The sequence below is a fragment of the Candidatus Saccharimonadia bacterium genome, from assembly GCA_035544015.1.
GTDB lineage: Bacteria > Patescibacteriota > Saccharimonadia > UBA4664 > UBA4664 > UBA5169.
Genome location: DATKIP010000010.1, coordinates 1 through 57671, shown reverse-complemented (window position 1 = coordinate 57671; position 57671 = coordinate 1). Strand labels below are relative to the sequence as shown.

Genomic DNA, 57671 nt, shown 5'->3' with positions numbered 1-57671 from the left:
TGCGGAAATTGAGCCGGCGGCCGGGGCGTCGTTGGGTCAGACAGTGGATCGCATCCGGAAGACACTGCGCAATTTGCTGCCGTAGAAAAAGTTTTTTACTCAGTTTGTTTTTTAAAGATCCGTGAGGGTCTGTTTTTGATTTTGAGATGAGCTTGGTAGGGGCATTTTTAGTTGTTTTTGAATAGATTATTTGTTCGTCTAGAAAGCCAAATTACGGCGAATAAATAATTTGCATTCATTTTGTGAGACGGTTATAGTCAGCCTTGTACTCGTAGTTTTTGGCAGAGGCCAGCGAGTCCTTGGTGGTAAGGAGTTACACAGTATGGCTGAGATTATGCCCGACGTTGATACGTCAGCTCGAATCAAAGTAATAGGTGTGGGTGGGGGCGGCAATTCGGCCGTAAACCGCATGATTGAATCCAAACTCCAGGGCGTGGAGTTTGTGGTGATTAATACCGATGCGCAGGCGTTGTTGCACGCCAAGGCGCCGAGCAAGATACATATTGGCCGCGAAACAACGCGCGGTTTGGGCGCGGGGGCAGATCCCGAGGTGGGTCGTCGGGCGGCTGAGGAAAGCGAGAAGGAAATCTACGAAGCCGTGAAGGGCGCCGATATGATTTTCATCACACTCGGCGAAGGCGGCGGTACTGGTACTGGTGCGGCGCCGCTCATTGCGTCGGCGGCGCGTGAGGCGGGGGCGCTGGTGGTGGCGATTGTGACCAAGCCGTTTACGTTTGAGGGCGAGCGGCGGCGGCGCAGTGCGGACGCGGGGATCGTGGAGCTCAAGGAGAACGTGGATACGCTCATCACGATTCCCAACGACCGGTTGCTGCAGATGATCGATCGCAAAACGAGCTTGGTGGATGCGTTTGGGATTGTGGACGAAGTGTTGCAGCAGGGTGTCTTGGGCATTTCAAGTCTGATTACGATTCATGGACTCATTAACCTCGACTTTGCCGATGTGAAGGCGATCATGAGTAATGCGGGGTCGGCGCTCATGGGCATTGGCCGGGCCAGCGGTGATAATCGCGCGGTGGAAGCGGCGCGGCAGGCGATTGATAGCCCGTTGCTCGAGACGAGCATTGAGGGGGCGCGCGGGGTGCTGTTTAACATCACCGGCGGCCGCAACATGACGATGCACGAGATCGACGAGGCGGCCAAGACCGTGACCGATGCGGTGGATCCGGATGCCAACATTATCTTTGGGGCAGTGCTCGACGACCAGCTCGATGACGATTTGCAGATCACCGTGGTGGCGACGGGCTTTGATGTGGCCAAGCGGACAGTGCATGATTTGCCGGGACGCCGCGACATTTTCGTGAAGACGGCGCGGCCCGAGCCGGAGCGCGAGCCTGAGCCGGTGGAGCCGGAGCCTGAACCAGAGCCGGTGTTGCCCTACGCCCCGGAAGTGGTGCCGGCGCCGAGGCAGCCGTTTATCAATGAGCGGCCGCAGGTGGCGCCCGAGCCCGAGGTGGTGCCGATCGAGGTGCCGCGGGTGGAGACGGCGCCGCCGCGGCGGTTTCCGTCGCTGGCGTCGATTGAGCCGGCCGACGACGAACCCGCGCCGCATCACCGCTATGGCCAGGTGGCCGAGCCGCCGCGGCATCACGCGGAGGCGGCCCACGCACCGGCCTCGGAGCCGGCCTACGAAGACAAAATCGAGGAGCCGACACCGGCGTCGGCAGTTCAGCACCGCACGGTGGAGCCAGACTCGGGCATGCCGCTGGTGGAAGACGACTTGGATGTCCCGGCCTTTATTCGCCGCAAGGTGGAGTAGCTCGCGACTGGCAGTGCTATAATTGCGGTTATGATTGTTTACCTGCTGTACAACAAGCGCACGTCGGCTGAGCGGCTGATGGCGGAGTTTAATGACCGGTTGCAACGTGAGCAATTGGAGACGGAATTACTCGATGCGGATACGCCTCGAGGGATTCAGCTGGCGGAAAGTTATGATATTGTGGGCCGGCCGGCGGTGCTGATCTTGAAGACTGATGGGGCGCTCGTGCAGGTGTGGCAGGGTGAAGATAGCTTGCCTGCGCCTTCGGATGTAGCTTATTTGGCCCGGCAATGATTGCACTCGTGCTGGTGACATTTGTGGATTTGTTTGTGCCGCTGTTTTCGGGGGTGTTGCTGCTGCGGGTAATTTTGAGCTACGTGATGCGGCCGGGCGGCTGGTTTATGGACGCGCTGATGGGGATTACTGAGCCGGCGTTGGCGCCCGTGCGCAAGCTTTTGCCACCGGCGGCCGGCATTGATTTTGCGCCGCTCGTGGTATTGCTGTTGCTGCAGGGGCTGCAAACCTTCGTGGATAATTTGTTTCGCTAAAGGGGTTGGTTAGACAAGAAATTTGCGAAGCTGCGCGGCCACTTTTTCGGGGGCGTCGGTGTTAGGGGCGTTGTGTTCGAGGTTTGGCATCATGATGAGATTGGCTTGGGGCAGCGTTTTTTGGAGTGTTTCGAGGCCGAGTTTGAAGTGCGGTGCGCTCTTGGTGCCACCGAGGAGCAGCGTGGGGATGGTGACGGCGGCAAATGTGGAGTACGCCGAGTCGAGTTCGTAGACGAGGTCGATGTCGACGGGCATGGTGGGCAGGAGCTGCTGAATGTGTTGGCCCCAGGGCTGTCCGTCGGCAGTTTTGCGCAGGCGCATCATGACGGCCATGAGCGCGATGAGCGCGGGTTTTGGGAGGGCGCCTGCGTCGCTTGAGAGCTGGAGTCCCTTCATGATGGTGGTCATAGCGGTGGCGTAATGCTTGGCTGCGAGGGCTTGCTCCATGTCGGGCAGCCAGCCGCGGGGGATGGAGCCGTTTACGGAAACCGGCGGCTCGTAGACGGCGAGTTTTTTGAGCGAGGCGCCGAGGGCTGCCTCTAGGCTGATGAGGCCGCCGATGCTGTGTCCAAAGAGGTACGGCGCGCCGGTGGTTTTGACGACCGCCTGGATGTCTTGTTGCTCGGTGGTCATGGAGTGATCGGGTTTGATGGGTCCGCTCTGCCCGTGTCCGCGCCGGTCGACGATGTGGACGGTGTAGCTATTGGCGAGGTTTTGGGCGAGAGACAGGTAATCTGGGGCGGACCCCATGGACCCGGGTACCAGCACGAGCCCGGGGCCGGTTCCGAGCGTGAGGTAGCTTATGGTGGTGCCATCGGCGGCCTGGAGGCTGTGTTGGGTTGGGTTGAGGGTGGGTGTCGTCATGTTCACTAGTATAGCGTAAGTTTTTGGCGTTGGGCTGGGGTTTGCGAGGTTATGGTTGGGTGCGCATACGGATACAATGAACAGGCGATGAGGAGTATTATTAGCGCATGAGCGAACTTAAAACCCAAGTAAACGACGCCAGTGTGACCGATTTTATGAACGCGGCGCCGGAGCCCAGACGCGAAGACGGTCTGGTGCTGCTGGAGCTGTTCAAGAAAATTACCGGCGAGAAGCCCAAAATGTGGGGCACGAGCATCGTTGGGTTTGGACAGTACCACTACAAGAGCGAGCGCAGCCGCCAAGAAGGGGACTGGATGCTCACCGGGTTTTCGCCGCGCAAGGCTGCCCTCACGCTGTACCTGATGCTGGGTCATGGGGATTATGACGAGCTGCTGGGCAAATTGGGCAAACACAAGAAAGGCGGGGGCTGCCTGTACATCAACAAGCTAGCCGATGTGGACATGGGCGTTTTGGAGGAGCTGATCGGGCAGTCGTACAAGCATATGAAGGACACAAACGGCGGATTTGAGAACTCCTAGTCGAGCGGCTGCCAGAGCTCAATTTTGTTGCCTTCGGGGTCGTATACCCAGGCAAAGCGGCCGTAGTCTTCGTTCACGCGTTTGTCGTCAATTTTGACGCCGCTGGCTCCCAGCTGTTCGAGCATGGCGTCCAGGTCTGACACGCGGAAATTCAGCAGGAATTGCTGGTGGGCGGGGAAGTAATCGGTGTCGGCGTCGGCCGGTGAAAAAACGGTGGGGCCGGCTTCCTGATGCCAGGGCTCGGGGTTGGCCGCGCTCATGGCGGTGATGCCTAAGTTGTCGTCGTACCATTTGGTGAGGGCGGCCGGGTCCTTGGCGCGGAACATTACAGCGCCGATACCGGTGATGGATTGTTTGGTCATGATCGGCCTCCTTCTTTGCCGTCGAGTTTTAAGGTATTTGACGGGTCGCTGTGAGCGCCGCCTGAGTCCACGTGTTTGTCGCTGATCTGGGCGCCGTGCTTTATGACGTGCACGAGGGCCATGGCATGGCCGTGACCGAGGTCGAAGTCTTCCTTGAGCCAGGCGACGATGGCGCCGGCTTTGGTGGCGGGGTCGTCGAAACCTTTGGCCTTGGCGAGGGTAATGAAGTCCTGCGGGCTTTTGCCCGTTTTGGTCTCGATATTGTCTAGGTATGCTTGGAAAGACATGACGGCTCCTTGTTTAACCCTTAACTTTCTGGTAATCCAGATCGAGATCCTTTTCCCAGTTTGACCCATCTTTGGATAATTCGCCTTTACCCGTCATGGTGCGTCCGTTCGCGGAAATGGTGAGGCTATAGCGCTGGGAGAAGCTGGAAGCATCGCGCCACCATTTCATGACGTTGTGCTGGATGCTGACGCTATAGTTTCGCGAGACGCCTCGCGTGTCGTAGTACTGCATGGTATAGGTATCCAGCTCGTCGTCACTGCCAATGACGGCCAGGCCGGCGGGGATGCCGACGGGTTCTTGAATGCTTGAATTCATGCGGATAAAGCCGTCGTGCCACTCAAAGGACGTGCGGCCATGAAGAATGGTGCCGGGGATCATCCCATGGGTACCGGTGGTGTCCCAGGTCCCGATGATGGGACTGAAACGCTGAAGGGCGGGGTTGGGTGGAAAGTTTGAGGGCTTTGGCTGTTGCATAGGTTTAGTTTACAGCACGCTACGGGGGCTGGGGAGTATGGGGGCCGTGGCGGTATAATCTCAGAATAGGAGAGAAACACAGATGTCTGATATCCCATCAGTAAAGCTCAATAATGGTCTTGCTATGCCTCAATTTGGCTTGGGTGTGTGGCGGATACCGGAAGACGAGGCGGCGGATAATGTGCAGGCGGCGATTGCGGCCGGGTACCGGCTGATTGATACGGCGGCGATTTACCGCAACGAAGCCGGGGTGGGGGAGGCCGTGCGCCAGAGTGGCGTGCCGCGCGCGGAGCTCTTTGTGACGAGCAAACTGTGGAATAGCGACCAGGGCTACGACTCTACCATCAAAGCCTTCGAGGCGAGCTTGGAGCGGCTGGGCCTGGACTACCTGGATTTGTACCTCATCCACTGGCCGCAGCCAATGTACGACACGTACGTGGAGAGCTGGAAGGCGATGGAGCGGCTCTATAAGGAGGGCCGGGTGAAGGCGATCGGGGTGAGCAACTTTCAGCCGGCGCATGTGGAGCGGCTGGCGGCGGAGTGCGAAGTGGTGCCGGCGGTGAATCAGGTGGAATTGCATCCGCTGCTGACGCAAGCCGAGGTGCGGGCGTACGATGCGGCGCACGGGATTGTGACGGAGTCGTGGAGTCCGTTGCGGGGCGTGATCGGCGAGGGCATGCCGGACGTGCTGCGCGATATGGCGGCTAAGTATGGCAAGACGCCGGCGCAGGTGGTGCTGCGGTGGCACATCCAGCTGGGGTTGGTGGTGATCCCGCGGTCGTCCAAGCCGGAGCGCATCCGCGAGAACCGGGACATCTTTGATTTTGAGCTCGACGCGGCGGATGTGCAGGCGATTTCGGCCCTGAACCGGGACGAGCGGCTGGGTGCGCATCCGGATACGATGGACAAGCGGTAGGCTGGACAGCTTTTTGGTTCATTTGGCAATGTAACGGTTGGTTCGTCAGAGACGTATAATGGCCTTTATGAATATACTGACCAAAGCGTTTCAAGAAATTACATTTGATGACGTAGTGGAGTGTTGTCGTGCAGAAACACTCGAATCGGCCGTGTTGGATTATAAGAAGTCCATGCCAGGCGATTTATCGAAGCATTTTGCTACTTTTTCCAATACACACGGTGGGCTAATTATTATTGGTGTCGAGGAAGATAGCGTCACCGGAAAGCCTAAAACATATGAAGGTATCGTATTTGATGGCAAACTCATAGACCAAGTGCATCAGTTTGCTTCAAATGTGTCACCTTTTCCTCGGTATGAAGTACGAGCAACGGACGAAAAGGCTGGGAAGATATTTTTGCTGGTAAAGATTTTTGAGGGTGATCAGCCACCCTATATGTCGAATAGTGATTCTACGATACGGTTAAGAACAGGCAATATTAGTACACCTCTCCGAAATGCCGATTCGCGTGAGTTAGAGAAGCTGCATGAGAAAAAGGCAAGAGCTCAAGTTCTGCGCCAAGATGCTCTTGCTAGCTCTGATCTCATTTACAGAGCAGCGCTAGACAGGGCTATCGGCGAATGGAAAGAAAAGAGACAATTGGACCCGAGTAGCGTTTCAAAGCATGAGCCGGCAGAAATAGAATCGCCTTTTAGAGTTACGATCATGCCAATTTCTCCATCTGAAGCAATTGTTAACTATCGATTTATCAAGGATAAACTTGATGAATATCGCGTCCGAACAAGATTTTATAGAGATTTTCCGGAGCTCAATGTCGAAACGATGCCTGGAGGCATAATGTTTGCTGCTTGGTCGTGGATTGATAGTGATTTCAGATACGGCGAGGTGACAGAAAAAGGTGTGATTGACTCGGTTGTCGATGTTCTAAGCGCTGATCCGACCAAAGGTATTCGTCAGATCGCCATGGGGCATATGGTATCGAATTTGGTAAGGCAACTCGAGGTTGCGAAGAAATTCTACAATCTTATCGGCTTCAATGGTTTGTTGACTTGCAGAATATCATTGGATAAAGCCAAGGGAGTGGCTGTTTATGGGCCCTTACCTGATGGTTGGCAACGGAGCTCGTTTGGGAGTGGGTCCGAGCTTACCAAACTTGGGTCTTACGAGTGGGAGGTGGCTAATTTAGACACCGTAAAGCTTAATGATATTGAGTCGTTAAGCACCGAAGTTCTTGAAACAGTTGAAAGATTTTATTGGGATTTTGGAATGCACACTCCAAACAAAGACATGCTAAAAGAATATTTGAAACAGCAAGGGTGGAAAACCCCCTGAGTTATATGCTGTGTTTTAAGCCGTCGGTGATGGATCGGGTGGCTGGTTCATAGGTCTGATCGCCAAAGTTCGTCCAGATCGATTGTTTCACTTTGCGGTTGTTCGTCCCTGTCTAGCAGGCCTACCTTTACTGACAATGGAAACTGCGTCATCTGTCCTGCAATAAAACAGCAGCCTATTGATAAATTTGATATTGAATCAAATGAAAGCTTATCAAGGTAGCTAACGGCTTTATTGATTGCCCACAAGTCATTGTCATTCATTAGCCTATGGATGAAGTAGTTGTGGAGTTGCGAGATGATGGTAGGGGAGATGTCCGATGGGCGTTGGCTGGCGATGGTAAGAAAAACGCCGAACTTTCTCCCTTCTTTAATAATTTCTTCGAACGTTTCAAGACGGTAATCCTTCCAAGATTCTGCCTCTCGACTCGAATTTTCTGAGAGAATATTGTGCGCCTCGTCGATGATAATGTTGAGCGAGTTATTCTTGTCGGTTTCTCTTTTTTCCTTTTGGTTGTCGTAATTCGTCTTGCAGATTAATAAAGGGATTATCTTTTTAACTTCTAAATTGACGTTTTTTAAGTCAATAATGTGTACATTTGACCCAGTGGAATCTGGAAGCTCATTCCTAATATCAAACACCTTATTCAGCATGTCGAAGCGTTTTTTCAGACGTCCAACTAAAGGGCTAATATGCTCTTGATTTGCGTACCCATTAAGAATTTCGAAGTAATATTGGTCTAATACTTTGAACTGTATCTGCTGCAAGATGTTTAATGGTGTTCTGACTGATACGTTAAAGTACCCGGCTTCCCCAATAAAAGCGCTTTCATTTGTGTCTGCATAAACCTTAATGCCACCGCTAATGAAGTAGAAAGCGCAATTGTCGTTACCGTGGTATTTTAGATCGTCAATATTCTTGCTATCTCCAACTATCTTAAAACCTAGCTGTTCAAAGTCCTTAACGAACTTTTTGAGAAATGGAACATTAAAGCTTTTATCCTTCATGACTAGGATGTCTTTTAGTTTTTGGGTAATGCTTCTGATCTCTTTTTCGTGGTTTGCGTTATCAGTATCAAACCAGTCTCTATCAATTGCTCTGTATAAGAAGGGCTGCTGTGTCTTTTCTGTGGCATCCAATAGAATTGACAGAACCTCCAATTTCTCAAGCTCTGACTTTAAGATGGGATATTTGCTTCCTGTATTGTCGCGTGTTTTTAATTTATATAGGATTTTTTGGTCTGTTAGGATGTGATCGTTTGTCGCTTTCGAATATTCGCCGTTGAAGTCGATGAATATGAACTTTGACTTTGATTTGAAGTTGCCGCTTAGATTATTTAGTTTGAATAACTCAGAGTACATTTTGGCGAGGGTGTTGGACTTGCCGGAACCAGTATTGCCGAAGATACCAATATGTCCCGCAAATAGTTTTTTAACCGCGATAGATATATTTTGTGTTTCCTCATCAATTAACGAGCCAAGTGGTATTGAGAGTTCTTTTTCGTTAGATAGTTTATGGAGTTTTTCAAACTCGCTTCTTGAAAGTAATTTGCACTCGCTGCCTATCAGCGGCATCTCTTTTATGCCATGCTGGAAGTTGTGATCGTCGTCATAAAAACCGAAAACTGAAACATTCAGGAAGCGGTTTATTTTTTGTTTTTCATTGGCATAGCTTTTGTTGGCCTGGAATTTGTCTTCCTCAAGGTATTCGCCTTCAACTTTGCATATGATCTCAGTGAAGCCTTTCAGGATTTTAATGTAGTTCGAGAGTCCGACGGAGACATTTTTAATCGTCCGTCCTTTAAAGAATAGATGGGGGAGATTCTTGTCCTTATTAACCTTAACAACAATGTCTTTTCCCTTGACACTGTATACGCTACCGATTGTAAAAACCGAATCACTGGTTAGGCGTTCTTGTAGACTGAAATTATTCGCCATCCTCGTGAACCTCAGGTTTGTCGTTGAAAATTTTTGAAATATAGGCAGTAATCTCCTCGAGCGAGAATTCGGTTTCCGGAGAGATTATATACAGGTTGGGGTTCTTTTTTTCGTTAAGCTTGTCTGATGCCTCGTTATATGGGGAATGCGCGAAATAGATGACCACAAGAGTGGGGTTTGACTTCATGACCCCGTATAGGAGGTCTTTTATGTGTTTATCCGACAGCGAGAATCCGGCAATTAGTAATACGCTGTTTTCTTTTTCAAGCTCTAATGTGAACTTACGCAGCATTGATGCGTAGCTTCTGTTAAGCACCGTTTCGAAATGCTTTTCAGCATTCGGATTAATAACTGCGATTTGCTTGTAGCCTTCATCAAAATCGGTGCCTGTTTTGGTGTCCAGGCCGTTCTCGATGTGTTGTCCGTTTGAATAGGTGATCACTTCGTCTTTTGCTTGCCATGATAGCGAGCCGTGTAACTTAATGATGTTGAACAGGGGAATATCTGAAGTGTTATCAAACTGTAGGCTTTTGTATTTTTGAATTTTATTGAAGTTAGATACGCTAAAAACAGGGTTGATTTGACCTGCGAAGCCATCGTTGTATGGAATATTAAGCCTCTCGCAGGATGCTTCAATGAACATGTCAAAGTTGGTCGTAAATATATTTATTTGTTTATTGACGATATGTAGTGACCTTTTGGCGACTGTGTCGACCCAAAAGCCGAGGAACGAGTCGTAGTTTTGTCGTGTCTTTAGTAATTTTCTTTTCTCGGTTGGACTGGTTTCTAAAGTTTCATCAAGGACTGCTTTGGATTTAAGGATCAGTTTGTAGTAGTCTTTTTGCGCAGCTTCCTTTGTGGCCTCATTATTCATCCTTTCTTCGATGTCCTGGAGAGTTGCAAGGTAATCGCGCGAGCACCCAGATCCTAGTAGGAGGTTAATATGGCCGCTTTGGATTATTTCTTTTAGTTCCTTATTGCTGATTGTCTTCATGATGTTTCTTTACAGGGTTAGCTCTTAATTATTTGATCAGCTCGTTCATTTATTGTCTCTAATATGGTATTATAGCCTCACAATTAGATAAAAGCACTGTGCTGAAAAAGCGCATGAGCGGCTATCAACCGCGAAGCTGCGGGAAGAAATCGTCTGATAAGCGAGAGTAGAACCCGACGTAAATGTCTCGGACGTTAATCGAGAACGAATGAAGTGTCCCATCTGGAAAGCAGGGTGGAACCGCCCGAAAGGGTCCCTGCAAACGGATGGATTTTTGTATTTAAGGAGCACCCATGAAGAAAGCACCACAAGCCGATTTTCCCGCTTTTGAAGCCGAAATGCTGAAAGCGTGGAGTGATGAGAAGACATTTGAAGCGAGCTTGAAGAATCGCGAGGGTAAGCCTCGGTATTCGTTTTATGATGGGCCGCCGTTTGCGAATGGGTTGCCGCATTTTGGGCATTCGTTGGTGACTGCTATTAAGGACTCGCTGGGCCGGTATCACACGATGCAGGGTGAGTATGTGGAGCGCCGGAACGGGTGGGATACGCATGGGTTGCCGGTGGAGTTTGCGATTGAGAAAGAGCTGGGGGTGAGCGGGAAGAAGCAGATTTTGGAGCTGGGGCTGGCGAAGTTTAATGAGGCCTGCCGGGCGAGCGTGTTCAAGTACAAGGGCGATTGGGAGGAATTTTTCCGGCGCATTGGGCGGTGGACTGATACTGAGAATGCTTATGCTACTATCGACCGCGACTACACCGAGAGTGTGTGGTGGATGCTGGGCCGGGTGAACGAGAAGGGGCTGCTGTATCGGGGGTATAAGAGCATGCCGTATTGTCCGCGGTGCGAGACGCCGCTGAGCAATTTTGAGGTGAATGAGGGGTATAAGGACGATGTGCCGGACCCGAGCCTGTATGTGAAGTTTAAGCTGGTGGATGAGGACGCGAGCCTGCTGGCGTGGACGACGACGCCATGGAGCCTGAGCGGCAACGGGGCGGTGGCGGTGCATCCGGATGAGGCGTATGTGTATGTGCAGACGACGGAGGGGGATGAGGTGCTGGTGCTGGCCGAGAAGCGCTTGAGCGCGCTCAAAGGTGATGACTTCACGGTGCTCAAGAAGGTGAGCGCCCGTGAGCTGGCGGGTAAGCGGTATGAGCCGCTGTTTACGGTGGAGGGGCTGGACAAGCTTGAGGGGTATGAGAATTTGTACCAGGTGCGGCTCTCGGATACGGTGAGCGTGGAGGATGGCACGGGTGTGCTGCATGTGTCGGCGGCGTACGGCGAGGAAGACCTTAAGATCGGCCAGGATAATGGCTTCCCCGTGCTTACTACGGTGGACACGAGCGGGCGCGTGAAGCCGGGGATGGGGCTGGATGAGGTGGAGGGGGTGTTCTTTAAGGAGGCGGACCCGGCGATCGTGGAGCATTTGACGCGGGCGGGACGGGTGTATGCGGCGGAGACGTTTACGCATACGTATCCGTTTTGCTACCGGTGTGACTCGCCGCTGCTGTATTACGCTATTACGACCTGGTTTGTGAAGGTGTCGGCGGTGCGGGACGATATGATGCGCACGGCGGAGCAGATTCATTGGCAGCCGGCGCATATTAAAGACGGCCGGTTTGGGAAGTGGCTGGAGGGGGCCAGGGACTGGGCGATTTCGCGCAACCGGTACTGGGGCGCGCCGCTGCCGATCTGGGTGAATGAGAAGGATGCGGATGACTATTTGGTAGTGGGGAGTCTGGATGAGCTGGTGAAGCTGGCGGGCCTTGAGGGCAAGCCCGAGGATTTGCACCGGCCGGGCATCGACGAGGTGGTGATTCGCAAGGACGGCAAGGTTTATAAGCGGGTCGAGGAGGTGTTTGACTGCTGGTTTGAGAGCGGTTCGATGCCGGTGGCGCAGCAGCATTATCCGTTTGAGAATGAGACAGTGTTTGATGAGAGCTTCCCGGCTGATTATGTGGGTGAGGGATTGGATCAGACGCGGCTGTGGTTTTATGTGTTGCATGTTTTGAGCACGATTGCATTTGACCGGCCGGCGTACAAGAACGTGCTCGTGAACGGCATGGTGATGGCGGCGGATGGGCAGAAATTGAGCAAGCGGCTGCGGAATTATCCGCCGGTGGAGGACGTGTTTGCGACCGAAGGAGCTGATACGCTGCGGTTTTACTTGCTGGGCAACGACCAGGCGGTGGGCGCGGACTATATGCGGTTTAACCGCGAGGCGATGCGGGATATTCAGCGCAATGTGTTTGGCACGCTGTGGAATAGCTACTCGTTTTTGAGCATGTACGCGGAGATTGATGGATGGAAGCCGGGCAAGAAGCTGGTGCGGCCGGCGAGCGACAATGTGCTCGATCGGTGGATGCTGGCGCGGCTGGACGAAACGACGACGGCGATGACGACGGCGGCTGATGCCTATGAGCTGGCTCAGGCGCTGCGGCCGCTGCGTCTGCTTATTGACGATTTATCCAACTGGTATGTGCGGCGTTCCAGAAGGCGGTTTTGGAAGAGCGAGGATGATGGCGATAAGCACGGCGCCTATGTAACTTTGCACTATACCCTTGCCCGGATCGCCCAGCTTTTGGCTCCGTGGAGCCCGTTTGTGGCGGATAAGCTATGGCGTGGTTTGACTGAGGGTATGGATGAGGTGGTGAGCGTGCATCTGAGTGATTGGCCCGAGGCGGGCGAGGTGGACGCGCGGTTGATTCGCGAAATGGCTCTGACGCGCGAGGCGATTACCATGGGATTGGCGAAGCGGGCCGAGGCGAAGATTAAAGTGCGGCAGCCGCTGGCGAAGGCGACGGTGCGAGACACGTTGGACCCGACGTACGAGGCGTCTGGGCAGCTGAAGGCGCTCGTGGCTGAGGAGCTCAATGTGAAGCAGGTGGTAGTGGCGGCTAGCGGCGATCCGGATCATGTGGCCGGTACGGCGATGGTAGAGCTCGATATTGAAATCACGCTCGAGCTGAAGGCCGAAGGGTTGATGCGCGAGGTGGTGCGGCAGGTACAGAGCGCGCGCAAGGCGGCGGGGCTGGAAGTGGATGACCGGATTGTGTTGACGCTGGCGACCGAGGCTCCGGAACTGGCGGCGGCGTTGCGGACGCATGGTGAAACCATCAAGACTGAGACGCTGGCGACGAAACTGCTGACGACCGGCGCGACTGGTGAGGTGCCGGTAAAAGTGGATGGGGCTGAGCTGTACATCGGGATCGTGAAGGCGTAAATGGTGAGCGGCTCCTTGTCCGCTCGGTGGAGGGATAAGGAGCCGCGGTGGCGGGCTAGGCGCTGACGGTCTGGCGGAGGTCGCCGAAGCGGGTCATCAGCTTCAGCTGTTGGGCTGCCTGCCGGTACGACTGCCGGTCGGGGCCGAACTCCAGCTCGGGCCGCCATGGGCCGAACGAGCAGGGTGCGAAGCAGAAGCGCAGGAGGCCTCGGCGGGTGAGGCCGACGAGCACGTAGGCTCCCTGGCAACCCATGGTGCCGGTGGCGAAGGGTGTGAGGGTGGTGTCTTCGAAGGGGGCTCCCCAGGGGGTGAGTGTGACCCGGGGCTGCCGCTCAGAGCCTTCGGCGATCCGGCTCAGTATGCATTCGGTGTCGGAAATGTGCACGAGCATCCTCCTAGCAGTCGTTGAGGCGTGCTGGTTTTGTATTATACAAGAATTTCAATTAAGTTCAAGAGTGATGGGGCTATGTGCGGGTGGCTTGGTGCGAACGGGATGGCGCGGGCCGGGGAGGGACGGTAAGATAGGGGAATGTTGAGCCGGCGCTTCTGGAGGCATTTTGACTGGGTGTTATTTGGGGTCATGATTTTGCTCGTGGCGCTGGGTTTGCTCGTGATTTATTCGACCTCGTTTAAGGCTACCAAGCTGGTGAGTCTGACTGATGTGTGGCACCAGCTGGCGTTTGCGATTGTGGGACTGGGGGTGTTTTTCTTTATGGCCCGGGTGGATTATCGCACCTGGGTGAAGCTGACGCCGTGGTTGTATGGGGTGACCTTGCTGTTACTCGTGATTGTGCTTGTGTCGTCGCGGGCGGTGCTGGGGGCGCAGCGTTGGATTGATCTGGGGTTTTTTCAATTTCAGCCGAGTGAATTTGCGAAATTGGTGGTGATCATCGTGTTGGCTAAGTTTTTTTCAGATCATTACGATCAGATGCATCGGGTGCGGTATTTGGCCATGTCGTTGGGGTATGTGGCGGTGCCGATGTTGTTCGTGATCCGGCAGCCGGATTTGGGTACAGCCTTGGTGCTGGCGGCGATTTGGCTGGCGATGGCGCTCGTGAGTCGGGTGCGCAAGGTGTATTTGCTGGCGCTGACGGGTGTGGCGGTGGCGTTGTTGCCGGTGATTTTGAGCCATCTCAAAGCGTATCAGCGCGACCGGTTAACGGTGTTTTTGAATCCGCATGCGGATCCGCTGGGGGCGGGGCATAATGTGATCCAATCGACGATCACGATTGGCTCGGGGCAGGTGTTTGGGCGGGGGCTGGCGGCGGGATCGCAGAGTCAGCTGAATTTTTTGCCGTCGCTGGCGCAGCATACGGATTTTATTTTTGCGGTGCTGAATGAAAAGCTGGGGTTTGTGGGGGGGATGTTGCTGCTTTTGCTGTTTGGGGTGTTGCTATACCGGGGGGTGCGGATTGCGTACATCGCGCAGGATCGGTTTGGGATGTTTTTGGCGGTGGGAGTGACGGCGATGATTTTGTTCCATCTGTTTGTGAATGCGGGAATGAATATGGGGATCGCGCCGGTGACGGGCATTCCGCTGCCGTTTGTGAGCTATGGCGGCACGGCGCTGATTGTGGCTATGGCAAGCCTTGGTTTGCTCGAGAGTGTGTCGACGCGGCGTAAGAAGTTGCAGTTTGAGGGATGAGATTTGGGGATGAGGGCGGGGGTGGGGCCCGGCGCTGAACGCCGGGCCCCGTCGCGTTGATGGGTGGAAGGGACGGGTGGTGGATCAGGCCGAGGTCGGTGCGGCGAGGTGGCGGTAGCCGCCGTCGCCGGCGATGCCCAGGCTGAGCAGTCCGCCCAGGATGGTGATCGGCGTCGGGAGCTGGCCGAGACCTCGGTCCGAGAACTGGGCGGCCAGGGCCGGCAGTACCCGGCCCACCATGTGCTCCTGCTGCTCGCCCGAGGAGCGCCAGCCCTCGGCGACCAGCAGCCGGCCGTCGTGGAGCAGGAAGGCGGTGTGGGCGGCGAGTCCCTCGGGTAGCCGCTGGCCTTCGGGAAAGACCGCTTGGCAGACCGCCGTGTAGATGGCCTGCATGACCTCGCGCTTCAGGCCGCGGTATGGCCAGATCACGACCAGCCCGAGCGGCGTGCACGAACCGTCCATGAGCTCGGCGAACTCGTTGGGGTTGCCGTTGAAGTGGCCGAGGAGTTGGCCGAACGGCAGCGGGAACGGCCGGGATAGGTCGTGCACTGTGAGCCCGGTATCGATGGCGAGCTTGCCCTCTTCGAAGACCTGCGGGTCGTCCCAGGCGCTGAAGACCGTGATGCGATCGGCCAGGAGGCCGAGGTTCGGAACGCTGTTGCTGAAGGCGAGAGCCAGGTCCGTCACCTGTCCCGGGAGTGTGCCGCCGAGCAGCAGATCGCCGGACGGCAGGCGGTTCAGCATTGTCGCCCGAAGGTCCCGGTAGGTGTCCCCGGGGTTCGTGTACGGGGCGGGGTCGATGGCAAACGTGGGACAGAATGGGGCAGTTGGGGGCTCAGAAGCGGTCACGAGTTTGATCCCTCCTCGCGCCGGTAGGGCGCGAAGCTCATTGAATGGGTGGGGCCGGAACCAAGGTTGGTCCGGTCGACGTCCTCAGAGCGGCAACATTACCTCCTAGTTGTCAACGCGACCTTCCCTGTTTAGCCTATATGAGGCCAATATGCAAGGGTTTTGGTTGCTAAAAGGGAGCTTTTCTGGTAGTCTACCTTAGTTATGCGACATTAAATACAGGCACGCCTGCTAGACCCAGGCACGAAAGGGGCTTTGTAGCCATGCAAGCAGTCATTACTTCCGGGGGGAAGCAATATATCGTAGAAAAAGACCAGACGCTCGAGCTCGAGTTGCTCGGTGATGCCAAGAAGCTGGAGCTCGACGCGCTACTCGTGATCGACGGCGACAAAGTGAAGGTCGGCGCGCCGTTTGTGGATGGCGTGAAAGTGCAGGCTGAGGTCGTGGAAGAGGTGAAGGGCGAGAAGATTAAGGTGCTGAAGTTTAAGGCCAAGAAGCGCATTAAGCGGCTGACGGGTCATCGGCAGCATTACTCGCTGGTGAAGATTACCAAGATCGGTTAAAGAATGGCCCTCCGGGGCCGTTTTTTGTTGGCGAGACCGGGAGTGGAGCAGCGCTGCGCAGCCATCCGACGCGCGTCGTGTTATTGCACCACCCAGTAGTCGAACGAGTAGCTGGTGGGGTTGTTGTTGGGGGTGGCGAAATCGGCGGCGCCGATGGTGAAGCCGGTGGCGGTTTTGAGGATGAATGGCTGAAATTGGGCCGAGCCGGGGCCGATGGGGGTGATGACGATGTGGGGCACGCGGGGGTAGGCGCTGCGGAAGGTGACGGTGACGAGCTGGGCCGACGGGGTGCTGCCGGTGTGGGGCGCGACGGTGACCGTGACGGTGCCGGCGGCGTCGTTGCCGTCGACCGAGGCCGAGGTGGAGACGCCGGTGATGGGGGCGGCGGACGGGTTTTGGCCGCTGATCGAGAGGTGGCCGGCGAGGTTGAGGGTGCCGGCGACGGAGATGTCGTGGACATTGAGACTAGTGGCCGAGAGTGAGCCGCCAAAGGTGCCGTTGCCGGTGGCATTGAGATTGCCGGTGATGGTGGCGCCGGCGCCGAGGATGGCGGGGCTCTGGGCGGTGAGCGGGCCGGTGACGGTGAGTGCGCCGCGGATGTTGGTGATGCCCAGCGTGCTGGTTTTGTCGACGGTGAGGTCGGCGAGGGCGGCGGTGGCGGTGACCTGCAATCCGCCGGTGACTTTGAGATCGGAGCCGACGGCGACACGGTTTTTGAAAAGGGTGGAGGAAGTGATAGTGAGGATTTCGCCTCCGGCGCCGGCGGAGTTGCCGTCGAAGAAGGCGCCGAGTTTTTCGAGCTCGGATTTATCGAGGGTGGCGACTTTGGTGGGGGTCGGGGTGGTGGAGGAGTGGGCGCGGGTGAAGTAGGCATAGATGCCCACGACAATCGCGGCGGCTACGAGAGCGCCGACGAAGGTAAAGAGCGTGGTCATGATGTCGGCGCGGCGGTAGATGGAGGTGATGGAGGCTTTGCCCCGGGGGACTTTTTTGTGGCTGTCGCCGGGGGTAAGCACGGTGGGGATGGTGCCGTCGGAGAGTGGGTCTTTTTGGACGGAGGCGGCGACGGCTTTGGCCTCGGCGGAGGAATCGGCGGCGGGATCGGCAGTGGGCGGTGCGTCTGGGGTGGGGGCTGCGGCTGGGGGCGTGGTTTGACCATCCGGCGGGGAGGCCGGGGCGGGGGTGTTGGTTTTGGGTTCGTCTGCCACGGTTTTTGCGTTACTCGTATCTTGATTAGGTTATAGCATACTGCTTGTGGTTTGAAGGCACAATTGCCCGTTGCCAAGCGATTGACTGGCGAGCGGTGGGAGCATAAGCTTGATAGTAACGTTGTGACGACTGGAGTGTGGTATGCGAGGTGGTGGCAAAATGTGGCGGGCGGCTCGTGAGTTGGGGCCGGTGTTGATGGTGGCGGTGGGGGTGTCGTTGGTGAGTACGTTTGCGGGGGCGTGGCTCGATCACATCCATCAGGTGGATGCGGAAAGTCGGGCTAATAAACTTGTCGTGGCGGCGCCGGGGCCGGATGGTTCGCAAACCTTGACGGTGGGAGAGTGGGGCGTGACGCTGGTGCTGCCGTTGGCTCGGCAGTTGCCGCTGGTGAGTTATGCCGGGCAGGGCGGGTCGGGGATTGGACTGTCGGCCGAGGATGTGCGGAAGCTTGGCGAGGCTTGCGGGGCCGATCACAACGCGCTGGGGGCATTGCTGCGGCTGCCCGGTGGCTCGTTTGTGGCTTCGAGCAGGCATAATGGGGTGGATTATTTTATTGCCACGCTTGCGGGATACGATTACGTATATCATGTAGCGCCGACGGCTTGTCTGGACACGCCGGGAGCGGTGGGGGTGGTGAACCGTGAAACGTCGATTATTCGGGAAGCTATGACGACGCTGGCGCCGACGAGCCGCTAGCCAATCTGGTTATGGTAAAATCGAGATAATGCTTGTGATCCCGAGGTATAGTCATTATTCGCACACCGGGTGGCTTGCGCACCACCGGGATACGTCGTATGCGCTGTTGCTGTTTTTGACGATCGGCGTGGGGTTGCTGCTGGCTGGATTTACATGGTCGGTACGGGCGGATAGTTGTGATCCGTCGCCGTCGACGACGTGTAGTGCGTCGTATGGGGTGACGGCGGTGGTGCCGGGGCCGCGGCCGGCGAAGCCGGCGGTGATTACCTCACCGTCGAGTGGCCAGACATTTGGGACCAACCCGGTGACGGTGGAGGGTACGTGCCCGGACAAAGCGCTCATTAAGGTGTTTACGAACGGTATTTTGGTGGGCAGTGTGATTTGCGACGCGAGTGGGCACTTTAAGGTGCCGGTGGATCTGGTGGTGGGTAGAAATGATTTGACGGCACTGCCGTACAACACGCTCGATCAGGAGGGTCCGACCTCGCCGACGGTGACCGTGACGCTCAATCAGCCGCCGGGCGGGTATGGGTTTTCGACGGAGTTGATTTTGCAGTCGGTGAACTTCTACCGCGGCAGCGAGCCGGGGGCGGAAATTACCTGGCCGGTGGAGATCGTGGGCGGCCAGGCGCCGTATGCGGTGAGCGTGGATTGGGGTGACGGGACGTCGGATTTGATAACGCGGCTGGCGCCGGGGCCGTTTACGGTGAAGCATACGTATCGGAAAGTGGGGACGGGGTATTTGGGCTCGTTTCCGCTGATTATTCGGGCGACGGATGCGGTGGGGCATACGGCGTACTTGCAACTGACGACGATTGTGAACGCGGCGACAGCGGGGGCGGGAAATAAGGCGGCGACGGTGCCGGTGGCGACGAATTTGCTGATTATTTGGCCGCTGTGGATTGTGCTGCTGCTGATGATCGTCTCGTTTTGGCTCGGTGAGCGGCGCGAGAAGCGGATCATGGAGAAGCGATTGGCGGCGCTGGCATGAGAACAAAACCATCTGGCAGCCCATCGCGGCGTCGAAACCTCCAGTCCTCACTCACCGTAGATCTGACTACGCCTCGTTCCGGGCTTCGCTTTCTCCTAGCGCTGCATCTGCCAGATGGTTTTGTTAGGAGGCCCGAGCGTGAATGACGAGGAGCTGCGGCGGACGGTGCGGCATGCGGCGCAGCTCCACGGGGTGTCGCCGCAGGAGGTGGTGGCCGAAGTGGCTGGAGACGGCCGTGAGCCCGGCGAGGCGGAGCGCCCGCGGCGGCGAGGCCGGGCGCATATGGCGGCGTGGCTGTCGTCGCTCGTGGTGGTCGGGGCGCTGGCGGGCGGCGTGGTCGTGGGCGTGATGCGGCTGGTGGACGGGCCGGTGGAGGCGCAGGCCAAGGTGTTGGGGCAGGTGCAAACTGAAGCGGCGCCGACGGCTACACCCGCAGACACGAATGTGCTGGCGGGACTCATTATTTCGTTTACGTATCCGGGTATGTTTGACCAGGTGTCGCAGTCCAAAAGTGACGCGCAAGTGCTCGAGCAGTATACGATAGGTTCCAAAACGAATTACAGGCATCGGGTGGCGGTGGAGGTGCGGCCGTTGCCGAGCGGCCAGCTAGCGGACGATGCGAGCTGGCGGGTGCGCGAAATCCATGCGGCGGATTACCGGGCGAGTGCCGAGGTGGTGGGTGGCGAGACCGTGAAGTTCATGACCAAAACCGATGGCCACGAGCAGACGTTATTTTGGCCTCATGGAGGCAAAAACCTGACAATTTCGATCACTAGCACTGATCCGCACGACGATATTTCGGCGATTATGGCGCTTATTAAAGGTAGCTTGCGGTGGAAGCAGTGATGGGCAAGTGGCTGGGGGTGTGGTTGGCCGGCTGGATGATAGCGGGGCTGCCAGCGAGCGGAAATTATGAATTGAATTCGTACGGCTTCGGCAATGGCGGGACGGCGAATTCGAGCTCCGCCAATTACCGGATTAACGGCGCGGCGGGCGAGGTGGCGGGGTCGGCCTCGTCGGCCAACTACAAGGCGGGAGCGGGCGAGGCGCACGAGAAGCAGGCCAATGTGCCGACGGTGACGATTAGTAATGATGACAACTGGTACAACAAGCTCAAAGTGCTGATTGGCCCGGCGAACAATCCGAGTGACGCGGTGTTTGCGGTGGCGATTTCGACTGATAATTTTGTGGCGGATACACGCTATATAAAGAGCGATTTGACCATCGGCTCGTCGCTGAGCTTTGGTGATTACCAAACGTACGCGGCCTGGGGTTCGGGTGCGGGGGTGATGGTGCGAGGGCTGGCGCGGAGTACGGTGTACACGGTGAAGGCCAAGGCGTATCGAGGTAAATTCACCGAGAGCGGGTATGGACCGACGACGAGTGCGGCGACGGTGGATCCGCAGCTGGCGTTTGACATTGACGTGGCTACGACGGATACGAGCACGAGCCCGCCGTATCAGATCGACTTTGGGAGCTTGCTCGTGAGCACGGTGACGGATTCGGCCAAGCGGGTGTGGGTGAGCTTGGATACGAACGGCGAATCGGGGGGCAAGGTGTATCTGAGTGGGCAGAATGCTGGGCTCAAAAGTACGCAGGCGGCTTACACGATTGGGGCGGCGACGGCGGATCTGAGCGCGGTGGCGGAGGGCTTCGGGGCGCAGGGGGTGTCGGCGACGCAGAGTTCGGGCGGTCCGCTGGCGCTGACCGCGCCGTATAACGGGTCGGCGGCGAATGTGGGCACCGCCGATGCGTTGATCCGCGAGATTTTTTCGGCGCCGGCGCCGCTGGTGGGTGGTCGCGGGTCGTTTATTTTGAAGGCCAAAACCAAACCGCTGACACCGGCGTCGGGAGATTACGCAGAGGTGCTGACGGCGGTGGCGTCGGCGAGTTTTTAGCCAGGGACTGGGCTTATGCTTGTCAACTGTTGTAAAAAAGAGTTGACAGGCATAAGCGGTTTCCGATAAGCTGGGAGCAGATTCTTAAAAAGTCCTTAAAAGTCTCTCGAACCACCCAATCACTGTGGTGGCGAAAATAAAGTTAAACAAATGAACAAACCAAAAATCAGACTTATCGTCGCCGCCGTCGCCGCTCTCGTAGCAGAGTTATGGGTGCCGGCTTTTTCGGGAGTTGCCCAGGCGGCTCCGCCGCAGTTTACGCAGGCGTTTGTGCGGCCGGATCGTCATAAGGCGCTGACGGCTACGGGCGTGATGGTGTGTGCTACCCCGTCGGCGGCTTCGACGAGTGCGACAGAGACGTTGGTGGACGTGACCTTCCCGACTGACGGTGGGGCGACGGACTTCGTGGTCAACTCGACGGCTTCGAACTGGACGGTGGATACGAGCGACTTGCCGGCGGGAGCTACGGCGTGGCCTAGCATCGGGACGGCGACGACCGTGAGCGGCCACACGGTGCGATTTCCTTCGGGCGACTTGACCGCGGCCACGCAGTACTGCTTTCACACGGCGGCGCGGCTGACGAACGGTTCGGCGACGACTTCGGTGAGCATCACTGGTGCCACGCTGGTGACATACGACAACGCGGGTACGCCGCTGCCCGTCAACCAGACCAACTGGGCCTACACGGTGACAACCGACGACAGTATCGTGGTGAGCGCGGTAGTGCCGCCGAACTTCACGATCGCGCTAAGTGCCTTCACGGATGCGTTTACGACCAACCTTGATCCTACCAATATTGTGTCGACGGCGGGTGTGACCGCGACCGTCACGACCAACGCGGTGGGCGGCTGGATTGCTTGGGTGAAGGATCAGTACGCGGGCTTGCACTCGGCGGCGGCCAACTACACGATTGATTCTGGCCTGAAGAACCCCTACCCGACTCAGCTGCACGTGACGGGTGACGCCGCCTTCGACCTGGTAGCGAGTGGCGGTGGTGTGGGACGCGAGGGATACGTGATGGACGTGGATCTGACGACCGATGCGACGGGTGGCTGTGGGTTTACTACTCCCTACGGGATCGATGCCGCCTTCAACAGTGCGAGCGGTAACGGCGGCGGTGTGCTGAGCAATACGAGCTATCGCCCGATCGCCAGCTGTGGCGGCGCCGCGCCGGCCACCTCGGACGGCGATGTACTGACCCTCTACGAGCGCGCGGTAATCCGCGGCGGTACGCCGGCCGGATCAGACTACACGGATGTGATCACGGTGGTGGGCGCGGGTAACTTTTAAGAGGAAGGTAATGAAGCGCGGGTCTTTCGGCCTCACAGACCGATAGGCAGTTGCATGCTTCTTATGCTTCGGATACACTACTGAGCAAGTAGTGTTGATGGAGTTTGAATGCACCGCTGGAGTCGGCGCCCGTCTTTGAGAGTAGTTTCGGCTGTAGCGTTGATGCTCAGTGTGGTGGGACAGCTCCTCCCGGCAACGGCCGAGGGGGCATTTCAGCAGGCCTTTGTGCGGCTCGATCGCATGAAGGTCAACACGGCGACGGGGGGGATGGTTTGCGCCACGCCCGCCACGGTGGGAACAGAGGCTAAGGTTATCGTGACGTTTCCTTCGACATATACGCTCAACACTACGGCGGCCAACTGGACGGTGACTACAACCAATATTCCGGCTACGGCAACGGCTTGGCCGGGCATTACGACGGCTTCGAATGCGGATAACGGTACCAAAGCAGCGACATTTCCTTCGAGCGACCTCACAGTAGGCACGCAGTATTGTTTTAATTTTTCCGGCACGAGTACGCTCACGACGGCGTCCGCGGCGGCCAATAGCCAGCAGGCGAATATTCAGACGCAGACTTCGGGTAGCGTGGTGGTGGACTTTACGTATGTGGCTTTGGCGAATAACACCGATGACTCGATCGTGGTGACGGCTGTAGTGCCGCCGTCGTTTATTTTGACGCTCAGCGGGTACGCGGATACGTTTACGGGCAACCTTGACCCGACGGTGGGGTCCGGCGGCATTGTATCGACGAACGGGGTGACGGCGACCGTGACCACGAACGCCAAGGGCGGCTGGATCGCGTGGGCGAAGGATCAGTTTGGGGGGCTGCATTCGGCTTCGACGACCTATACGATCCCGACGGCCGGCACGGTGAATGGTGCGCCGTCGACGATCAACGGCGGGGCCGAAGGCTACGTGCTCGATACGGATTTGACGACCGATGCGAGCGGCGGCTGCACGCTGGCGGTTGATGCGGAATATAATGGCGCTACAACGGCTCAAGGTGGTACGCTTAGCACCACCTATCAGCCGATTGCTGCGTGCACCGGCGGGACGGCCAACGGGGATGTGATTTCGCTGATCGAGCGAGCGACGATTTCGGCGGCAACGCCGGCGGGTAATGATTATACTGACACGATTACGGTGGTGGGCGCCGGTAATTTTTAACCTGGGTCTTGAGATGAAGCGAGTGATTGTGCGGATAATGGGGGTGGCGCTAGCATTGGCTTGGGGGCTGGCGCCGGCGGTGGCGAGTGCGGCGGATGCGCCGGCGCCCGGCACGGGAGCGCTCGTGCTGCAGGTCTCGCCGCTGCCGATCAATCTGGAGGCGGATCCGGGCAAGAGCGTGTCGGCCGATTTGCGGGTAAAACAAAATAGTGGCAGTGATGCGCGGCTCAAGGTGTCGCTCATGAAGTTTCGCGCGTATGGCGAGGAGGGCAAACCGGAGCTGATGGACCGGCAACCGGGGGATGATTATTTTGATTGGGTAAAGTTTGATAAGACGCAGTTTGATGCTCCGGCGAACGTGTGGCAGACGGTGAAAATGACGATCAACGTGCCGAAAACGGCGGCGTTTGGGTATTACTATGCGGTGGCGTTTTCGCGCGTGGGGGACGATGTGAAGCGAGGCGAACGCACCAACTCGGTGGCGGGGGCGGCGGCTACGTTGGTGCTGCTCGACGCGCGCTCGCCGAATGCGAAACGTACGCTGGGCCTGGCTTCGTTTACCTCGATGCACCGGATTTATGAGTTTTTGCCGGCGGATTTTAAGGTAGCGTTTAAGAATACGGGCAACGTGCACGTAGTGCCGCATGGTGATGTTTTCATTATGCGCGGGAACAAGCAGCTAGGGGTGGTGCCGATCAATAGTGCGTTTGGGAATATTTTGCCGGGATCGAACCGGGTTTATCCATCGGAGTGGACCGAGGGTTTTCCGGTGTACGAGGATGTGGTGGAAGACGGTAAGGTGAAGCTGGACAAGAACGGCAATCATGTCCAAAAACTCAAGTGGGACTGGACGCAGCTGACGAAGCTGCGGATTGGGCGGTATACGGGGCATTTGTTTGCGGTGTATGACGATGGTAAGCGCGATGTGCCGATTGAGGCCGACGTGTCGTTTTGGGTGATTCCATGGCGGTTCTTGGCGGTGCTGGCGGTGGTGTTGGCGATCGTGGGCTTTGGAGTGTACTCGGTGGTGCGGGGGACTTTGCGCGGGGCGCGGCGGCTCGGCCGGCGCCGAAGGTAGGTATCGAGATGCGGCGGGGGAGAGCGTGGTGCGCTGGGATTATTTTTGCTTTGGTGAGCGGTTTTTGGCCAGGATGGGCGAGCGCGGCGACGGGCGGGACGGGTCTTGTGGTATCACCGGCGTTTGCGCAGGTGGTGGTGCCGGCGGATAAGCCGAGTGTGCAGTATGCGCTGAAGTTAACGAATCGCAACCCGACCGATCAGAATTTTCGGTTGAGCGTGGTGGACTTTGGGGCGCTCGACGAGCAAGGTGGGGTGGCGTTTTTGGGCACGCCGGCGAGCGAGCTCGTGCACAAGTATGGGTTGGCGTCGTGGATGGTGCTCGAGAAGAATGCGGTGTTTGTGTCGGCAGGGGCGACGATGGAGGTGTTGGTAACGATTGATAACCGCGCTACGCTAGCGCCGGGCGGCCATTATGGGGCGGTGTTGGCGACGGCGGTGGATGACGCCGGGCAGCCGGCGAGTCAGCAGGTGGGAGTGAAGCAGGTACTTTCGAGCTTGGTGTTGGCGGTGAAGGATGGTGGCCAGCAGGTTGATTTGCGCTTGGCGTCGCAGACGAGCGCGGCGGGGTGGGTGCGGTTGCCGGGTCGGGTGGAGCTGCGGTTTCAAAACGGCGGCAACGTGCATGTGGTGCCGCGCGGGGTGGTGGAGGTGAAGGACCCGGTGGGGCGGGTGGTGGAGCGAGCGGCTATCAACGAGGCGTCGGGAGTAATTTTGCCCGAAAGTTTTCGGCGCTATCGGGTCGGTTTGCTGGGCACGAAGGTGGCGTGGTTGCCGGGACGGTATTCGCTGACAACTACATACCGGTACGACGGCACGGAGGCTACCAAGACGTTGGTGACCGGTTTTTGGTATGCGGGAGCCATAGTGGTGTGGATGGTGGGGTTGCTGGCGCTCGCGGCGGTGGGCGGGTTGGCGTGGTGGTTGTGGGTGCGGCCGCGTCACCGCCGATAATTTGATGATCTGGTGCGTGAGCTTGGGTTAAAATTCATGTCCCCGGGAATATAGTTTCGGAGAGTGCGGAGCGAGGGGGAGAGCGGGTGTCGTCACCAGAGGCATTTTGGGGCTGATAATGCTTGTGTTTTACCTGGAAAATGGCTATGCTTAGGGAGTAATTGTGTGAAGGTGTGCGCGTACCCAGTCGTCTCGCAACGAGTCGAAGATTTCGGGTAACGGGTGGAAACAGCCGACGCATGGTAACCAGGGCGCTGACGGCGACTGGGGTTTTTGGGATACTGGTGAGCGTGGTGATGGCGTCGTGGGCCGGGCCGGCGGTGGCCGCTACTGGCATCAACAAGCAGGTCAACTTTCAGGGCAAGGTGGTGAATTCGAACGGTACGAATGTGACCGACGGGAGCTACGGGTTTGTGTTTAAGTTGTACTCGGTGAGCTCCGGCGGGTCGGCGATCTGGACCGAAAGCAAAACCTTGACCGTGACTGATGGGATTTTCCAAACCAATTTGGGCTCGGTGACGGGCTTGCCGGGATCGGTAGATTTTAACACCGACAATATTTACCTCGGAATCAATTTCAATACTGATGGCGAGATGAGCCCGCGGATTCAATTTACGGCTAGCCCGTACGCGTTCAACTCGGATCTTTTGGATGGGCTGGACAGCTCGGCGTTTGCGCAGTTGAACCCGGCCTCGGCGCAGAGTGGTTCGCTCAACGTGACGGGTAGCGTGCAGGCGGCGACCTCGCTGCAGGCGCCGTTGGTGGATACGGCGACGGCGTCGGCATTGTCGATTGGCACTGGGACGGCGACGAGCGTGACGGTGGGGCGAACGAGTACGTCGTTTACGATTCAGGGCAATGCGAGCTCGGTGTTTACGGCGACGAATGGGGCGAACACGACCACGGTGAGTTTTGTGACGCCGACGGGTACGAATGCGATTAGTTTTCCGGATGCGGGCGGTACGCTGTGTACGACGGTGGCGACCACGTGCAGCGCGACGTATCAGGCAGCGAGCGCGACCGGCTATTTGCTCAAGAACGCGCAGGATACCTCGAGTGCGAGCGTGACGGGGGCGCTGCTGGCGTTGACCAACACGAGCACGAGCGGCAACCGGGTGCTTGATCTGACCAACCAAGGCACGGGCTCGACGCTCAACCTTGTGGCCAATGCGAACCCGGGGGCGGGGGCGGCGCTGCTGAAGGTGAATAATCAGGCGGGTAGTCCGAGTGGGAATTTGGTGGATTTGCAGCAGGGTGGTACGAGCCGGTTTGCGGTGGCCCAGTCGGGGGCGGTGACGCGGTCGTCGAATGCGCAGGGCACGGATGCGGATTCTTTGACCGCGAACTCGCTGACGACGGGAGCGGCATTGCGGGTGACATCGAGCAATAATTCGGCGGCCAACACGCCGTGGAGCGCCGTCGCGCTGGCGGTGACCAATGCCCAGGGTACGACGGCGGTGAGCGGGGGGACGATCGCCGGGCTCGATGTGCAATTTGCGCAGAGCGCGACGGTGGCGGGCAACACTGAAACGGTAGCGAATTTGGCGGTGGCGGCCAACAGCGGCTCGCCGGCCGATAGCGTGGTGGGTTCGATCTTGAACCTCGCCAATAATGACACGGCGACGGGGAATCAGATTGCGGTGACGGACGCGCTGAAAATTAACGGTGCGAATGTGACGAACGGGATTAATTTGAGTGGGACATTTGGGACGAATTTGATCACGGCGAGCAACTTCAGCGTGAGCCAGGCGGGGGCGGTGGTGGGCGTGGGCGTGAATTCGGGGACGGGATTGATTCAGGGTACGGGTGGTTTGACCGCGACGGGGGCGGTGAATCTAAACATTGGCGCGGCTACAGGTGCGATTACGTTGGGGGGCGGGGCGGCGCCGCTTGCGATTGATTCGACCAACTTTGATGTGTCGAGTGCGGGGGGCTTGAGCGGGATTACGGGTTACGCGCAGGCGAGCGGGAACTTTTTGCAAAGCGGTAGCGGGACGTTTGGGACGGGTACGGGAGCGGTGTCGCTCGGTGGCGTGACGGTGGTGCAGCCGACGGCTACGAGTACGGCGGCGTTTAGCGTCAAGACGCCGGCGGGTGGCACCAATGCGAACGTGTTCACGGTTGACACGACCAACAGCCGGGTGGGCATTGCCTTGGGCGGGAGTACGGCGCCGACGCTGGCGCACGAAGGCCTGGAGGTGAAGGGGGCGCTGCGGCTGAGCGGTTCGAGCAGTGCGTACGTGGACACGTTTACGACGCCGGTGGGGTCGGGGGTGGATACGAAGATTAATATTCCGTTGTATGATCCGGGTGGTTCGGGGCAGGTGCTGGCGTTTGGGTTGCCGTCGGGAGCGGCGACGAATTCGCGGGCGATCTCGGTGTTTGACCGGCGGGGGTGGAACGGCTCGAGCTATGTGGCGACGCCAGTACAGCCGGCGGTGGGGTTGTTTAGCCCCGACGAGAACAACATTTTGGGCTTCTCGTGGGAGGGCACCACTACCACTGGCTACTTGAAGACAACGGGCGGCAATATTGCAGTGCGGTCGGGGTCGACCGATCTGATCACGGCGCTGTCGGGTGGAAACGTGGGTATTGGGCTGAGCCCGAGCTACAAGCTGGATGTGAACGGAGACGCCAATATTGCTTCGGGTTCGGCGTACAAAATTGGCGGGACGAATGTTTGTACGGCGAGTGGCTGTACGGCGACGGCCGCGAGTGCTATTTTGAACCAAAATGCGGCTCAGCAGACTTCGGCCAATTTCTGGATTTCGGGGACGGGCCGGCTCGATACGTCGCTGCAAACGCCACTGCTCGATACGGCGACGGCCGTGGCTCTGGCGGTGGGTACGACGAACGCGACGGCGATTAACCTCAACCAGAATACGACGGTGGCGGCGGGCAAAAATTTGAGCTTGGCGAGCGGCGCCGGCACGTTTGCGCAGGCGTTTACGGGGACGGGTGACGCGCACACGATTACGGCCAATGCGCTGACGACTGGCTCGGCTTTTAAGGTGACGTCGGCGAATAATACGGCGGCCAATACGGCGTGGAGTGCGATTTCGCTCAATCCGACGAACGCGCAGGCGACGACGGCGGTGAGCGGCGCGAATTTGATCGCGGGGCTCGACCTGGAATTTGTGCAGGCGGCGACGGTGGCGGGCAACACCGAAACGGTGGCGAACCTGGCGGTGGCGGCCAACGGTGGCTCGCCGGCCGATAGCACGGTGGCGTCGATCTTGAACCTGGCCAACAACGATACGGCGACGGGCAATCAGATCACGGTGACGGATGCGCTCAAAATCCAGGGTGCCAACGTGACGAATGGGATTAATTTTAGTGGGACGTTTGGGACGAACTTGATCACGGCCAGCAACTTCAGTGTGACTGGGAGTGGCGACTTGACCGCTGCGGGGACGATCACGGGCAGCACGGCGGTGAAGACGATTAGCCTCGATACGCCGAGCGCGGGGGCTTTGAGCATTGGTTCGGCCACGGCGACTTCGGTGGCGATCGGCCGCATGACGCAGAACTTTACGCTACAGGGGGCGGCGGGACTCGGCGGCTCGAAGATCACGGGGACGGGCGGCGGGTTTACCTCGGCGCTGACATTTGCGACGCCGACGAATACCCGAGCGCTGGTGTTGCCGGATGAGGGCGGTACGCTGTGTATTCAAAATTCGGCCAACTGCGGGTTTTTGCTAGGGTCGGCGGGTTCGTACATCATTAACCAAACCAGCCAGCAGGCGAGCTCGAATTTCAATATTTCGAACACGGGTGTGGCGGGGGTGAGCTTGGTGGCGCCGCTGTTTGCGACGGCGGATGTGGCGAGCGGCTCCTCGGCGGGGGTGACGCTGCGGTCGGGCAACGGGACGGCGGCGAATGCGAGCTCGGGGAACGTGACGATCGACGCTGGGTCGAAGAACGGCTCGGGGTTTGCGGGCAACGTGAACATCGGGGCAACGAACGCGCTGAACGTGAACATCGGGCGCAACGCGGCGACGGCGAGTGGGGTGGCGGTGTCGCTGCAGGGGCTGGCGGCGAGCAGTAGCTTCATTTTTAATGACGCTACCAACACGAATCAGCTGACACTGACCTCGGCGACTCCCACGGGTGCGCGGAGCTTGGTGCTGCCGGATACGAGCGGGACGCTGTGTGCAGACTCGGGCAACTGCGACGGCACGACGGGTACGGGTTATATTTTGAACCGCACGGGTACGACGCAGACGGGGAATTATCAGATTAGCGGGACGGGGCGGGCGAATACATCGCTGCTGACGCCGCTGCTGGACACGCCGAGCGGCACGACGACGCTGAATATCGGTACGACGAACGCGACCGCCGGGATTAATTTGAACCAAAATGTGACGGTGGCAAGTGGCAAGAGCGTTACGGTGCAGGGGGCGTTTACGCAGTCGGGTGGGGCTGTGAGTATCACGAGTAATGCGGCGGCGGTGCTCACGACGACCTCGGGCGCGCTCACGATCACCTCGGCGGCGGCGGCCACATGGAGCACGGCGGCGGGGGATTTGGGCGTGAGCGCGGCGGCCAATTTGAACCTGAACGGCACGGCGGTGAATGTGGGCGCGGTGGGGGTGCAGACGGCGGCCTCAAGCGTGCACATTGCCGACACTACGAGCGCGACGGGGGCGCAGGTGGTGACGATTGGCTCGACGGCGGCCAACGCTGGCAACATCACCACGGTGCAGGGCGGCAGTGCGGCCGGGGGCGGGGTGGTGCTGGCGGCGACCACAGTGGGGCTGGCGGCGGCCAATGTGACGTTCACGTCGGGCGGGGCGCGGACGCTGTCGGTGGCCGCGGCGGCGAGCGGGGCCGGCAACAGTTTGACGATTAAGGCCGGCACGAGCGGCACGGGAGCCAACAACGGCGGCAACCTGGTGCTGCAGGCGGGAGCGACCGGCGGCAGCGGCACGACGGGATCGGTGGTCGTGAAGGCCAACGGGACGGATTCGGCGACGGCCTTTGATGTGCAGAATGCGAGTGGGGTGTCGCAGTTTGCGGTGGATACGGTCGGTAGCCAGGTGATCACCCAGGGCATGACGCTGCAGAGCAACACGATCACGCCGAGCGCGGCTATGACGGTGGGATCGACGACGCAGACGTTGACCCTGCAAGGCGGCAATAGTACCAAGATTACCGCGACCAACGGTGCCAATACGGTGAGCGTGAATTTTGCGACCATCGCGGGTGCCGGCACGTACCAGTTTGCGAGCCCGACGACCAACACGACGTACACGATTTGTACCTCGGACTTGAATTCGTGCGGGGCGGGCAGCACGGGCTATTTGCGCAAGGGGACGGCCAACGAGACCTCGAGCGCCAATCTGACGGCGGGACAGTTTCTGTATCAATTTAGCAACAACGGCTCGCTGGCCTCGAATGTGCTTGTGCTCGCCAACGGCACCGGCACGGCCAGCACGCTCAAGGTGACGGCGGCGGCGAACGCTGGGGCGGGTGAGGCGCTGATTTATGCCAAGCTGACGAATGCCTCGGTGGGCGGCAATTTGATCGATCTGTGGAGCGGTCCGAGCGGGACGGAAACGAGCAAATTCTCGGTGAACGCAGCGGGGGCGGTGACGACGGCGAGTACGATTAACGGACAAACAATTTCGAGCACCGCGAGCTTCACGGGCACGGTAGGGACGGGTGGCTTGCTCACGGCCAGCAGCCTGACGGTGACGAACGCGGCGACGTTTAGCTCGGGGGCCACGGTGAACACGGCGGCGCTGACGGCGAATGCGGGTGCGAGCATTTTCAGCGGTATTAACAACAACGCCGGGGGCATTACGAGTGCGGGTGCGGTGAGTGGGCTGTCGAGCTTGCAGTTTAATACGGCGGGCACCATTGACGCTAATGCGGCGGTGGCGGTGAGCATTGGGACGACGAACGCATCCACGCTGAATATCGGTCGTGCGGGGGGCACGCTGAGTTTGCAGGGCAACACGTCGAGCGCGCTGACGGTGTCGAATGGTACGAATACCACGAGCTTGCAGTTTGCCAACCCGACGGGCAATATTATTTATCAATTTGCGGCTGGTACGGCCGGCACCTACCAGCTGTGCTCGACGTTGGCGGCTACGTGCGGCACGACGTACGCGGCGTATTATGCGAACGGGTACATTCAGCTGGCGCCGGGGACGGCGCAGGCGGATGCGAGTGCGAACCCGAGTATTTTCATTAATAAGAGCACGGTGAGCGCGAACTACTTGCTGAGGCTGCAGGCGAATGCGGCGGATGTGTTTGGGGTGCAGGCCAACGGCATCGTGACGGCGGCGGGGACTACCTATCTGGGCGGGACGTCGTCGAGCTATGCGATGCAGGTGGATACGGCCAACTTCAAGGTGCGCATTGGTACGGGGACGCCGACGCTCGGCAGCGGGGGAGCGAATGCTACGGCGGCGCTCTACGTGAGCGGGTCGAGTGAGTTTGCGGGGACGATTCGGGTGGGAGACGGCACCAATAACGCGACGTTTGATGCGACTACCAAGGAGGTGACGTTTGCGGGAACGGCGCGGCATGCCTCGGCGGTGCGGCTGACGGGGGAATTTGCGGGAGCGGTGCTGGATGCGGATGGTTCGAATAATACGGGGACGATGACGGCGGCATACGAATCGACACAGCGCTTTGGGTACTACAAATGGGTGACGAGCCAAGGTACGGCTCAAGATTACGACATCGTGGCGACGGTGCCGGTGCCCGATGATTTCAGCGCCTGGACGGGTTCGCCGACGTTTTGGACGTATGGCAGCGCGGGTAGCTCGATGTCGGTGACGATTACCGATACAGCGGGCACGGTGGCTACCAACTACAACGCGTCGGCGCTGACGGTGAGTACCACTTGGACGGCGCGCAGCGTGACGACGCCGGCGATCACGGGTACGTACACTCAGGGTTCGAATATGATCGTCCGGATTCACCTGACGGCGGCGGCCACCACAGGTGATGTGCGGTTGGGGACTATCACATTACCTTATCTGACGAGGTGGTAGGGTGAAGCTGGGTATCAATCTCGATGTGCGCCGGCCGGTGCATGCGGTGGTGATGGGGGTGTTGCTGGCGGGTATGGTGGCGCCGGTGGCGGATTGGCTGGTAACGAATGAGCGCTATCGCATGACGCCGGCGGCAGCAGCGGTGGCGGAGCGGCCGAGCCCGGCGCTCATGAGCAAATTGCGGTATGACAAAGATAAACACGCGAGCGTGTTTAATGCCGAGGGTCAAGCCGACGCGTGGTCTGATCCGAAAGATAAGCTCCAAATGGCGGTGGGGGCCGGGGGCAAAAAAGACACGCAGCTGTATTCGGCTACGTTGCCTGACAATCCGGCGCAAGGGGTGGAGGTGCACGACAATGTCAACGACGTGTCGGTGAAATTTGTGCCGCAGGTGGCGCTCATGGAGGGGCGGAGCAGTAATGGGCAGGTGACGTATCCGCTCAAAGATGCGGCGGGGCAGATGATGTTTACGCCCAAGGGCAATGGGCTGAAAGAAGACATCGTGCTGACCTCGGCGCCGAAGGCGGACGCGATGGAATTTCATTATCGTTTGGATATTCCGGATACGGTGGAGGCGCGGCTGGAGGATGACGGGAGCGTGGGATTTTATACGGCCAGTCCGGAGCTGTATGGCAATGTGAGCTACGGCAGCGACAATGACCGCGAGATGCTCGATAAGGCGCGCGTGGCGGGGGCCAAAACCTACTTGATGTTTGCGATTCCGGCACCGGTGGTGCGCGAAACGGGCCAGCGCAGTGCGGTGAGTGCGCGGTTTGGGCTGAGCGGGAAGGATTTGGTGGTGCGGGCTCGTGGCTTAGCCAAAGCAAATTATCCGCTTTCGATTGATCCGACCTTTTTGTTGCGGAGTACGGCCGACTTTGTGTTGGGAAGCGTGGACGACAACATCGACCTCACCTCGGTGGCCGACCAAATCGGCCGGGCGCCGCTGAGCGGTGGATCGGTGGTGGCGTGGACCACCGGCACCAACATCACGGTGGCACGGTACGCGGGGGCGCTCGTGGCGTACAACAATTTTGTGTATCTCATTGGGGGCGGCGCCGACAGCGGTACGGCCACTACGCCGACCAACGTAGTGTACAGCGCTTCGATTGGGGCGGCCGGGGCGCTGACCTGGACGGGTACGAGCACCAACCAGAGCCTGAACACGGCGCGGCAGGGGCTGGTGGCGTTTGGTTACAACGGCTATTTGTATGCGGTGGGCGGGGAAAATACCAGCAACAACCCGATCGCGACCGTGGAGTACGCCAAGATCAACTCGGATGGTTCGGTGGGGACGTGGAGCACCACGACTAGCCTGGGTACGGCGCGGGCCTACATGGCAGGGGCTAATTATCAGGGCGTGGTGTACGTGATGGGTGGTGAGGGCGCTACGAGCAACGGGAGTTTGCTCACGAGTGTGGAGTATGCGCGTATCAACGGCGACGGCACCATCACGAGCTGGACCACTACGACCGCGCTGGGGACGGCGCGCGACCGGTTCTCGGGTGCGGCTTACAATGGCTTCGTGTACGTGACGGGCGGCCGCACGGGTACGCCGACGGTGCTCAGTACGGTGGAGTACGCGCCGATCAAAAGCGACGGCACGCTGGGCTCGTGGATCAGCACGACGGCGTTTCCGACGGCGCGGCGCGATCATGGGGTGGCGGTGGAACGCGGCCACATTTATGTGTACGGCGGCTGCCGGGTGACGGGATTTCCGTGCGGGGCGGCGAGCAATTTCATTTCGGATACGCAATACGCGGTACTGAATGCTGACGGCAGCGTGGGAGAGTGGCAGCAATCGAACGACTACACGGGTGCCACGGCTCCGGAACGCAGCAATCCGTCGTCGGCGTTTTATAACGGATATTTGTATTTTGTGGGCGGCTGCACGATTGAGATTAGTGCCAATCAATGCGACGGCGACGACCCGAGCCCGGGGCCGGGAGTGCGCGGTGGAACGTTTAAAACCAACCTCGATAATGTGGGCCGCTTCGATAACGGCATGAGCGGCCACAGCGGTTTTCCGTTTGACAGCAACTCAACAACGGCGCGTATGGGCGGCAAGGGCGTGGCGCTCAACGGGTACATGTATTACATCGGGGGCTGCAGCACGGCCAATAACGCGACGTGCAACAACACCTATAGCTCGCTGGTGGAGTACGCCCAGATCAATGCGAACGGCTCGATGGGGGCGTTTGCCTCGGCGGGTAATGTATTGATCGGCAACGGCACCAACAAGGCCGGGCGGATTGGGCACATGGTGGTGGGGTACAACAACAAAATTTACGTGATCGGGGGTGTGGAGTATACCACCGGCAATGTGGATTCGTACCAAGCGACGGTGCAGTCGGCGACGCAGGCATCGAACGGTACGCTGGGGACGTTTACGATGGAGGCCAATGCTTTGCCGGGAGCGCTGGCGTTTGGGTATGCGGCGGTGTGGCACAATATGATATTCGTGATGGGGGGACTGAGCAATGGCACGACGGTAGCGACTACGATCTATAAATCGACCATCGCGAGCAATGCGCCGGGGGCGTGGGCGACGGCCAAGCTGACGTCCAATCCGGCTACCGCCGCGACGCTCGCCAACGCGCGGTGGGACATCGGCGGCGGGCAGTGGGGCAACTGGCTGTATGTGGTGGGCGGCATGTCGACTTCGGGCGGGACGTACGTGACAACGGCGCATGCGACCGAGCGGATCGCGATCGACAACAGCGGGAATTTGACGATCGCCGATCTGGGGACATTGACAGGGGCGTTTGCGAGCCGGGGGATGGGCATGGCGGTGCACAATGGCTATTTGTATAGTTTTGGCGGGTACAATACGGGATCGACGACGCAGCAGGCGACGATTCGCTGGACCAAGCTTGATCCCACGACCGGCAGCCCGACGGCGCCGGACGCCGGCAATGTGTGGGCGGCGGCCAACATTGGCCAGGCGACGACGTTGTCGTACACCAAGACGGATGGGCAGCTCTCGACGGCGCGGGGCGAGACGACGGCGGTGGCGACGGGTGGGTACATGTACATCATGGGCGGGTGCGCTGGGACGCTGGCGGCGGGGACGTTCAAGCAGTGCGCGACGGCGTTCGTGACGACGGCGAACACGACCGAGCTGTATGAGCCCAATAATGGTGGCAATGGGCAGACGGGGGCGTTTACCACTGGTACCGGCAATGTGGTGGATTTGCCGACGGTCGGCGGAACGGCGGGGCGGGCGGATCACGCGTCGGTGGCGTACAACGGTAAGCTGTATGTGATCGGAGGCTGCCGAGTGTACACGACGGGGGCTTGCAGTACGGGGCTTGGTGATATCGAGCGAGCCGACATTGATCCGGGAGGCAAGGTGACGGGCAGCTGGACGGCGCAAACTTCGCTGCCAAGTGGCGAGGTGCGGTCGTCGTTGCAGGCAGTGGCGTATAACGGGTATTTGTATGTGATCGGTGGCAAGAGTGCGAGCTCGGGGGCGACAGCGACGGTGTGGTACACCACGATCGATAGTACGGGTACGCTGGGCGGCTCGTGGACGAACGCCGATCTGCCGGCTGGGACGGATCGCACCAGCTTTGGGGCGGCGATTGCACGCGGTTATTTGTTTGTGGCGGGCGGAGATAATGGCTCGGGAACGAAGAAAAGCGATGTGTATTACGCGGCTATTAATACTAGTACTGGCGGGCTGGGGACGTGGACGCTCAACACGACAGGATTCACGACGGCGCGGTCGGGCTTTAGCCTCGTGTCGTATAACGGCAAGTTGTACGTGATAGGTGGTACCGATGGCACCAATAATTTGCTCGATGTGCAGTTTGGCACCGTGGCGGCGGATGGTTCGATCGCCAGCTGGAGCTACACCACCGATGTGGCCCGCGGGATGGTGGCGCGGCAGGCGGTGGCTGCGAACGGCTATATGTATTTTGTGGGAGACGAGGGGTCGACGGCTGAGGTGCTCTATGTGGACATTAATGCGAATGGTACTCTCGGTACCACCCAACATTCGGCGAATGCGATGAGCGGCGCGCATGCGCATGGCGCGGCGGCGTTGTTTGGCGGCGTGATGTATGTGACGGGTGGTTGTGTGTTGAGCGCCGGGGTATGTACTACCGTGTCGGCGGCCAATGATCGCGCGGGGCAGTTCGCGATCGCGCGGACGGGGCATTATTCGAAATTGTTTAATACCGAGGTGGATACCTCGCCGAGTCAGCTGGTACTCACGGGATCGCTGTCGGGGCCGGAAAGCAAGGTGGCGGTGCGGTTTTACACCGAGCAGGCGAGCGCGACCCAATTTGGGGTGGCGCAAGTGTTTGACCCGGTGATTTTTAACAACTTCTACGGGGTGCAGCCGCTGGATTCGAGTGGTGCGAATACGGGGGTGGCATTTAACTACCTGATTGTATTGGTGCTCGATGACAGCTTGTCGGGTACTTTCCCGGATGTGGCGACGAGCGCGGAGACGAACGTGTCGGAGATTGATTTGTACTACCACGCCAACCCGACGCGGCGGCTGCGGCACGGGGCGGCGTTTACGAACACGGGGTGTAATGCGACGCCGGCGAACGGCTGCATTTTGGACACGGCACCGTAAGGCTAGCGGGGGGTTATTTGATGGTGAGGGTGGCGCCGGTGGGGGTGCCCAGGATGTTGGCGGCGCCGGGGGTCGAAATGAGGGCCGAGCCGGCGGCGAAGCTCAGAGCGGCGGTGCCGGGCGTGGTTTTGGCGCGGAAGGTGACTTTGGCGACTGAATGGTCGGAGCTCACGGGTTTGATGGTGCCGCGGGCGATCTTGACCAGGCCGTTTTGGCCGGTGGATTCGGCCGCAATGCTAAAGGCGCCGGTGGCGGCGTCGGCGCTGACGAAATCGAGCTTATCGGCGGGGTAGGTGAAGTTGGCCTGTACAGCGTTTACGGCAGCGGCGCCGCTGTTTTCGCGGATCTCGATGGTGAGCGTACCGCCGGCGGTAATGGTGCCGGCGGCGGGGAAGAGATAGAGGGTGGCAGTCGAGGCGGGGGTGGCGGCGGGGGCGCTGGGAGTGGGCGTGAGGGAGAGGCGGTGGCCGGTGCGGTTTTGGTAGACCACGGCGCCGATGCCGCCGAGTACAAGCACGACGGCCAAGAGGGTGAGGGGCCAGTATTTGCCGAGAATGACAGAGGGGGGATTTGGTTCTACGCGAGGCATGGTGGAGTTTCCGTGATTACTATTGCGTTACCAAGTAATCATAACTCAATACGGCGCCGCTGGGTGGGGCGGTGTCGGTGTGCACCTGGAAGCCGCCGGTGGTGCGGGTGACATAGGCGGGCGTGGCGGCGCCGGCGCCGGTGAGCGGAGTGAGCAGCACGTGGACGGTGGCGGTGTAGGCGGCGCGGAAGGTGATGGTGCCGAGCACGCCGCTGGGTGGGCCGCCGCCGGTGTTGAAATTGAGCGTGCCGGCGGTGTCGTTGCCGCTGATGCTGGCGGTGCCGCCTGAGCCGACGGCCGGGCCGGTGACGAAGCCCGGCGTGGGGCCCTGGGTGGTGAGGTGGCCGACGACGAGCGGACCGGAAATGCTGAGGTTGCGCACGGCCAGTGAGCTGGCGTTGATGGCGTTGAAGCTGGCATTGCCGCCGACATTGATGCCGCCGGCGAAGGTGGCGAGTCCGGTGACGCTCAGTGTTTGCTGCAGGACGGTGGTGCCGGTGACGTTGAGATTGGAGCCGACATTGAGGCCGATCACACCCCCGCCACCGGTGACATTGAGCTGGCTGAGGGTGACGGGGCCGTTGGCGTTGAGGCGGCCGCCGATGGAAAGGTCGCCGGCCACATCGACCTTGCCGCGGAAGAGGGCGCCGGCGCCGATGTTGAGGGTTTGGCCGGAGCTGCCGAGGCTATTGCCGATCTCGCTGAGTTTGGCGAGCTCAGCGGGGCTGAGGGCGGTGACATTACTCTTGGGTTCGGTTTTGGCCGGCTGGTTGAGCCGGGCGTAGTAAAATCCCACTACCCCGCCGACGGCGAGCAAAAAGGCAAAGAGGCCGACCACGGCGCCGACGACATTGGCCCGGTCGGTAAGTCGGTGCCAGCCAGCGTGCCGGTTTTTGGCCGGCGGAGGCGGTTTGGGGAGGGGCGTCTGGGGAGACGGCGCCAAAGGTGGGGTGCTGCCCGGGGGCATGGTGGCTCACTAGCTTACTATGAGCTTCAGTATACTGCTCAAGCTTCGGATATTCCATCGGAGCTTGAGCGGATTGCGCGTGGTGGGCAAATGGTTCAAGATGGATTTTAATGAGACGTTGGAGTCGACAGTTGGTGGTGGCGTGTGTCGTGGCGGTGGCCGCGAGTGGGGCGGCGCATGCCGAGCTGCAGCAATCGGCGAGCTATAGCCTTAACGAGAGTGAAGTGGGAGCCGGCGGGGATTTCACGGGGGCTTCGTCGCATTATAGCTACGCGCCGGGGGTGGACGATGGGGGTAGTAGTTTGGGTGAAACCGCGGTGGGCACTTCGAGCTCGACGAATTATTCGTCGGGAGCGGGGTTTAATACGACGGCTCAGCCGGGGCTGACGTTTATTGTGAATACGGCTACGGTTAATTTGGGGGCCTTGTCGACGAGCGTGAAGGCGACGGGAGTAGCGACGTTTTCGGCCATCAACTACACGACGTATGGCTATGTGATAACCGCTATCGGGACGCCACCCAAAAACGGTAGTCACGCGCTGACCCCGCTGACTACCGATACGGCGTCGAGTGTGGGGACGGAGCAATTTGGGGTGAACACGGTGCTTAATACGTCGGCGGCGGTGGGCGCCAATCCGGCGCAAGTGCCGTCGGGATCATTTAGCTACGGCGTGGCGGGCGACGGGGTGACCGGAACCTATGGCACGACGCGGCCGTATACGATTTCGGATAAATGGCGCTTTAACAGCGGTGAAGTGGTGGCTTCGGCGCCGAAGTCGTCGGGTGAGACGGACTACACCATGACCTTTTTGGCCAACATGAGCACGACGACGCCAGGTGGAAAATATACGAGTACATTGGAGTTGGTGGCTACCGGGACCTATTAAAGTGCTTGCCGCACGCGAGTTCATTGACACTCGAAACAGTGCTTATGCTATGATGAATTGGATAGTGGCCGCAGCAAAATAAATGAAGGATTTATCAAGCACATGACCAAGCGGGAAATTTTATACGCTCATTACCGCGGGTTGATGCGTCGGGCGGTGACGTGGTTTGGGTTGGTGTCGTTGGTGCTGGGGGCGTCGAGTATCCCCACGGCGGCGAGTGCGGCTCAGATTACGGCTCGGTCGACTACGCTCACGAGTTCGGCGGCGGCGGCGAGTACGAGCTATGCGTTTACGTGGACGGGTCCGACCGCGACGACGGTGAAGGGAATTAAATTTCAGGTGTGTGACTCGCCGCTACAGCAAACCACCTGTGCGGCGCCGAGCAGTGCGAGCATAGCGACTGCGACGTTCCAGACTACGGCGCCGACCTCGGCAGCACTCAGTAGCTTTGCGATTTCGGGAACGCAGAATGCTACCCAGGTGATCATTTCGAACGCCACGGGTACCGCGGGTAATGCTACATTTACCGCGCAGTTTAACGCGGTGACCAATCCGAATACGGCCAACTTGAGTTACTACACGCGTATTACGACGTATTCCGACACGGGGGCTTCGGCTGAGCTCGACTTCGGCGCCATGGCGGTGTCGACGGCGCGCCAGATTAGTTTGGCGGCGAACGTGCAAGAAAGCCTGACGTTTTGTGTGGGCACGAGCGGCACGGGTTGCGGGGGCGGTGGTTTGACTGGAACCACGGTGAACTTGGGTGTGGGCAGCGACAACGTGTTGAGCTCCTCGACGCCTTCCGGCGGCATCTCGCTCATGGCGGTGGATACGAACGCGACTACGGGATACGTGATCACCTACATCACGACGAGTCCGGGCGGCACCGGCGGCACGGCTTGCGCGGGGAGTCTGAGCTCGAGCAACGACTGTATCACGGATTTTGGGGGCACGGCGGGAACGTTTGTGGCTGGGACGGGGAAGTTTGGCATTAACTTGCGCGATAACGCTACGCCCAACATTGGCGCCGACATTAGTGGGTCGGGTTCGGGAGCGGTGAGCGCGCCATACAATACGATCGACAACTTCGCGTTCCAGGCCGGTGCTACGCCGCGGACGGTGGCGAGCTCTACTGGGCCGACCGTTCCCAACCTTTACACTGTGGCCTATGCGGCGCAAGCAGGGAATACGACCAAGCCTGGTGCATATAGTGCGACGTTTACTTGGGTCGCGACCGGTACGTTCTAATTGATTTCTCGTCCGCGGGGGTGAGTAAGCTATGAAACAAACAAAAAAAATAATAGCGGCGATGGTTGTGGGGCTCGTGGTGTGTGCTGGGTTATCGCCTGTCGCGCAGGCGGCTGGCCAGCTGACGAGCCGCAATGCGGTGGTGTCGACCTCGGCCGGGGGCGCCACGGGGGTGGCGTACACGATTGGGTTTACGCTTTCGGGGAGCCAATCGTTGGGCTCGATCAAATTTGAGATTTGTGACTCGCCGGTGCTGACTACGGCCTGTGCGGGTACGGGTGACTCGAGCGGGGCCAGCCTGGGGGCGGCGACGCTTGGGAGTATGTCGCTCGGCTTGGGGTGGTCGGTGGGGTCGCAGACGGGCGCCTCGGCCTCGGGGACGAATCTGGTGCTGACGCATTCGGCGGCTACCTTGAACGGTGCGGCCTCGGTGGTGCTCAACAATGTGACGAATCCGAGCGCTAGCAACAAAGAGTATTTTCTGCGCATCTCAACCTATACTGATGCGGCGGCTGCAGCGCCGGCGTATCCGGGGACGGACTTTGGGGCGGTGGCGATGGATACGGCCAACCAGATCGTGGCGAGCGGCGTGATGCCCGAGAGCCTCGTGTTTTGCGTGGGAACGAGCGGGACCGATTGCACCAATATCACGGGGTCGGCGGTGAACCTGGGGGTGTTTTCGCCCACAGCCACGAACACCGGCACGAGCCTCATGAGCGCGAGCACCAATGCGGGTTTTGGCTACGCCATCACGCTTCACGGCACCACGCTCACGAGCGGCTCGAACACCATTGCGGCCATGGGGACGCAGAGCGGGAATTCCGGCGGTTGCACGCCGAGTTGTAGTGCTGCTACAGGGGTGGCGCAATTTGGCACCAATGTGCGCGATAACGCGACTCCCAATGTGGGCACGGACGTGAGCGGCCTCGGTACGGCGACGGGATTTGGCGGCTACAACACGCCCGATAGCTTTCGGTTTTTCAATGGCGATACGGTAGCGAGTGTGGCGGGGGTGACGAAGAGCAATGTGTTTACCAACTCGTATGTCGTGAATGTGGGCGGCGATCAAGCGGCAGGTGTGTATACGGCGACGTTAACGTACATCTGTACTGCAACGTTTTGATCATGGGCAAACTGCGCACTGGACTCATAGTGGCGGGGGTGTGGGTGACTGGATTGATGCCACTGGCCACCGAGGCGGCTGGCTTGGCGCCCCGCAATGTGGTGGTGGGATCGAGCGGCCAGGGCGTGAGCACCAGCTACGCCGTGAACGCGACCACGGCGACGGCGGCTAGCATCGGCTCCGTGGGTTTTCAGATTTGTGGTGCGCCCACAGGGGCGTGCGTGACGCCGGCTGGCGTGGTGACTACGAGCGCGACGTTGGCGGCGCAGAGCCCGGGCGGGTTTAGTATGGTGAACGGCTCGAATGGAGCGCCGTATATTACGCGCACGGCGGCGCCGGTGGGTGCGGGAACGGCCATGAGTTTTACGCTTGGGTCTATCACCAACCCGAGCACAGCCAACTTGAGCTACTTTGTGCGCATTACGACCTACACGGGCACCGACGGTGCAACGGGGGCGGTCGATACGGGCACGGTGGCGCTGAGTACCGCCCAGCCGGTGCAGCTTACCGGGGTGACGCCGGAGATTCTGGTGTTTTGTGTCGGTACGTCGATTGCGGGCAACTGCACGACGGTAAGTGGCTCGACGATTGATTTTGGAGATTTTTCGCCCACGGTGACGCGGTCGGGCACGAGCGTGATGCAGGCGCAGACGAATGCGGCGAATGGCTACGCGATCACTGTTACGGGTACCACGTTGGCGTCGGGTGTAAATACGATACCAGCCTTGGCGACGCAGACGGGGAGTGTGATCGGGACGAGCCAGTTTGGCCTGAATTTGCGGGCCAATGGGACCCCGGCGCTGGGGGCAGATCCGAGCGGTGCGGGCAGTGGGACGTTTAGCGGTGCGTATGGCACGCCTGATTTGTATCGGTTCGCGAGTGGTGACGTGGTGGCCGCGGGGCTGGCGCCCACGAACGCGAATACGTTTACGTCATCGTATATCGTGAATATTGGTGGCGCGCAGGCGGCGGGAGTGTATACGGCGACTATGACATATATTTGTACTGCTTCGTTTTAATGGCTTGGCATTCGTAAACAGTCGAGTTGCGCCATATCTGGCTTATGCTATACACTGATCGTAATGCGTAAGTGGTATGTGAGTGGACTAATTAGTCTCCTGGGCGTTGTAATGGTGGCCCCCACGTTGGCTTGGGCCTCCACGCCCACGCCGCCCGTGGGTTCGCCCGGCCAGGGATTGGAAATTTCGCCGCCCGTGATCGAGCTCGAGGCGGATCCGGGCCAGACGGTCACGGCTGCTATTCGTGTGCGCAATGTGACGCGCGGTGAGTTGATCGCCAAGGGCAAGGCCGACGACTTTGGTGCCGGGGCCGACGAAGAGGGTAAGCCGAGGTTGCTGCTCGATGAAACGGGCGCCACGCGGTTTTCGCTTAAATATTGGGTGTCGGGGGTGCCGGATTTGAGGTTGGCGCCGCAAGAATTGAAGTCGACTACGGTGAGCATTGCGGTGCCGGCGAACGCGGAGCCGGGCGGACACTTTGGGGTGGTGCGGTTTACGGCGGTGCCGCCGGAGCTTGAGGGTACGGGCGTGGCCTTGTCGGCGAGCGTGGGGACGTTGATATTGCTCAAAGTGAGCGGGCAGATTAAAGATCAGTTGTCGTTGACGGAATTTGGTGTGACGCGGCAGGGTAAGCCGGGACCTTGGTTTGAGTATGGGCCGCTGGACTTTTTGGTGCGGGTCAAGAATGACGGCAGTGTGCACGAAAAACCGCAGGGGTCGGTGAAGATCACCAATATGTTTGGCCGGCAGGTAGCTAATCTGAAGGTTAACGACAAAGGTGGCAATGTGCTGCCCGATAGTATTCGGCGGTTTGAGCTGGCTTGGAGCGAAAAGCGGCTGTTTGGTCGGTATACGGCCAAATTGTCGTTGACGTACGCCGGGAACAAAAAGCTCGATAGCACGCTGACGTTTTGGGTGATTCCGTGGCGATTGATCGGGCTGGTGCTGGTGGGCCTGTTGGTATTGTTCTTCCTGCTGCGATTGGGCCTGCGCCGGTACAACCAGCACATCATTGAACAGGCGAATAACCGCCGGTAATGCTGGGCAACGAGCATTTTGGCAGGGTGAGGCCGCATCGGCACACTTCGTACGCGGGATTGTTGTTTGGGCTGCTGGTATCGGGGTTGTTGCTGGTGGGCGCGAGCCTGACGGTTTCGGCGGCGGCGCCGGCGGTGAATCCGCAATCGGGCTCGGTGGGGCTCATCGGCACGGTGCGCGGGCCGGCTCCGAGCGTGTCGGCGACGATTCTGAGCCCCAGCGATGGTTCGCATACCTCGAGCATTCCGGTGACGGTGTCGGGAGCGTGTCCGGCGGGGACGTTTGTGACGATCGAGAAAAACGAGGTATTTGCGGGCGCGACCGTGTGTCGTGACGACGGCACCTTTTCGCTGCTGGTGGACTTGTTTGCTGGGGCCAATCGCTTGGTAGCGCGGGTATCCGATGCGCTCGGCCAATTTGGGCCGGATTCGCCGGCGGTAACGGTGTTTTATGATGCGCCCTCGCTGGACCGGACGGCGGGCACGGTGGGCAAACAGCTGTTTCTGGAGACCAGCCAAACAGTGCTGGGGGGCAATCCGGGGGAACAGATTGCGCGTACGATTACGATTGTGGGTGGCGTGGGTCCGTACGCGGTGAGCTGGGATTTTGGCGATTACGCCACGAGTTTGTCGAGCCAGACGGGAGAGGGGGCGGTGACGGCTCGTCACACCTACGCGCAGCCTGGGACGTATCAGGTGATCGTGCGCGTGACGGACAGCTTGGGGAATACGGCTTATCTTCAGGTGGTGACGGTCGTGAACGGACCGGTGGAGGCTTACGGCGCGTCGCACGGACTGGGGGCCTTGCCGGGGGCATTGGTGACAGCCTGGCCGCTGTATGGTTTGGCGGTGGTGATGGTGATATTTTTTTGGCTGGGCGAACGTCGCGAACTGCGAAAATTGCGTCGTCGACATTTGCTTTTGGAGCGGTAATTTTCGGTTTTTCCACGGTTTTTCGAGGCTAATACTGCTTGCGTTTCCAGATAGGCCAGCGTACCATGAGAGCGTAAGTAGTTTGTGAGGAATGGGTCAGCTCCAGCACGGTTTTTGTCGGCGTCTCGTTCGCATCACTCTACGTATAGCCCTGACCCTCGCGGTTGCTGGGTTCGTTGTGGTTGGGGGGGATGGCGGTCAGTCGTCGGTTCAGGCGGCAGCCGGGATTAATAAGCAGATTAATTTTCAAGGCCGTTTGCTGACCAACACTGGGGCGGTGGTGGCCGACGGTAATTACAACCTGCGGTTTAAGATCTATCAAGACGGTCCGGGTAACGTAGCAGGTGATACCGGCGGAACCTTGAAGTGGACAGAGCTGTGGCAAAATTCGGTGGCCTCGGGGTCGTCGGCGGGGGTGGTGGTCAAAAACGGGTACTTCTCGGCGACGCTTGGCACTTACTGTGCGTTTAGCGGGGGGAGTTGCCAGGGTAACACGAATACGGCTATAGACTTCAACCAGGATACGCTGTGGCTGAGCATGGATGTGGGCGGGACGGCGGTGTCAAATACGCCCACGTACGACGGCGAATTGCTGCCGATGAAGCGACTCAGCTCGGCGGTGTATGCGTTGCAGGCCGATAATGCAGGGAAGTTGGGTGGGCTGACGAGCGGGCAATTTGTGCAGCTGGCCCAGGGGGTGCAAACCGACAGCTCGACATCGAACCCTTCGATCGGCATCAACAAGACGGGTGGTACCGCGGATATCATCAACCTGCAGCGCGGCGCGGCGGTGGTGCTGCAGATTAACAATGCGGGGCAGACGGTGTTTCGGCCCAGCACCGATTCTGTGGCGGCTCTCGTGGTGCAAAAGGCGGGAACGACGACCAATATTTTGACCGTGGATACGTCGAATAACCGGGTGGGGGTGAATCTGGGTACGGCTAATCCGCAGGCGACGTTTGAAGTGAACGGCGGAGCGATTTTCTCGGCGGCGGGTTCGAATCTGACATCGTACGCGGCGGTGACGGGCGGCATCCCGAGTACGCTGGCGGTTTCAAAGTACGCCGTGGCGGCGGGAGCGGCGGTGATTGCGACCGGGCTCACCGGTGCGGCAGCGGATCACGGCACAGGGTTGTCGGTGTTTGACGCGCGGACGAATAGTAACTTGTGGCCGGCGATTGCGCTGTGGAGCCAGAGCGAGAATCGATTGGCGGGTTTTTCGTGGGAAGGCGGGAGCTCGACGGCGTATTTTAAGACGAGCGGCGGGGATCTGGCGCTGAAGTCCGACGCTACTACCTTGCTGACGGCCAGCGCTTCGGATTTGAGCGTGAATATTCAGGCTTCGGGGGCATACAAAATTGGCGGGACGACGGTATGTAGCGGTACGGTGTGTACGCCGGCGGCGGGTTCGGGCAATTATATTCAGAATAGTACGGGCTTTCAGAACGGCAACTTTGCCCTGGTCAACAATGGTTCCACGAGTGCTGATACGGCCGTGATAAAACAATCGACGAGTCAAACGGGGTACTTGTTGCGGGTTCAAAATAGTGGCGCCACCGTGGATTATCTGACGGTATCGGCGGCGACCGGGACGGTGGGCGTGACCGGGGCGGCTGGCGGGTCGCAAACGGCCTTGAACGTGGCAACGAATGTGGCCTCGAACACGGGCGTGGTGATTCAGGGCGCCAGCAGCCAGACGGCGGACTTTTTGCAGGTACAGGATAGCACGGGGGCGACCATTGGCCGAGTGAACGCGGGGGGAGATCTGGAGATGTTGGGTATTATCAATAGTTCCTTTGGCGGTATTGGAAAAAGTGGGAATGGTCTGCTCTATTCGGAGCAATTTGACAATGCGGTTTGGACGAAGACAAACGTGACTACTCCGGTGGCTGATACTGATGCGGCGCCGAATACCTCTACCACTGCTGAGAGTTTGGCCGATAGTAGCCCTGGTGGCTTGGTGAGTCAGCCCTCGACTTTGGTTGCGTCGGGTTCGACTTTTATCTTTAGTGTGTGGCTCAAAACGACCACTGGCACGCAGGCGGTGGATTTGCGTATTGATGGTTCGACTTTGGGGACGGGAACCAAAACTACGGTGACTGCTACTACGACCTGGCAACGGTTTAGTGTGACGCAGAATGGCACGGGGTTTACGGGTAACATGGTGGCGGTTATTTTCCCCGGCGGTACCGCTGGATCGGGAACGGTGAGGGCATGGGGGGCTCAATTGTGGACGGGTTCGACTGTCCGGGTTTATAGCCGAACGATTGGTAATGCCTGGGCTTCGGGTAGGGGGGTGGTGACTAGCAGTGGGCTCTTTGTTTCAGATGCAGCTAGCAACGCAGTATTGGTGGTGCAGGGTGCGGTGAGTCAAAGCGGTGATTTGTTTCAGGCGCAGAACAGCGCGGGTACGACATTGGCAAAGGTGAGTGCAGCCGGGGCACTGACGGCGGTGGGGGTGAATGCGGGGACGGGGCTCATTCAGGGTACGGGGGGTTTGACGGTGACGGGGGCGGTGAGTTTGACCGGTACGGCCACCGGGGGGATTCCGACGGTCTCGATCGATATGACCAATAGTGACACTACGGGATTTGGGGTGGGGGCGCGATCTACTCTGACGACATCGCCGGGCTCGGCCAACTCAGCGACGACTTTGGGCAATGGCTTTATTGCCCAGCCCGCCAGCGGGGGCTCGATTACTTATAGCGGGGATTACATGGCGGCTTATAGTCAGGTGAGCTGGCAGGGGAGTAACGTGTCGACTGGTCGGCTCATTGGATTTGCGGGAAAAACTATTGTGAATAGTGGTACCGGGGCGGTGACGAACGCGATTGGGATTTTGGCTGAGAATACGCTCAGCTCGGCGGTGACCAATAGCTATGTGCTGAAGGTGGCGGATAACGCCGGCTCGGTGGCGCCGACCAACGCGTATGGGGTGTATGTGGATAACCTTACGTCGGGTACCAACCGATATCCTTTGTATCTGGCGGGGAGCTCCAAGATTTTGTTTGATGTTAATTCGTCGGGGCAGATCGGGGTGAATTTGCCGACGGCCAGTGTGGCGAGCGCCGATCTGACCTTTGGCGAGGGCTCGACGCGCGCCGTGAACGTGCTTACGCGCACCACCAACGCGGCCGGTAATGCTCTCACGGTGACGGCGGGGGCCGGCGGCAGCGGGGCTACGGGCGTTGCCGGCGGGTCGCTGACGCTGGCGGCTGGGGCGGCGGCCGGCACCACCGGCAACGCCAACGGTGGCGACGTGCTAGCCTACGGTGGGGCTAAGGTCAATAGCGGTACCGATGGCAACATACTCCTGGCCTACAATGGTTCGATTGCTGTGGGCAAAGTGGGTATTGGTACCGGTAGTCCGTCGCGCATGCTGGAGGTGGATGGGACAGCGCTCGTAAAGGTGGCTGGTGACGCCTTTGAGGTGCAGGATGGTGGCGGATTGTCAGAACTGCTTGTGGATACTTCAAATGACCGAGTGTATGTGGGCAATCGGACGCCCGATACGGTGGGGGCGGTTCTGGTGCTCGATACCAAGACGGTTGCCGTCGATCCATCTGGTCTTGACGGAGCGATGTACTACAATTCCGGCTATCGGCGAATGCGTTGTTATTATGATTCTTCGTGGCGATTTTGTAATGATCCGGCGGGGTTATTATGGGGCTTTAATATTGAAGAAGAATTTGTGGACGGGGGGAGAAATTGGAATTCAGGCGCGAGTGGAACTAGTTCTTCATCGGCCGCCACTGGTCCTGATTTGGCGACGAGAATTGGTCAGTTTTCGATGATTACCGGCACCACAACGACGGGGAAGGCGAGCGTATGGTACGGTAGCGCCGGGCCCGAGCAAACGATTGTGGGTGGAGGCGAAGAAATGGAATTTGCGGTTAATATTCCGACCGTGCCAGATGCCACCAATGATTATGACGTTTATATGGGTCTGTGTGATAGTCAGACTGGAGCTTGCACCGACGGTATGTATTTTAAAATTGATCGGGCAGTAAGTACGACGAAATGGGTCTATGCGGTGGCCAAGGGTGGTTCGGTCACGGAAACAGCCTCGACCACAAGCTTTTCAGCCGGCTGGCACCATTTCAAGGTGTGGGTGCATGCCACGAATAACATCGAATACTTTGTGGACGATGTTTCGATTGGCAGTATCGCGAGTGCGACGAACGTACCTACCGGTACGACGAATGGTACAGAGCCGTCTTTTTCGATTATTAAACAAGCCGGAACGGTGGGTCGGGCGCTCGTTTTAGATTATTTCCAATACCGCAATACCTTTACGGCTGCGCGGTAGGTCTCCGGGCTTACTGTTTTCGGAGGTGAGCGGCGATAAACTTGAGGGCGGCTTCGGCGCCAGTGGCTTTGGTGGTGACGAGCAGCCAGGTGTTGTCGGCTTGGGTGCTGAGAAGGGTGGTGTGGGTTTCGTCTTGGCCGATGACGGACGGGTAGCGGGCGGCGGGAACGCTCGTGGCGTGGGTGAGGTGATGCTCAAAGGCGGTGATGTCGAAGTCTTTGGACTTGGGTTGTTCGCTAAAGTTTAGGATGTGACCATTGGAGTTGGCGGCCGAAAATACGAGGACGCCCTCGGCGGTGTCGTAGGAGGCGGGATCGATCTCGTAGTCGTCCGGGAGGATTGTGGGGAGGTAGAGCGAGAATAGGGCTTTTTCGGCAATGGTGGTGGGGATTGAGAGGGGTTGGTGAGTGATGTGCCAGATCCAGACACCGCTGGCTGCGCCGGCGACGGTGAGGCCGAGACTGACGGCGAGGATGAGGCGACGGGGTTTTGGGGAGCGTGGGGATTCGTTGTTCATGATTCTACTATACCAAGAGGTGCTTATGGTTGTCATACGGTTTTTGTTCGGTATAATCTGCTGGTGGGTGCGATATACTGGAAGGGATAAGGGGTTGGTATGGCGACGGTTGATTTTACACTGGAAGATGTGCGGCAGATTGTGGCGCAGGAAGTGCGCAAAGAGGTGCGCAAGGAAGTACGTAAAGAAGTCCGCAAGGAAGTACGCTCTGAGATACACAAAGAGCGTGAGTATACGCGTGCGATGATTCGTGAGGGTGTTGATGAAATGAAGGAAGCTATGCACGCGGAATTTATGGGTTTTGTGGAGTATAATTTCGACCCGGCGATTTCGTCGCTGCAGGACGAAATTACCGCCGTAAGGCACGATCTGAAGAGTTTGCGAGTGGTGGCTGGTTAGCGGCGCCGGGGGCTGTATCCAAGCGTAAGGGCGGTTTGGTATAATGCCTCATGAATATGAGGGTTGGAAGCGGCTGATGGCCAAGATAATCGCGATCGCGAACCAGAAGGGTGGGGTGGGTAAGACTACTACCACGATCAATCTGGGTGCGTATTTGGCTTCGAACAAGAAGCGGGTGCTGGTGGTAGATTTGGATCCGCAGGGTAATACCTCGAGCGGCTTGGGGATCGTGCGCGATCAGTTGAGTGGGGATTTGTACGATGTGCTGCTAGAGGGCACGCCGGCGGCGGCTGTGGCGCGCGAGACGGCGGTGGACGGGCTGTATGTGCTGCCGGCCAGTCCGGTGCTGGCGGCGGCGGAGGTGGAGCTGGTGGCGGTGCCGCAGCGTGAGTTTAAGCTACGGCAGGCGCTGGAGCAGCTCGATTATGATTATGTGCTGATTGATTGTCCGCCGAGCCTGGGCATTTTGACCGTGAATGGGCTGGTGGCGGCGCATGAGCTGATCATTCCGGTGCAGGCGGAGTTTTATGCGATGGAGGGGTTGGGGCAATTGGTGCAGACCGTGCAGCGGGTGCGCAAGGGACTCAACCCGAAATTGAGGCTGATGGGAGTGTTGGTGACGATGCACAACGGGCGAACGAGTCTGAGTGCGCAAGTTCACGAGGAGGTGAAGCGGCATTTTCCCGATACCGTATTTGACACCGTGATTCCGCGGAACGTGCGTTTGGCGGAGGCGCCGAGCTTTGGTAAAACGATTATGCATTATGATGGATGGAGCAAGGGGGCGCGAAGTTACAAGGCGCTGGCCAAAGAAGTAGAAAAACGAGCAGGAGTGAAGCGGTAAATGAGGATGGTTGTAGAGCAATGAGCGAACCGGCAAAAACTGAGCGTAAACGGGGTCTGGGTCGGGGGTTTGATGCGCTGATCCCTACCCAAATGGTGGAGGACGAGTTTGATGTGACCGCGCCGGTGGACGAGAGCGGCCATCGTAGCTCGGCTGATCTGGTGCGTGAACTTGATCCCATGCTGGTTGATCCAAACCCGCATCAGCCGCGGCAAAATTTTGATGAGGCGGCGCTGGAGGCACTGGCGGCGAGCATTCGCGTGCACGGGATTTTGCAGCCGCTGGTGGTGACGCGCGTGGGCTCGCGGTACGAGCTGATTGCCGGTGAACGGCGGCTGCGGGCGGCCAAGCGCGCGGGCTTGGATGCGGTGCCGGTGATTGTGCGCAGCTTTGATGAGCAGCAAAAGTTGGAGCTGGCGCTCATCGAAAACTTGCAGCGCGCGGAGCTCAATCCGATTGAGGTTGCGACGGCGTATCGCAAGCTGCTCGACCAATTTAATATGCGGCTCGAGGATTTGGGCAAGCGGATTGGCAAGGAAGTCTCGACTATCTCGAATACTACTCGGTTGCTCAATTTGCCTCCTGAGGGCAAGCGGGCGATCATCGAGGGGAGGATTAGCGAGGGGCATGCGCGGGCGATTTTGTCGCTGGCCGAGAAGGACCCCGAGAGCCAGCTGGCGAAGCGGTTGGAGCTACTCGACATGATCATCCGGCATCATTGGACGGTGCGGCAGGCCGAGGAATTTGCGCGGGGCTACAAGGGGCGCTATGGCAACAAACTCAAAGCGGCGGCGCGGATTGCGGCGGTCAACCAGCTCACAATGGAGCTTGGCGATTACCTGGGCGCCAAGGTGACGCAGGTGAGCACGGCCAAGGGCGGTAAGATTGTGATTGAATATTATTCGCAGGAAGAGCTCGATCGGATTTATCGGGCGATTAAGGCCGAGCGGGAGTAGCTCGCGCGGTACTGCTGCTGTTGCTGCGGATACCGCTCAAGCCGGTCAAAACGAACTCGTTCTCTTTGCTGAGGGTGGGGGTGTTTTGTTGTCTGGCGTTTTGACCGGTTTGAGCGGTATCCTTCGTTTTTTGCTCGCGTGTTCTACCCTGGGTGGTAGGGAGGTGACATGGGTGAGCGAGAGGGAGAGGCGCACATCGCCGCGAGCGCCAGACAAGCTGGTGCATCGAGAGAAGACGCGGGACGAGTTCGCTCGCAAGATGTGCGCCTCTCCCGGGAGCAGCTATCGAGCGAATCCGCTAGAGAATCTTGACCTGATCGAGCGGCAGTAGGCGCAGTACGGCGTTGCCAATGATGTAGCTTGAGGGTAGTTCGCCCCATTCGCGCGAGTCGTAGGAGCCGTTGGGGGTGCGGTTGTCGCCCATCACGAAGATGTTGCCGGGTTGGACGGTTTCGTCGGTGTCGATGAGGGTGGGGGTATCCTTGGCCTCGTAGGTGGCGTCGGGGTTGAAGCCGTCGGAATGGGCCGCGTTGTAGACGGTGACGGTGCCGTTTTTGACCACGACGCGATCGCCGGGCAGGCCGACGACGCGCTTCACGAAGACCCGAGAAGTGTCCTTGGGAAAGCGAAAAACTACCACTTCGCCGCGGGCGGGAATATATTTTTTGTCTTGGCCGAATATGCGTTCGACGAGGGCCTGGGTGTAGCCCACCTTGGACACGATGAGGTAGTCGGCGTCGTGGAGGGTGGGGACCATGCTGGTGCCGATGACGTGGTACGCCTGGAAGACGAAATTGTGGAGAATGAGCACTACGGCAATGGGGAAAATGATCCAGGAGAAGATGGCGCCAAATACCGTGGCGAAGCCGGAGGCGATATTGGATACGGCTTTGCCGGTGTTGGGGGGCGGTGGGCCGGTTGGTTCGCTGGGTTGGCCGTAGTTGGCGGTAGGCGTAGTGGATGTAGCTCGGAGATCGGCTGGCTGCGGGGTTGGGGGGGCGGTCTCGGGAGAGGGGCTCAGCGGTGAGTTTGGTAGGCTCGCTGGGTTCGGGGTTGGACCGTTGGTGTCGTTGGTCGGCGGGGTCGGGGTTGTGTTTTGGTTATCCATTAGGATTTAGTATACCTGCCGAAACGGCGATGGTTCAAGAGTGGGTGCCGATGTGCGGGATGTGTTCGTGCTTGTGTCGCCTTGTTGATACTGGTTATACTTGGTGGCGATGACAACGTTTAAATCCAACAGTCGGCGGTCGCTCGACGGACCGGTTCGCCGCCAAGTAGTGCCGCCCGCAAGCGGTAATCTCGGCTCTCACCCTGCGACCCCACCGGCGTCGGTTGAGCCGGCGGCTGAAGCATCCTTGGCTTCGGAGGAGGGTTTTGTGGCGGTTGATACCGGAGGCGCTAAGGGGTCTCAGGTGCCTGATCGGCCGGTGGCTGAGGAGCCTGTTTTTGTTTACCGCAAGCCGAAAAAAGTGCGCGGTGCGGCGATCAAAGCCCTACGATGGGTAGGCTTGGGAGTGTTGGCGCTGGTCTTGGTGACGGGTGGTTGGTTTGGCTTGCGCGCGTTCGCGGCGGCCCGCAATATCATTGCTCATTCCAATGGTGTGGCCCCGGCCTTGGCCGGAATGTTGGATGTTACCAAGCTCAAGGGTGAGGGTGACGGCCGCGTGAATATTTTGGTGCTGGGTATTGGCGGCCAGGGGCATGAGGCGCCGGATTTGTCGGATACGATCATGGTGATGAGCATTGATCCCAAGACCAAAGATGCGGCGATGCTTTCGATACCCCGCGACCTGTATGTGAAGATCCCGGCATCGGCCAAATCGCGGCAGCAGTATGGCAAAATTAATGCTGCCAACGTGTACGGCGGGCCGGAGTTGGCGGCGCAAACGGTGTCCAATGTGATCGGCGTGCCGATTCACTATTACGTGCTCATCGATTTCTCGGGCTTCCGCCAGGCCATTGATGCGGTGGGGGGTGTGGATATCACGGTACCGAAGGCGATTTATGACCCGGACTATCCATGCGACAACGAACGCGGCGGGTACTGTCCGTTTCGGATGGCGGCTGGCCCGCAGCACATGGACGGGACCGTGGCGTTGCGATATGCTCGGTCGCGCAAGAGCACGAGCGATTTTGACCGGGCGGCCCGGCAGCAGCAGGTGATTGCGGCGCTGCGGCAAAAGGCATTGCAGCTTTCGACCCTGACGAATCCGGTGAAATTAACGCAGCTGATTGATACGGTGGGGAGCCATCTCAAGACCGACATTCAGCCCAAAGAGATCACAAAATTGGCGTCGCTGGCCAAAGATATTGATCCGGCCAAAACGCCTCAGAAGGTGCTTGATACCGACTCCAAGGATGCCTTGCTCGTGGGCGGCACCAATATTATTAGCGGTGCGGGATACATTGAAGTGCCCAAGTTGGGCAATTTTAACTACAGCGATATTCAGGATGTGGTAAAGAATATTTTCGTCGACCACTACATCGTAGATGAGAATGCGCGGTTGGAAGTGCAGAATGGTTCGGGGATGGCGGGAGTGGCCGGGAGTGTGGTGCGGAGTTTGCAGTCGGCGCATTATAGCGTGGGCGCGCCGGTAAATGCCGACACCCTCTATACAAAGACGGTTTTGTATGACTATACTGGCGGGAAGAAACCGTATACGATAAATTACCTTGAGCAGCGGTTTAATGTGAAGGCGCAGCGAATGACGGCTCCGACGCCGGCGGTGGATGCGAATGGTCAGGCGGCGCCTGTCCCACAGATAAGGATTATCCTTGGCAGTGATTACAAAGCAACGGGTTCGTCTGGGTAGTTTGGCCTTGCCGTCTGGGTGGGGGTTGATGCTGGCCGCGTTTGAACTCCTGGCGGTTTATGGGCTGGGTCGGCAATCGGGTTGGTGGTGGCTGGCGGTTGTAGTAGTGGCGGCGGTGGAGCTGCGGAGTTTGCGTCCGGGGGTGGGGGTGTCGGATAAGGGTTGGGTCGCCATGGGCTGGGAGCGGGTGCCGGGGTTCATCATGGGCATTAGCATTACGCTGATTATGGTGCTGGCACCGCGGCTGGCGACGCAGGTGGTGGTGGCTATGCTGTACGCTATGTGGCTGGGGTGGCGGGCGCTGCAGCCGGCTGAACACCTGACACGCTACGTGAATTTGCTATTGGTGCAGGCGGTGATGTTTGAGGCGATCTTTCTCATGGCGGCGATTTGGCAGACACCGGGTTGGTTGATTTTGGGACTGATTTGGCTGGGTTCGTATTCGAGCGTGTACGCGACGCTCCGGCAGCGGGCCGATCGGTCGGCAGGCGTGATGGCGGCTACTTGGGGTGTGATTGCGACAGAGGTGGCGTGGGTGCTGTCGCTGTGGCTTATCACTTACACGATGCGGGGTGGCTACGTGCTGGTGCCGCAGCCGGCCTTGATTTTGACGGCTTTGGGATATGTGTTTGGGAGTATTTTGGCGTCGTCGCGAGAAGGCAATTTGAGCCGGGCTCGCTTGGCCGAGTATTTGGTGATTGCGTTGGTGCTCGTGGCGATTGTGGTGGCGGGGACGTCGTGGCGCGGCAATAGCTAGAGAATTTAAGGCAATTCTCAGGCGTGGCTCGCAGACTGGAATGAGGGGGTTATAATAATTACGATCGTACGAGGGCTATATCTATGACGGATTTTTCTGAGCAACGTGAGCATGAGCTGGTAGTGCCCCGGCCGCCGGTGCGGGCGCGGATGTTGGGCGCGGGGCCCAAGGTGTTGGCGGCGGCGATTGTGCTGGGCTTGGTGGGTGGTATGGCTGGGTCGTATATGTTTGTGCGCTACTTTGCGTCGGCGATTCCGGCCGATCGCAAGCAGTTGGTGGTGCAGGAAAGCTCGGCGGTCGTGGACGTGGCGCAGAAGGTGAGCCCGGCGGTGGTGTCGATCACGACCAAAGCGGTGACGCAGGATTTCTTTGGCCGGCCCACGCAAACCGAGGGCGCCGGTACCGGCATGATTGTGACGGCCGACGGTTTGATTTTGACCAACCGCCACGTGGTGGACGACGCGACGGCCAATTACACAGTGGTGACGAGTGACGGCAAGACCTATGCCGCCAAGGTGGTGTCGCGCGATAGCATCAATGACATTGCGTTCGTGCAGATTACGGCCAGCAACCTGCCGACGGTGGCACTGGGCGACAGCGGGGCGGTGAAGGTGGGTCAGCGCGTGGTGGCGATCGGGAACGCGCTGGGCCAGTTTCAAAATACGGTGACGGAAGGGATTATTTCGGGCTTGTCGCGGGGTGTGACGGCCGGCGATAGTAACGCGACCATCGGGGGTTCGACCGAGAACTTGCAGAATTTGCTGCAGACTGATGCGGCGATTAATCCGGGTAACTCCGGCGGTCCGCTCGTGAATCTGGACGGCCAGGTGGTGGGTATAAATACCGCGGTGGCGGGACAAGGGCAGAATTTGGGCTTTGCGATCCCGATAAACGAGGTGAAGCCCTTGGTGGCTAGCGTGAAGAGCGCCGGCCGGATTGTGCGGCCGTACCTGGGGGTGCGCTACGTGGCGGTGGATAAGCAAGTAGCCGCCGAAGGTAACCTGTCGGTGAGTAACGGCGCGTGGGTGAAGGCGGCGAATGATCAAAACCCCGGGGTGGTGCCGGGCTCGCCGGCAGCCAAGGCGGGGGTGAAGGAGGGGGATATTATTACGAAAGTGGGCGGCGATACGATTGATGCGACGCATAGTTTGCAGTCGCTGGTGGGCAAGCACAAGGTGGGCGATAAGGTTGGCGTGATGGTGTTGCGCGATGGCAAGACGCAGACGTTGAGTGTGACGCTGGAGGCGGCGCCGGTGCAATAGTGGGTGCTGGGGTCGGGGGTGGCCGGGGTCCCGAGAACCGAGACCCCGGCCTGCGCTTGTCCGTTTGAAGCCGCGGCTTATCCTGCGGCTTTTGGTTGCGAGAAGATTTCCACGGTGTTATCGTCCACGCGGTTGGTCTTGAGCACCGTTGTGTCCTTGGCGGCGTGGGCGCTGGCGAGGGCTTGCGCCGGGTCGGACTTAACGATCTTGAGCCGCACCCGATTGCCGGCGCCGTTGTCTGGGGTGTACCAGACGATGGCGGCTGCGAGCCAGACTGGGCCGTGATTCATGGAACACCAGGTGGTGTCGACGCGTTGGATATTGTGCCGGCCGGTGTTGACGAGGGCGGTGAGGTGTTGCAGAACATATGCCTCGGTGGGGCCGGGGTGGTCGTACCAGTGAAGGTCTGGCGGGTTGATCTCCTCGGGGATTGGCTGGGTTGGATCAGAAGTGACCGGGGTATAGAGGTAAATCCGGGTCATGGTCCCCAGTGTGGTGCTGGTGTTGCGGGGCGGGTTGGTGCTGTTTGCTCCGCAGCCTCCGAGAAGTAGGGCCACCGCGATCGCGGCAACAGTGAGGACGGGTTTCCTGCGTCTCAAGGGAACTCCTTCGCTTGGGGGACAAGTTGCTTACCAAGTAAGCCGTACTACTATGAACGAAGAAGGCATTTAAATCAATGGTTTTTGTCTGACCCACCCTCACTTCCCCAGCCCTCCCGTAATCATATCCGTCGGCGGACCGTAGGCCTCCCGCATCAGGGCCTCAAAGAATTGCTTGTAATGAGAGAGCTGTTTCTTGGGGTGTCTCGGGTATTTAATCTGTTCCCA

The 57671-nt window shown here is 58.9% G+C and carries 47 protein-coding genes (1 of these 47 running past the window's edge); 33 read left to right on the top strand and 14 right to left on the bottom strand.

The genetic code is table 11. The annotated features are described in order from the left end of the window. From ftsA to VMT30_00325, 4 genes are all read left to right on the top strand, one after another. A protein-coding gene (gene ftsA / locus VMT30_00340) for a cell division protein FtsA (GenBank protein ID HVQ43405.1) crosses the window boundary here: on the top strand, positions 1–85 show its final stretch. The gene continues 1082 nt to the left of window position 1, outside the view; only the last 85 of its 1167 coding nucleotides appear in the window; its start codon lies off the left edge, out of view; the stop codon is at positions 83–85. 237 nt (positions 86–322) lie between these two features. Continuing rightward, positions 323–1777: a cell division protein FtsZ gene (gene ftsZ, locus VMT30_00335; GenBank protein HVQ43404.1), complete on the top strand. Its 1455-nt coding sequence runs from the start codon at positions 323–325 to the stop codon at positions 1775–1777. Between the two features lie 30 nt (positions 1778–1807). Continuing rightward, on the top strand, positions 1808–2071 hold the full coding sequence (locus VMT30_00330) for a hypothetical protein (protein HVQ43403.1): 264 nt from the start codon (positions 1808–1810) through the stop codon (positions 2069–2071). After that, a complete protein-coding gene (locus VMT30_00325; protein HVQ43402.1) occupies positions 2068–2325 on the top strand; it encodes a YggT family protein in 258 nt (85 codons plus the stop codon). Before VMT30_00330 ends, VMT30_00325 begins: the two co-directional genes overlap by 4 nt. A gap of 9 nt (positions 2326–2334) precedes the next feature. On the opposite strand, the gene VMT30_00320 is transcribed toward VMT30_00325, so the two are convergent. Continuing rightward, positions 2335–3189 (bottom strand): alpha/beta hydrolase, encoded by an 855-nt coding sequence (locus VMT30_00320; protein ID HVQ43401.1) that lies wholly within the window; start codon positions 3187–3189, stop codon positions 2335–2337. 107 nt (positions 3190–3296) lie between these two features. Here VMT30_00320 and VMT30_00315 point away from each other — a divergent pair, with 107 nt between their 5' ends. Further along, on the top strand, positions 3297–3728 hold the full coding sequence (locus VMT30_00315) for a DUF1801 domain-containing protein (protein HVQ43400.1): 432 nt from the start codon (positions 3297–3299) through the stop codon (positions 3726–3728). Here VMT30_00315 and VMT30_00310 read toward each other — a convergent pair. The 3 genes from VMT30_00310 to VMT30_00300 are packed head-to-tail and all read right to left on the bottom strand — an operon-like array spanning position 3725 to position 4852. Continuing rightward, on the bottom strand, positions 3725–4090 hold the full coding sequence (locus VMT30_00310) for a VOC family protein (GenBank protein ID HVQ43399.1): 366 nt from the start codon (positions 4088–4090) through the stop codon (positions 3725–3727). The two genes, VMT30_00315 and VMT30_00310, sit on opposite strands and share 4 nt — an antisense overlap. Further along, positions 4087–4377 (bottom strand): DUF4287 domain-containing protein, encoded by a 291-nt coding sequence (locus VMT30_00305; protein ID HVQ43398.1) that lies wholly within the window; start codon positions 4375–4377, stop codon positions 4087–4089. Before VMT30_00305 ends, VMT30_00310 begins: the two co-directional genes overlap by 4 nt. Positions 4378–4390: 13 nt before the next feature. Next, positions 4391–4852 (bottom strand): hypothetical protein, encoded by a 462-nt coding sequence (locus tag VMT30_00300; protein ID HVQ43397.1) that lies wholly within the window; start codon positions 4850–4852, stop codon positions 4391–4393. An 82-nt stretch (positions 4853–4934) separates the two neighbouring features. Here VMT30_00300 and VMT30_00295 point away from each other — a divergent pair, with 82 nt between their 5' ends. Both VMT30_00295 and VMT30_00290 read left to right on the top strand, forming a co-directional pair. Next, positions 4935–5768 carry an aldo/keto reductase gene (locus VMT30_00295; GenBank protein ID HVQ43396.1) on the top strand — a complete coding sequence of 278 codons (834 nt, stop codon included), beginning with the start codon at positions 4935–4937 and terminating at the stop codon, positions 5766–5768. Positions 5769–5835: 67 nt separating this feature from the next. Then, positions 5836–7101, top strand: a complete 1266-nt coding sequence (locus VMT30_00290; protein ID HVQ43395.1) for an ATP-binding protein — start codon at positions 5836–5838, stop codon at positions 7099–7101. Between the two features lie 47 nt (positions 7102–7148). Here VMT30_00290 and VMT30_00285 read toward each other — a convergent pair whose 3' ends face one another. Next, the gene (locus tag VMT30_00285; protein ID HVQ43394.1) at positions 7149–9038 is read right to left on the bottom strand and encodes an ATP-binding protein; all 1890 of its coding nucleotides are present in this window, start codon (positions 9036–9038) and stop codon (positions 7149–7151) included. Continuing rightward, positions 9028–10032 carry an SIR2 family protein gene (locus VMT30_00280; protein HVQ43393.1) on the bottom strand — a complete coding sequence of 335 codons (1005 nt, stop codon included), beginning with the start codon at positions 10030–10032 and terminating at the stop codon, positions 9028–9030. The genes VMT30_00285 and VMT30_00280 overlap by 11 nt, the downstream gene beginning before the upstream one ends. A 293-nt stretch (positions 10033–10325) precedes the next feature. On the opposite strand from VMT30_00280, the gene ileS reads away from it, so the two are divergent. Further along, complete coding sequence (ileS, locus tag VMT30_00275) at positions 10326–13250, top strand: isoleucine--tRNA ligase (GenBank protein ID HVQ43392.1); 2925 nt, start codon at positions 10326–10328, stop codon at positions 13248–13250. Positions 13251–13305: 55 nt separating this feature from the next. Here ileS and VMT30_00270 read toward each other — a convergent pair whose 3' ends face one another. Continuing rightward, the gene (locus VMT30_00270) at positions 13306–13641 is read right to left on the bottom strand and encodes a hypothetical protein (GenBank protein ID HVQ43391.1); all 336 of its coding nucleotides are present in this window, start codon (positions 13639–13641) and stop codon (positions 13306–13308) included. Positions 13642–13779: 138 nt separating this feature from the next. Here VMT30_00270 and rodA point away from each other — a divergent pair, with 138 nt between their 5' ends. Then, entirely contained in the window at positions 13780–14895 is a 1116-nt protein-coding gene (rodA, locus tag VMT30_00265; protein ID HVQ43390.1) for a rod shape-determining protein RodA, read from the top strand. An 84-nt stretch (positions 14896–14979) separates the two neighbouring features. Here rodA and VMT30_00260 read toward each other — a convergent pair whose 3' ends face one another. Then, a complete protein-coding gene (locus VMT30_00260; protein ID HVQ43389.1) occupies positions 14980–15639 on the bottom strand; it encodes a hypothetical protein in 660 nt (219 codons plus the stop codon). A 368-nt stretch (positions 15640–16007) separates the two neighbouring features. Between VMT30_00260 and rplU the strand changes: the two genes are divergently transcribed. Continuing rightward, positions 16008–16307, top strand: coding sequence for a 50S ribosomal protein L21 (rplU, locus tag VMT30_00255; GenBank protein ID HVQ43388.1), 300 nt, complete (start codon positions 16008–16010; stop codon positions 16305–16307). An 80-nt stretch (positions 16308–16387) separates the two neighbouring features. Here the strand turns inward: rplU and VMT30_00250 are convergent, their stop codons facing one another. Further along, the gene (locus tag VMT30_00250) at positions 16388–17515 is read right to left on the bottom strand and encodes a hypothetical protein (protein HVQ43387.1); all 1128 of its coding nucleotides are present in this window, start codon (positions 17513–17515) and stop codon (positions 16388–16390) included. Positions 17516–17675: 160 nt separating this feature from the next. On the opposite strand from VMT30_00250, the gene VMT30_00245 reads away from it, so the two are divergent. The 10 genes from VMT30_00245 to VMT30_00200 all read left to right on the top strand — a co-directional run bounded on the left by VMT30_00245 (position 17676) and on the right by VMT30_00200 (position 37184). Further along, positions 17676–18212 carry a hypothetical protein gene (locus VMT30_00245; GenBank protein ID HVQ43386.1) on the top strand — a complete coding sequence of 179 codons (537 nt, stop codon included), beginning with the start codon at positions 17676–17678 and terminating at the stop codon, positions 18210–18212. Positions 18213–18240: 28 nt separating this feature from the next. Then, positions 18241–19203, top strand: coding sequence for a hypothetical protein (locus VMT30_00240; protein ID HVQ43385.1), 963 nt, complete (start codon positions 18241–18243; stop codon positions 19201–19203). A 138-nt stretch (positions 19204–19341) separates the two neighbouring features. Further along, complete coding sequence (locus VMT30_00235) at positions 19342–20049, top strand: hypothetical protein (protein ID HVQ43384.1); 708 nt, start codon at positions 19342–19344, stop codon at positions 20047–20049. Continuing rightward, positions 20037–21101 carry a hypothetical protein gene (locus VMT30_00230; GenBank protein HVQ43383.1) on the top strand — a complete coding sequence of 355 codons (1065 nt, stop codon included), beginning with the start codon at positions 20037–20039 and terminating at the stop codon, positions 21099–21101. The genes VMT30_00235 and VMT30_00230 overlap by 13 nt, the downstream gene beginning before the upstream one ends. Positions 21102–21251: 150 nt before the next feature. Continuing rightward, positions 21252–22391, top strand: coding sequence for a hypothetical protein (locus VMT30_00225; GenBank protein HVQ43382.1), 1140 nt, complete (start codon positions 21252–21254; stop codon positions 22389–22391). A 108-nt stretch (positions 22392–22499) separates the two neighbouring features. Continuing rightward, the gene (locus tag VMT30_00220) at positions 22500–23558 is read left to right on the top strand and encodes a hypothetical protein (GenBank protein HVQ43381.1); all 1059 of its coding nucleotides are present in this window, start codon (positions 22500–22502) and stop codon (positions 23556–23558) included. 13 nt (positions 23559–23571) lie between these two features. Continuing rightward, positions 23572–24636: a hypothetical protein gene (locus tag VMT30_00215; protein ID HVQ43380.1), complete on the top strand. Its 1065-nt coding sequence runs from the start codon at positions 23572–23574 to the stop codon at positions 24634–24636. Further along, complete coding sequence (locus tag VMT30_00210) at positions 24522–25589, top strand: hypothetical protein (GenBank protein HVQ43379.1); 1068 nt, start codon at positions 24522–24524, stop codon at positions 25587–25589. Before VMT30_00215 ends, VMT30_00210 begins: the two co-directional genes overlap by 115 nt. Before the next feature lie 239 nt (positions 25590–25828). Beyond that, positions 25829–32596, top strand: a complete 6768-nt coding sequence (locus VMT30_00205; GenBank protein HVQ43378.1) for a hypothetical protein — start codon at positions 25829–25831, stop codon at positions 32594–32596. 1 nt (position 32597) lies between these two features. Beyond that, a complete protein-coding gene (locus VMT30_00200; protein ID HVQ43377.1) occupies positions 32598–37184 on the top strand; it encodes a hypothetical protein in 4587 nt (1528 codons plus the stop codon). 13 nt (positions 37185–37197) lie between these two features. On the opposite strand, the gene VMT30_00195 is transcribed toward VMT30_00200, so the two are convergent. Together VMT30_00195 and VMT30_00190 are read right to left on the bottom strand one after the other, a co-directional pair. After that, positions 37198–37773 carry a cohesin domain-containing protein gene (locus VMT30_00195; protein ID HVQ43376.1) on the bottom strand — a complete coding sequence of 192 codons (576 nt, stop codon included), beginning with the start codon at positions 37771–37773 and terminating at the stop codon, positions 37198–37200. 19 nt (positions 37774–37792) lie between these two features. Continuing rightward, on the bottom strand, positions 37793–38740 hold the full coding sequence (locus VMT30_00190; protein HVQ43375.1) for a hypothetical protein: 948 nt from the start codon (positions 38738–38740) through the stop codon (positions 37793–37795). A 110-nt stretch (positions 38741–38850) separates the two neighbouring features. Between VMT30_00190 and VMT30_00185 the strand changes: the two genes are divergently transcribed. From VMT30_00185 to VMT30_00155, 7 genes are all read left to right on the top strand, one after another. Continuing rightward, positions 38851–39627: a hypothetical protein gene (locus VMT30_00185; GenBank protein HVQ43374.1), complete on the top strand. Its 777-nt coding sequence runs from the start codon at positions 38851–38853 to the stop codon at positions 39625–39627. A gap of 102 nt (positions 39628–39729) precedes the next feature. Further along, entirely contained in the window at positions 39730–40875 is a 1146-nt protein-coding gene (locus VMT30_00180; GenBank protein ID HVQ43373.1) for a hypothetical protein, read from the top strand. Between the two features lie 31 nt (positions 40876–40906). Continuing rightward, the gene (locus VMT30_00175; GenBank protein HVQ43372.1) at positions 40907–41998 is read left to right on the top strand and encodes a hypothetical protein; all 1092 of its coding nucleotides are present in this window, start codon (positions 40907–40909) and stop codon (positions 41996–41998) included. Between the two features lie 2 nt (positions 41999–42000). After that, the gene (locus tag VMT30_00170; protein HVQ43371.1) at positions 42001–43017 is read left to right on the top strand and encodes a hypothetical protein; all 1017 of its coding nucleotides are present in this window, start codon (positions 42001–42003) and stop codon (positions 43015–43017) included. A gap of 63 nt (positions 43018–43080) precedes the next feature. Continuing rightward, complete coding sequence (locus tag VMT30_00165; protein HVQ43370.1) at positions 43081–44055, top strand: hypothetical protein; 975 nt, start codon at positions 43081–43083, stop codon at positions 44053–44055. Then, the gene (locus VMT30_00160) at positions 44055–44987 is read left to right on the top strand and encodes a PKD domain-containing protein (protein ID HVQ43369.1); all 933 of its coding nucleotides are present in this window, start codon (positions 44055–44057) and stop codon (positions 44985–44987) included. The genes VMT30_00165 and VMT30_00160 overlap by 1 nt, the downstream gene beginning before the upstream one ends. 256 nt (positions 44988–45243) lie before the next feature. Continuing rightward, positions 45244–49296 (top strand): hypothetical protein, encoded by a 4053-nt coding sequence (locus VMT30_00155; protein ID HVQ43368.1) that lies wholly within the window; start codon positions 45244–45246, stop codon positions 49294–49296. Positions 49297–49306: 10 nt separating this feature from the next. Here VMT30_00155 and VMT30_00150 read toward each other — a convergent pair whose 3' ends face one another. Beyond that, complete coding sequence (locus VMT30_00150) at positions 49307–49813, bottom strand: hypothetical protein (protein HVQ43367.1); 507 nt, start codon at positions 49811–49813, stop codon at positions 49307–49309. 99 nt (positions 49814–49912) lie between these two features. Here VMT30_00150 and VMT30_00145 point away from each other — a divergent pair, with 99 nt between their 5' ends. From VMT30_00145 to VMT30_00135, 3 genes are all read left to right on the top strand, one after another. Then, positions 49913–50212: a hypothetical protein gene (locus tag VMT30_00145; protein HVQ43366.1), complete on the top strand. Its 300-nt coding sequence runs from the start codon at positions 49913–49915 to the stop codon at positions 50210–50212. Between the two features lie 76 nt (positions 50213–50288). Next, positions 50289–51056, top strand: a complete 768-nt coding sequence (locus VMT30_00140; protein HVQ43365.1) for a ParA family protein — start codon at positions 50289–50291, stop codon at positions 51054–51056. Between the two features lie 20 nt (positions 51057–51076). Beyond that, positions 51077–52012 carry a ParB/RepB/Spo0J family partition protein gene (locus tag VMT30_00135; GenBank protein HVQ43364.1) on the top strand — a complete coding sequence of 312 codons (936 nt, stop codon included), beginning with the start codon at positions 51077–51079 and terminating at the stop codon, positions 52010–52012. Between the two features lie 298 nt (positions 52013–52310). Here the strand turns inward: VMT30_00135 and lepB are convergent, their stop codons facing one another. Beyond that, complete coding sequence (gene lepB, locus VMT30_00130) at positions 52311–53120, bottom strand: signal peptidase I (protein HVQ43363.1); 810 nt, start codon at positions 53118–53120, stop codon at positions 52311–52313. Between the two features lie 109 nt (positions 53121–53229). On the opposite strand from lepB, the gene VMT30_00125 reads away from it, so the two are divergent. The 3 genes from VMT30_00125 (at position 53230) to VMT30_00115 (ending at position 56844) form a co-directional block, all read left to right on the top strand. Continuing rightward, positions 53230–54825, top strand: a complete 1596-nt coding sequence (locus tag VMT30_00125) for an LCP family protein (GenBank protein HVQ43362.1) — start codon at positions 53230–53232, stop codon at positions 54823–54825. Then, entirely contained in the window at positions 54794–55582 is a 789-nt protein-coding gene (locus VMT30_00120; protein HVQ43361.1) for a hypothetical protein, read from the top strand. Before VMT30_00125 ends, VMT30_00120 begins: the two co-directional genes overlap by 32 nt. An 83-nt stretch (positions 55583–55665) precedes the next feature. After that, entirely contained in the window at positions 55666–56844 is a 1179-nt protein-coding gene (locus VMT30_00115) for a trypsin-like peptidase domain-containing protein (protein HVQ43360.1), read from the top strand. A 77-nt stretch (positions 56845–56921) separates the two neighbouring features. Here the strand turns inward: VMT30_00115 and VMT30_00110 are convergent, their stop codons facing one another. Beyond that, positions 56922–57443 (bottom strand): hypothetical protein, encoded by a 522-nt coding sequence (locus VMT30_00110; protein HVQ43359.1) that lies wholly within the window; start codon positions 57441–57443, stop codon positions 56922–56924. Positions 57444–57671 lie beyond the last annotated feature (228 nt).

Excerpts from the sequence above, each read along its gene's own strand:
- VMT30_00210 (HVQ43379.1), top strand. The coding sequence starts at position 24,522 with ATGGCGGTTCTTGGCGGTGCTGGCGGTGGTGTTGGCGATCGTGGGCTT.
- VMT30_00215 (HVQ43380.1), top strand. The coding sequence starts at position 23,572 with ATGAAGCGAGTGATTGTGCGGATAATGGGGGTGGCGCTAGCATTGGCT.
- VMT30_00135 (HVQ43364.1), top strand. The coding sequence starts at position 51,077 with ATGAGCGAACCGGCAAAAACTGAGCGTAAACGGGGTCTGGGTCGGGGG.
- VMT30_00190 (HVQ43375.1), bottom strand. The coding sequence starts at position 38,740 with ATGCCCCCGGGCAGCACCCCACCTTTGGCGCCGTCTCCCCAGACGCCC.
- VMT30_00320 (HVQ43401.1), bottom strand. The coding sequence starts at position 3,189 with ATGACGACACCCACCCTCAACCCAACCCAACACAGCCTCCAGGCCGCC.
- VMT30_00165 (HVQ43370.1), top strand. The coding sequence starts at position 43,081 with ATGCGTAAGTGGTATGTGAGTGGACTAATTAGTCTCCTGGGCGTTGTA.
- VMT30_00150 (HVQ43367.1), bottom strand. The coding sequence starts at position 49,813 with ATGAACAACGAATCCCCACGCTCCCCAAAACCCCGTCGCCTCATCCTC.
- VMT30_00280 (HVQ43393.1), bottom strand. The coding sequence starts at position 10,032 with ATGAAGACAATCAGCAATAAGGAACTAAAAGAAATAATCCAAAGCGGC.
- VMT30_00225 (HVQ43382.1), top strand. The coding sequence starts at position 21,252 with ATGAACAAACCAAAAATCAGACTTATCGTCGCCGCCGTCGCCGCTCTC.
- VMT30_00180 (HVQ43373.1), top strand. The coding sequence starts at position 39,730 with ATGACCAAGCGGGAAATTTTATACGCTCATTACCGCGGGTTGATGCGT.
- VMT30_00205 (HVQ43378.1), top strand. The coding sequence starts at position 25,829 with ATGGTAACCAGGGCGCTGACGGCGACTGGGGTTTTTGGGATACTGGTG.
- rodA (HVQ43390.1), top strand. The coding sequence starts at position 13,780 with ATGTTGAGCCGGCGCTTCTGGAGGCATTTTGACTGGGTGTTATTTGGG.
- VMT30_00330 (HVQ43403.1), top strand. The coding sequence starts at position 1,808 with ATGATTGTTTACCTGCTGTACAACAAGCGCACGTCGGCTGAGCGGCTG.
- VMT30_00140 (HVQ43365.1), top strand. The coding sequence starts at position 50,289 with ATGGCCAAGATAATCGCGATCGCGAACCAGAAGGGTGGGGTGGGTAAG.
- VMT30_00125 (HVQ43362.1), top strand. The coding sequence starts at position 53,230 with ATGACAACGTTTAAATCCAACAGTCGGCGGTCGCTCGACGGACCGGTT.
- VMT30_00300 (HVQ43397.1), bottom strand. The coding sequence starts at position 4,852 with ATGCAACAGCCAAAGCCCTCAAACTTTCCACCCAACCCCGCCCTTCAG.
- VMT30_00185 (HVQ43374.1), top strand. The coding sequence starts at position 38,851 with ATGAGACGTTGGAGTCGACAGTTGGTGGTGGCGTGTGTCGTGGCGGTG.
- VMT30_00240 (HVQ43385.1), top strand. The coding sequence starts at position 18,241 with ATGCTTGTGATCCCGAGGTATAGTCATTATTCGCACACCGGGTGGCTT.
- ileS (HVQ43392.1), top strand. The coding sequence starts at position 10,326 with ATGAAGAAAGCACCACAAGCCGATTTTCCCGCTTTTGAAGCCGAAATG.
- VMT30_00160 (HVQ43369.1), top strand. The coding sequence starts at position 44,055 with ATGCTGGGCAACGAGCATTTTGGCAGGGTGAGGCCGCATCGGCACACT.
- VMT30_00290 (HVQ43395.1), top strand. The coding sequence starts at position 5,836 with ATGAATATACTGACCAAAGCGTTTCAAGAAATTACATTTGATGACGTA.
- VMT30_00220 (HVQ43381.1), top strand. The coding sequence starts at position 22,500 with ATGCACCGCTGGAGTCGGCGCCCGTCTTTGAGAGTAGTTTCGGCTGTA.
- VMT30_00285 (HVQ43394.1), bottom strand. The coding sequence starts at position 9,038 with ATGGCGAATAATTTCAGTCTACAAGAACGCCTAACCAGTGATTCGGTT.
- VMT30_00305 (HVQ43398.1), bottom strand. The coding sequence starts at position 4,377 with ATGTCTTTCCAAGCATACCTAGACAATATCGAGACCAAAACGGGCAAA.
- VMT30_00295 (HVQ43396.1), top strand. The coding sequence starts at position 4,935 with ATGTCTGATATCCCATCAGTAAAGCTCAATAATGGTCTTGCTATGCCT.
- VMT30_00145 (HVQ43366.1), top strand. The coding sequence starts at position 49,913 with ATGGCGACGGTTGATTTTACACTGGAAGATGTGCGGCAGATTGTGGCG.
- VMT30_00315 (HVQ43400.1), top strand. The coding sequence starts at position 3,297 with ATGAGCGAACTTAAAACCCAAGTAAACGACGCCAGTGTGACCGATTTT.
- VMT30_00195 (HVQ43376.1), bottom strand. The coding sequence starts at position 37,773 with ATGCCTCGCGTAGAACCAAATCCCCCCTCTGTCATTCTCGGCAAATAC.
- VMT30_00175 (HVQ43372.1), top strand. The coding sequence starts at position 40,907 with ATGAAACAAACAAAAAAAATAATAGCGGCGATGGTTGTGGGGCTCGTG.
- rplU (HVQ43388.1), top strand. The coding sequence starts at position 16,008 with ATGCAAGCAGTCATTACTTCCGGGGGGAAGCAATATATCGTAGAAAAA.
- VMT30_00260 (HVQ43389.1), bottom strand. The coding sequence starts at position 15,639 with ATGCTGAACCGCCTGCCGTCCGGCGATCTGCTGCTCGGCGGCACACTC.
- lepB (HVQ43363.1), bottom strand. The coding sequence starts at position 53,120 with ATGGATAACCAAAACACAACCCCGACCCCGCCGACCAACGACACCAAC.
- VMT30_00115 (HVQ43360.1), top strand. The coding sequence starts at position 55,666 with ATGACGGATTTTTCTGAGCAACGTGAGCATGAGCTGGTAGTGCCCCGG.
- VMT30_00310 (HVQ43399.1), bottom strand. The coding sequence starts at position 4,090 with ATGACCAAACAATCCATCACCGGTATCGGCGCTGTAATGTTCCGCGCC.
- ftsZ (HVQ43404.1), top strand. The coding sequence starts at position 323 with ATGGCTGAGATTATGCCCGACGTTGATACGTCAGCTCGAATCAAAGTA.
- VMT30_00245 (HVQ43386.1), top strand. The coding sequence starts at position 17,676 with ATGTGGCGGGCGGCTCGTGAGTTGGGGCCGGTGTTGATGGTGGCGGTG.
- VMT30_00270 (HVQ43391.1), bottom strand. The coding sequence starts at position 13,641 with ATGCTCGTGCACATTTCCGACACCGAATGCATACTGAGCCGGATCGCC.
- VMT30_00325 (HVQ43402.1), top strand. The coding sequence starts at position 2,068 with ATGATTGCACTCGTGCTGGTGACATTTGTGGATTTGTTTGTGCCGCTG.
- VMT30_00170 (HVQ43371.1), top strand. The coding sequence starts at position 42,001 with ATGGGCAAACTGCGCACTGGACTCATAGTGGCGGGGGTGTGGGTGACT.